This window comes from Winogradskyella wichelsiae (assembly GCF_013403925.1).
GTDB lineage: Bacteria > Bacteroidota > Bacteroidia > Flavobacteriales > Flavobacteriaceae > Winogradskyella > Winogradskyella wichelsiae.
This window is the reverse complement of record NZ_JABFDJ010000005.1, coordinates 230,687-288,357: the sequence shown is the minus strand read 5'-3', so window position 1 is coordinate 288,357 and position 57,671 is coordinate 230,687. Positions and strand designations below refer to the sequence as shown.

50 protein-coding genes (2 of these 50 running past the window's edge) are annotated in these 57,671 nt (G+C 33.8%); 30 read left to right on the top strand and 20 right to left on the bottom strand.

Features of this window, described 5'->3' with window-relative positions:
• The 7 genes from HM985_RS12260 to ftsY form a co-directional block, all read left to right on the top strand.
• Positions 1–460 carry the 3' portion of a fumarylacetoacetate hydrolase family protein gene (locus HM985_RS12260; protein WP_179376533.1) on the top strand. 152 nt of this gene lie to the left of the window's left edge, so the window shows 460 of its 612 coding nt (coding positions 153–612); its start codon lies off the left edge, out of view; it ends in the stop codon at positions 458–460.
• A complete protein-coding gene (locus HM985_RS12255) occupies positions 461–802 on the top strand; it encodes an Hpt domain-containing protein (protein WP_179376532.1) in 342 nt (113 codons plus the stop codon). It begins immediately after the preceding gene.
• 3 nt (positions 803–805) lie between these two features.
• Complete coding sequence (locus HM985_RS12250) at positions 806–2,050, top strand: competence/damage-inducible protein A (protein ID WP_179376531.1); 1,245 nt, start codon at positions 806–808, stop codon at positions 2,048–2,050.
• Positions 2,051–2,163: 113 nt separating this feature from the next.
• Positions 2,164–2,400, top strand: coding sequence for a 50S ribosomal protein L28 (rpmB, locus tag HM985_RS12245; RefSeq protein WP_173588130.1), 237 nt, complete (start codon positions 2,164–2,166; stop codon positions 2,398–2,400).
• A 30-nt stretch (positions 2,401–2,430) separates the two neighbouring features.
• On the top strand, positions 2,431–2,613 hold the full coding sequence (gene rpmG / locus HM985_RS12240; RefSeq protein WP_020896723.1) for a 50S ribosomal protein L33: 183 nt from the start codon (positions 2,431–2,433) through the stop codon (positions 2,611–2,613).
• Positions 2,614–2,619: 6 nt separating this feature from the next.
• Complete coding sequence (locus HM985_RS12235) at positions 2,620–2,772, top strand: DUF4295 domain-containing protein (RefSeq protein WP_008271041.1); 153 nt, start codon at positions 2,620–2,622, stop codon at positions 2,770–2,772.
• A 194-nt stretch (positions 2,773–2,966) separates the two neighbouring features.
• Entirely contained in the window at positions 2,967–3,941 is a 975-nt protein-coding gene (gene ftsY, locus HM985_RS12230) for a signal recognition particle-docking protein FtsY (RefSeq protein ID WP_179376530.1), read from the top strand.
• 62 nt (positions 3,942–4,003) lie between these two features.
• On the opposite strand, the gene HM985_RS12225 is transcribed toward ftsY, so the two are convergent.
• Together HM985_RS12225 and HM985_RS12220 are read right to left on the bottom strand one after the other, a co-directional pair.
• Positions 4,004–6,208: a T9SS type B sorting domain-containing protein gene (locus tag HM985_RS12225; RefSeq protein ID WP_179376529.1), complete on the bottom strand. Its 2,205-nt coding sequence runs from the start codon at positions 6,206–6,208 to the stop codon at positions 4,004–4,006.
• 67 nt (positions 6,209–6,275) lie between these two features.
• Positions 6,276–7,346 (bottom strand): serine hydrolase domain-containing protein, encoded by a 1,071-nt coding sequence (locus HM985_RS12220; RefSeq protein ID WP_179376528.1) that lies wholly within the window; start codon positions 7,344–7,346, stop codon positions 6,276–6,278.
• A 110-nt stretch (positions 7,347–7,456) separates the two neighbouring features.
• Here HM985_RS12220 and rimO point away from each other — a divergent pair, with 110 nt between their 5' ends.
• Entirely contained in the window at positions 7,457–8,758 is a 1,302-nt protein-coding gene (gene rimO / locus HM985_RS12215; protein ID WP_179376527.1) for a 30S ribosomal protein S12 methylthiotransferase RimO, read from the top strand.
• Between the two features lie 160 nt (positions 8,759–8,918).
• Here the strand turns inward: rimO and HM985_RS12210 are convergent, their stop codons facing one another.
• From HM985_RS12210 to HM985_RS12195, 4 genes are all read right to left on the bottom strand, one after another.
• Positions 8,919–9,761, bottom strand: a complete 843-nt coding sequence (locus HM985_RS12210) for an aldo/keto reductase (protein WP_179376526.1) — start codon at positions 9,759–9,761, stop codon at positions 8,919–8,921.
• Positions 9,762–9,863: 102 nt separating this feature from the next.
• Entirely contained in the window at positions 9,864–10,865 is a 1,002-nt protein-coding gene (locus tag HM985_RS12205; protein ID WP_179376525.1) for an alpha/beta fold hydrolase, read from the bottom strand.
• A 35-nt stretch (positions 10,866–10,900) separates the two neighbouring features.
• Complete coding sequence (locus tag HM985_RS12200; protein ID WP_179376524.1) at positions 10,901–13,192, bottom strand: TonB-dependent receptor family protein; 2,292 nt, start codon at positions 13,190–13,192, stop codon at positions 10,901–10,903.
• Between the two features lie 41 nt (positions 13,193–13,233).
• Positions 13,234–14,529 (bottom strand): PQQ-dependent sugar dehydrogenase, encoded by a 1,296-nt coding sequence (locus HM985_RS12195; protein WP_179335289.1) that lies wholly within the window; start codon positions 14,527–14,529, stop codon positions 13,234–13,236.
• A 271-nt stretch (positions 14,530–14,800) separates the two neighbouring features.
• On the opposite strand from HM985_RS12195, the gene HM985_RS12190 reads away from it, so the two are divergent.
• The gene (locus HM985_RS12190; protein WP_179376523.1) at positions 14,801–15,922 is read left to right on the top strand and encodes a peptidoglycan DD-metalloendopeptidase family protein; all 1,122 of its coding nucleotides are present in this window, start codon (positions 14,801–14,803) and stop codon (positions 15,920–15,922) included.
• A 47-nt stretch (positions 15,923–15,969) separates the two neighbouring features.
• On the opposite strand, the gene HM985_RS12185 is transcribed toward HM985_RS12190, so the two are convergent.
• The 7 genes from HM985_RS12185 to HM985_RS12155 all read right to left on the bottom strand — a co-directional run bounded on the left by HM985_RS12185 (position 15,970) and on the right by HM985_RS12155 (position 23,383).
• Positions 15,970–16,560: an SET domain-containing protein gene (locus HM985_RS12185; protein ID WP_179376522.1), complete on the bottom strand. Its 591-nt coding sequence runs from the start codon at positions 16,558–16,560 to the stop codon at positions 15,970–15,972.
• 153 nt (positions 16,561–16,713) lie between these two features.
• A complete protein-coding gene (locus tag HM985_RS12180) occupies positions 16,714–17,622 on the bottom strand; it encodes an NAD(P)/FAD-dependent oxidoreductase (RefSeq protein WP_218843418.1) in 909 nt (302 codons plus the stop codon).
• Between the two features lie 112 nt (positions 17,623–17,734).
• Positions 17,735–18,307 carry a GTP cyclohydrolase I FolE gene (gene folE, locus HM985_RS12175; protein ID WP_179376579.1) on the bottom strand — a complete coding sequence of 191 codons (573 nt, stop codon included), beginning with the start codon at positions 18,305–18,307 and terminating at the stop codon, positions 17,735–17,737.
• Positions 18,308–18,726: 419 nt separating this feature from the next.
• Complete coding sequence (locus HM985_RS12170; RefSeq protein WP_218841433.1) at positions 18,727–19,953, bottom strand: GTP-binding protein; 1,227 nt, start codon at positions 19,951–19,953, stop codon at positions 18,727–18,729.
• Positions 19,940–21,265 carry a hypothetical protein gene (locus HM985_RS12165; protein ID WP_179335293.1) on the bottom strand — a complete coding sequence of 442 codons (1,326 nt, stop codon included), beginning with the start codon at positions 21,263–21,265 and terminating at the stop codon, positions 19,940–19,942. The genes HM985_RS12170 and HM985_RS12165 overlap by 14 nt, the downstream gene beginning before the upstream one ends.
• Positions 21,262–22,671: a DUF3526 domain-containing protein gene (locus HM985_RS12160; protein ID WP_179376520.1), complete on the bottom strand. Its 1,410-nt coding sequence runs from the start codon at positions 22,669–22,671 to the stop codon at positions 21,262–21,264. Before HM985_RS12160 ends, HM985_RS12165 begins: the two co-directional genes overlap by 4 nt.
• A gap of 10 nt (positions 22,672–22,681) precedes the next feature.
• A complete protein-coding gene (locus tag HM985_RS12155; protein ID WP_179376519.1) occupies positions 22,682–23,383 on the bottom strand; it encodes an ABC transporter ATP-binding protein in 702 nt (233 codons plus the stop codon).
• Between the two features lie 84 nt (positions 23,384–23,467).
• Here HM985_RS12155 and HM985_RS12150 point away from each other — a divergent pair, with 84 nt between their 5' ends.
• The gene (locus HM985_RS12150) at positions 23,468–23,848 is read left to right on the top strand and encodes a Fur family transcriptional regulator (protein ID WP_179335296.1); all 381 of its coding nucleotides are present in this window, start codon (positions 23,468–23,470) and stop codon (positions 23,846–23,848) included.
• Positions 23,849–24,289: 441 nt separating this feature from the next.
• Here HM985_RS12150 and HM985_RS12145 read toward each other — a convergent pair whose 3' ends face one another.
• Both HM985_RS12145 and HM985_RS12140 read right to left on the bottom strand, forming a co-directional pair.
• Positions 24,290–27,130: a M16 family metallopeptidase gene (locus HM985_RS12145; protein ID WP_179376518.1), complete on the bottom strand. Its 2,841-nt coding sequence runs from the start codon at positions 27,128–27,130 to the stop codon at positions 24,290–24,292.
• A 149-nt stretch (positions 27,131–27,279) separates the two neighbouring features.
• A complete protein-coding gene (locus HM985_RS12140) occupies positions 27,280–29,760 on the bottom strand; it encodes a M14 metallopeptidase family protein (protein ID WP_179376517.1) in 2,481 nt (826 codons plus the stop codon).
• Between the two features lie 114 nt (positions 29,761–29,874).
• Here HM985_RS12140 and bshC point away from each other — a divergent pair, with 114 nt between their 5' ends.
• The 9 genes from bshC (at position 29,875) to HM985_RS12095 (ending at position 42,055) form a co-directional block, all read left to right on the top strand.
• On the top strand, positions 29,875–31,473 hold the full coding sequence (gene bshC, locus HM985_RS12135; protein WP_179376516.1) for a bacillithiol biosynthesis cysteine-adding enzyme BshC: 1,599 nt from the start codon (positions 29,875–29,877) through the stop codon (positions 31,471–31,473).
• Positions 31,474–31,476: 3 nt separating this feature from the next.
• Complete coding sequence (locus HM985_RS12130; protein WP_179376515.1) at positions 31,477–32,847, top strand: pyridoxal phosphate-dependent decarboxylase family protein; 1,371 nt, start codon at positions 31,477–31,479, stop codon at positions 32,845–32,847.
• A gap of 268 nt (positions 32,848–33,115) precedes the next feature.
• Positions 33,116–34,651 (top strand): glutamine-hydrolyzing GMP synthase, encoded by a 1,536-nt coding sequence (gene guaA / locus HM985_RS12125; RefSeq protein WP_179376514.1) that lies wholly within the window; start codon positions 33,116–33,118, stop codon positions 34,649–34,651.
• A 94-nt stretch (positions 34,652–34,745) separates the two neighbouring features.
• Complete coding sequence (locus HM985_RS12120) at positions 34,746–36,656, top strand: LysM peptidoglycan-binding domain-containing protein (protein WP_179376513.1); 1,911 nt, start codon at positions 34,746–34,748, stop codon at positions 36,654–36,656.
• A gap of 70 nt (positions 36,657–36,726) precedes the next feature.
• Positions 36,727–37,266, top strand: a complete 540-nt coding sequence (locus HM985_RS12115) for a DUF922 domain-containing protein (protein WP_317167138.1) — start codon at positions 36,727–36,729, stop codon at positions 37,264–37,266.
• A 74-nt stretch (positions 37,267–37,340) separates the two neighbouring features.
• On the top strand, positions 37,341–37,568 hold the full coding sequence (locus HM985_RS12110; RefSeq protein WP_179376512.1) for a DUF3820 family protein: 228 nt from the start codon (positions 37,341–37,343) through the stop codon (positions 37,566–37,568).
• A gap of 302 nt (positions 37,569–37,870) precedes the next feature.
• The gene (locus HM985_RS12105) at positions 37,871–39,487 is read left to right on the top strand and encodes a CTP synthase (RefSeq protein ID WP_179376511.1); all 1,617 of its coding nucleotides are present in this window, start codon (positions 37,871–37,873) and stop codon (positions 39,485–39,487) included.
• A 135-nt stretch (positions 39,488–39,622) separates the two neighbouring features.
• Positions 39,623–41,536, top strand: coding sequence for a membrane protein insertase YidC (gene yidC / locus HM985_RS12100; RefSeq protein WP_179376510.1), 1,914 nt, complete (start codon positions 39,623–39,625; stop codon positions 41,534–41,536).
• Positions 41,537–41,638: 102 nt separating this feature from the next.
• Entirely contained in the window at positions 41,639–42,055 is a 417-nt protein-coding gene (locus tag HM985_RS12095; RefSeq protein ID WP_179376509.1) for a GNAT family N-acetyltransferase, read from the top strand.
• An 89-nt stretch (positions 42,056–42,144) separates the two neighbouring features.
• Here HM985_RS12095 and HM985_RS12090 read toward each other — a convergent pair whose 3' ends face one another.
• Positions 42,145–43,143 carry a fasciclin domain-containing protein gene (locus tag HM985_RS12090; protein ID WP_179376508.1) on the bottom strand — a complete coding sequence of 333 codons (999 nt, stop codon included), beginning with the start codon at positions 43,141–43,143 and terminating at the stop codon, positions 42,145–42,147.
• A 64-nt stretch (positions 43,144–43,207) separates the two neighbouring features.
• On the opposite strand from HM985_RS12090, the gene HM985_RS12085 reads away from it, so the two are divergent.
• From HM985_RS12085 to HM985_RS12045, 9 genes are all read left to right on the top strand, one after another.
• Complete coding sequence (locus HM985_RS12085) at positions 43,208–43,918, top strand: toxin-antitoxin system YwqK family antitoxin (protein ID WP_179376507.1); 711 nt, start codon at positions 43,208–43,210, stop codon at positions 43,916–43,918.
• A 256-nt stretch (positions 43,919–44,174) separates the two neighbouring features.
• Positions 44,175–45,362, top strand: coding sequence for a tRNA 2-thiouridine(34) synthase MnmA (mnmA, locus tag HM985_RS12080; protein ID WP_179376506.1), 1,188 nt, complete (start codon positions 44,175–44,177; stop codon positions 45,360–45,362).
• A 110-nt stretch (positions 45,363–45,472) separates the two neighbouring features.
• Positions 45,473–47,086: a S8 family serine peptidase gene (locus tag HM985_RS12075; protein WP_179376505.1), complete on the top strand. Its 1,614-nt coding sequence runs from the start codon at positions 45,473–45,475 to the stop codon at positions 47,084–47,086.
• A gap of 1 nt (position 47,087) precedes the next feature.
• Entirely contained in the window at positions 47,088–48,029 is a 942-nt protein-coding gene (locus tag HM985_RS12070) for an NAD(P)H-dependent flavin oxidoreductase (protein ID WP_179376504.1), read from the top strand.
• Positions 48,030–48,246: 217 nt separating this feature from the next.
• Complete coding sequence (locus HM985_RS12065; protein ID WP_179376503.1) at positions 48,247–49,719, top strand: potassium/proton antiporter; 1,473 nt, start codon at positions 48,247–48,249, stop codon at positions 49,717–49,719.
• Positions 49,720–49,836: 117 nt separating this feature from the next.
• Positions 49,837–50,346, top strand: a complete 510-nt coding sequence (locus tag HM985_RS12060) for a DUF3124 domain-containing protein (RefSeq protein ID WP_179376502.1) — start codon at positions 49,837–49,839, stop codon at positions 50,344–50,346.
• A gap of 81 nt (positions 50,347–50,427) precedes the next feature.
• The gene (locus HM985_RS12055) at positions 50,428–51,807 is read left to right on the top strand and encodes an MATE family efflux transporter (RefSeq protein ID WP_179376501.1); all 1,380 of its coding nucleotides are present in this window, start codon (positions 50,428–50,430) and stop codon (positions 51,805–51,807) included.
• A 124-nt stretch (positions 51,808–51,931) separates the two neighbouring features.
• Positions 51,932–52,159, top strand: coding sequence for a hypothetical protein (locus HM985_RS12050; protein ID WP_179376500.1), 228 nt, complete (start codon positions 51,932–51,934; stop codon positions 52,157–52,159).
• Between the two features lie 2 nt (positions 52,160–52,161).
• Positions 52,162–52,728, top strand: coding sequence for a phosphatase PAP2 family protein (locus tag HM985_RS12045; RefSeq protein WP_179376499.1), 567 nt, complete (start codon positions 52,162–52,164; stop codon positions 52,726–52,728).
• A gap of 30 nt (positions 52,729–52,758) precedes the next feature.
• Here HM985_RS12045 and HM985_RS12040 read toward each other — a convergent pair whose 3' ends face one another.
• The 4 genes from HM985_RS12040 to HM985_RS12025 all read right to left on the bottom strand — a co-directional run bounded on the left by HM985_RS12040 (position 52,759) and on the right by HM985_RS12025 (position 56,730).
• A complete protein-coding gene (locus tag HM985_RS12040) occupies positions 52,759–54,369 on the bottom strand; it encodes an ArnT family glycosyltransferase (protein WP_179376498.1) in 1,611 nt (536 codons plus the stop codon).
• On the bottom strand, positions 54,362–54,985 hold the full coding sequence (locus tag HM985_RS12035) for a lipid-A-disaccharide synthase N-terminal domain-containing protein (RefSeq protein WP_179376497.1): 624 nt from the start codon (positions 54,983–54,985) through the stop codon (positions 54,362–54,364). The genes HM985_RS12040 and HM985_RS12035 overlap by 8 nt, the downstream gene beginning before the upstream one ends.
• A gap of 1 nt (position 54,986) precedes the next feature.
• Positions 54,987–55,712, bottom strand: a complete 726-nt coding sequence (locus HM985_RS12030) for a glycosyltransferase family 2 protein (RefSeq protein WP_179376496.1) — start codon at positions 55,710–55,712, stop codon at positions 54,987–54,989.
• A 463-nt stretch (positions 55,713–56,175) separates the two neighbouring features.
• Positions 56,176–56,730 (bottom strand): DUF2911 domain-containing protein, encoded by a 555-nt coding sequence (locus HM985_RS12025; RefSeq protein ID WP_179376495.1) that lies wholly within the window; start codon positions 56,728–56,730, stop codon positions 56,176–56,178.
• A 208-nt stretch (positions 56,731–56,938) separates the two neighbouring features.
• Between HM985_RS12025 and HM985_RS12020 the strand changes: the two genes are divergently transcribed.
• The gene (locus tag HM985_RS12020; RefSeq protein ID WP_179376494.1) at positions 56,939–57,622 is read left to right on the top strand and encodes a peptidoglycan DD-metalloendopeptidase family protein; all 684 of its coding nucleotides are present in this window, start codon (positions 56,939–56,941) and stop codon (positions 57,620–57,622) included.
• Positions 57,623–57,661: 39 nt separating this feature from the next.
• Positions 57,662–57,671, top strand: the beginning of a protein-coding gene (locus HM985_RS12015; RefSeq protein ID WP_179376493.1) for a lipid A deacylase LpxR family protein. 947 nt of this gene lie beyond the right edge of the window; the window shows 10 of its 957 coding nt (coding positions 1–10); its start codon is at positions 57,662–57,664; the stop codon falls past the right edge of the window.

The following is a 57,671-nucleotide window of genomic DNA, read 5'->3' as shown; positions in this document are numbered from 1 at the left end:
GCATCATGAAGTTGAGGTTCTGGTAAAAATCAATAAAGTAGGGAAGCATATTGATAAAAAATTTGCACATAAATATTATGACGACATTGGGCTTGGAATAGATTTTACGGCGCGAGATCTTCAATCGCAATTAAAAGAAAAAGGTTTACCATGGGAAAAGGCTAAAGCCTTTGATGGTGCTGCTGTTATTGGTAAATGGTTACCAAAAACGAAGTTTCAAAATATAGATAAAATTAATTTTAGCTTAAAGAAAAATGAAACAGTTGTACAACAGGGGAATACAGAACTTATGTTGTGGAAAATTGATGAAATCATCGAATATGTGTCAAAATATTTCACTTTAAAAATTGGGGATGTTATATTTACGGGCACACCAGCTGGTGTTGCAAAAGTTTTTGCAGAAGATCAACTAAAAGGATATCTTGAAGACGAGGAAATGTTTTCAATAAAAATTAAATAAATGTCAAAACATTATAAATTAGATCGTGTACGCGAATTGGCCGATGGTGATGAAGATTTTGTTTCAGCAATCGCAGCAGCGTTTATAGAGGAAGTACCAGAAGATGCAGAACGATTAAAAGTAGGTGTTCCTGGTAGAGATTTTAAAGATGTCTATCAAGCAGCTCATAAAATGAAGCCTACAATAGATATGTTTGAGCTCGGTGTTTTAGATACGCTAATCGAAGTACAAGATTGGGGAAAGTTTGAACAAAACGATAAAGATGTAACGATACAACTTCAAACTGTACTTACAGCCGTAGAGAATGCAACTAATGAAATTAAAGCCGATTTCGGACTATAATTAATGCAAGCAGAAATAATTACAATTGGAGATGAAATTCTAATTGGACAAATTGTTGATACAAATTCAGCATTTTTAGGAAAAGAATTCAATAAAATAGGAGTTTCAATTTATCAGATTACATCCGTTCAAGATGATAAGTCTCATATTCTTAAAGCTTTAAAGGAAGCAGAAGAAAATGCGGATATTATTATTGTTACTGGAGGACTAGGTCCAACTAAAGACGATATTACGAAACATACTATTTGTGAGTATTTTGATGATGTTTTAGTTGAAGATAAAGCTGTTTTAGAGAATGTGGAACAGATTTTTTCAAAACATAAATCACCATTATTAACGGTTAATAAGCAGCAAGCACTCGTGCCTTCTAAGTCTAAGGTATTGATGAATCATAATGGAACTGCACCAGGAATGTGGATTGAAAAAAACGGTAAAGTGTTTGTGTCACTGCCAGGTGTTCCTTTTGAGATGAAAGCTTTAATTACTGAGCAAGTCATTCCTGAACTAAGTGCTAAATTTAAGTTTCCTTATATTATGCATAAAACCATACTAACCTATGGTCTAGGTGAGAGTGCATTAGCAGAGCGTATTGGAGTTTGGGAAGACAGTCTGCCAAAATTTATAAAATTAGCTTATTTGCCAAGTTTAGGTCGTGTGCGCTTGCGCTTGTCCGCAAAGGGAAATAACAAAATTGTGGTAGAAGATGAAATTCAAAAACAAGTCAATTTGTTATTACCTCAGATAGATGATATTTTTGTAGGTTATGAAGAAGATCAATCGATTGAAGCTGTAATTGGTCGGCAATTGACCGAAATGGGTAAGACCTTAGCTGTGGCAGAAAGTTGTACTGGAGGATTTGTAAGTCAATCTTTTACAGCAAATGCAGGTTCATCAGCTTTTTTTAAAGGAGGAGTTGTGCCTTATGCAACGGAGTCTAAAATTAAGATTTTAGGGATTTCAAAAACTATTATAGATGAACATTCTGTAGTGAGCAGAGAAGTAGCGGAAGCTATGGCTACAAGCGTAAGAGCTTTATTTAATAGTGATTTTGCAATTAGTACAACAGGTAATGCAGGACCATCAAAAGGCGACTCTGATGTCGAAGTTGGAACCGTTTGTATTGCTATTGCAACAAAAAACACCGTAATATCAGAAGTTTTTAACTTTGGAAAGCATCGTGAAAACGTGATTGGAAGGGCTACAAACAAGGCTTTTAGCATGCTTCAAAAAGAAATTTTGAAAAAGTAGCAATTTAAATTTGCTGAAATGTAAAGTTTTATTAAATTTGCACCCTTGTTTAAAATATCCAATAGCGAATATTTAAATAAACATAATAATAATACACCTAAAGAAAGAATACAATGTCAAGAGTTTGTGAACTTACTGGGAAGAAAGCGATGGTTGGAAACAATGTTTCTCACGCAATGAATAAAACTAAACGCAAGTTTGATGCAAACTTGATAAAGAAACGTTTTTATATTCCTGAAGAAGATAAGTGGGTAACATTAAAAGTTTCTACGTCAGCATTAAAGACTATCAATAAAATTGGTATCGAAGCAATGTTGAAAGAAGCTAGAGCAAAAGGATTTTATAAATAATAGCGTTTTTTACGCTTAAGTCGATTTACAATGGCAAAAAGAGGAAATAGAATACAAGTGATCTTAGAGTGCACAGAGCACAAGACTTCTGGTCAACCAGGAACATCAAGATACATTACAACAAAAAATAAGAAGAATACGCCAGATCGTATGGAGATTAAGAAATTTAATCCTATCCTTAAGCGTATGACAGTTCATAAAGAGATAAAATAAGAAACCATGGCAAAGAAATCAGTAGCATCTTTACAGACAGGATCAAAGCGTTTGACAAAAGCGATAAAAATGGTAAAATCACCAAAAACTGGAGCTTACATGTTTGTAGAATCAGTAATGGCACCAGAATTTGTCAATGACTTTTTAAATAAAAAATAATCTTTATTTACATATAGATTTATAAAACTGCTTTCATTTGAAAGCAGTTTTTTTATGTCTATATTTGAAAAGATCTGACAACTTAGCAGTAAATTGTTATAGGCAAGATTATTGTTTGTTACAAAATTGAATAACAATACTATTTGGGCGATATCACTATCTCTGTTTAAGTGTTGTTTAAATAGAACGATACAATGAGTTTTTTTAAAAAAATATTCTCTTCTGAAAAAAAAGAAACGCTAGATAAGGGATTGGAGAAATCTAAAACTTCTTTTTTTACCAAACTAAACAAAGCTGTTGCAGGAAAATCTAAAGTAGATGATGATGTCTTAGATAATCTTGAAGAAATCTTGGTAACTAGTGATGTTGGTGTAAATACCACATTAAAAGTGATTACCCGTATTGAAGAACGTGTAGCGCAAGACAAATATTTAGGGACTTCAGAGCTTAATAAAATTTTAAGAGAAGAAATAGCTGCTCTATTGTCCGAAACAAAGTCAGGCGAAGAAACAGAATACACAATTCCTGAATTACCAAAACAAGCAGATGGTTCTAAAACACCTTATGTTCTTATGGTTGTTGGTGTTAATGGAGTTGGTAAAACAACAACGATTGGTAAGCTAGCTTATCAGTTTAAAAAGAAGGGTTTAAATGTGGTTCTTGGAGCAGCAGATACGTTTAGAGCTGCAGCAATAGATCAACTACAAGTTTGGGCAGATCGTGTAGACGTACCAATGATAAGACAAGAAATGGGGTCTGATCCTGCTTCTGTTGCTTTCGATGCATTGCAATCTGGTGTCAATCAAAATGCAGATGTTATTATTATCGATACAGCAGGACGTTTACATAATAAGGTTAATTTAATGAATGAGTTAACTAAAGTAAAACGTGTAATGCAAAAAGTAGTTCCAAACTCACCACACGACGTGTTATTGGTATTAGATGGTTCTACAGGTCAAAATGCTTTTGAACAAGCAAAACAGTTTACAGCAGCAACCGAAGTAACGTCTTTAGCAGTAACAAAATTAGATGGTACAGCAAAAGGGGGAGTGGTTATTGGTATTAGTGATCAATTTCAAATTCCAGTAAAATATATTGGAGTAGGAGAGGGTATTGAAGACCTACAAGTTTTTAATAAATATGAATTTGTAGACTCTTTCTTTAAGTAAGTATAAAGAATTAAGTAAGCATAAAAAAAGACCAATCTTATCTGAGATTGGTCTTTTTTATTTTACCGTTTTAGACTAAAATGACCTGTATAGCGTTGGCCATTTTCTCTAGTAACTACAAACCAATAATCTGAATTAGGTAGCATATTTCCTTTATAAGTACCATCCCAATACGCGTTGTAATCTAAAATTTTAAGGATTTTTCCATACCGATCAAATATTTTTATGGTTAATGAAGGTTCTGAATATGTATTTTCTATAAACCATGTATCATGATTTCCATCACCATTCGGCGTAAAGTACTTTGGGTAGTTTAATAAATAAATAATTTCTTCAGTAATACCACAACCATTTTTGTCTCTAACATAAACAGTATATTCACCTGCGGATAGATTTGTAAATTTAGTACTGTTTTGGTAATTGACATTATCTATTGAATATTCATAATCCCCTAAACTGACAGCCGATAGTTGAATTGTTATACTATTATCATTTTCAGACCAATCGTTAATATCAATTTGAGAAATTACAGCTGTGTTGGATAAGATGACTTCAAATTCCTTCGTAGAAGAACAAGTGTAATCAATATGCTCTTCAGTAATGGTGACAGAATAAAGACCTAAATTTTCTTCAGAAATAGTAATAATCTGTGTTGTTTCGCCTGTGGACCATAAGTAGCTATTAAAGCCGTAGCCTGCATCTATACTTATGGTATTATAACCAGCACAAATACCAACAAAATCATCTATTCCTATTATTGGGGTGTCTTCTAGATAGAGGATGATTTCAGCTATTTGATAGCATTGGTCTGGTGAGTCTATTCTAGCATAGACTATAACGGTATCTTGATACCAGTTGTAATTTTCTGGATCTAATATTTTACCTGCTTCATCGTAATTGTCAGCATCAAATAAATTTTCAAAATAACTAAAAACGCAATCTTCACAATCTACAATAATACCTTCATAAATGGTAATATCTATATTTTCTTCATAGTCGTTATCAGTGTCACAAATACTCGCTTCAACATTCGTTATAACTAAGGTTGGTGATACTATAGTGACTAATACAGGAAGCCTTATGTCACTTTCGCAACCGTTAACAGTTGCTTGAGCTCCATAATATGTAATGCCATCAATAAGAGCTGTTGTATTTGGAATTATAATACCATCGGTTGCTTCATTATACCAAATAGCTGTTGCGCTTACTTCAATAGTGCTGATGGTTGGTTGTTGAGTGGTGCAAAAAACTTGCTCAGAAGCTCCTGTTAAAGTTTCTGGTGTTGCTAAAACAACGACTATAAAGTCTTCTGAAGTAATTCGGCATGCTGCAGAATCTATATTTGTTCCGTTGGCAACAGTTAGTCGATATAAATAAGTGCCAGGAGTGCTAGTGTCGGTAAATAGATAATTGGTCGTAGTTTGTCCTGTTAGATCAACCCAAGTTTGACCGAGATCATCAGAGTATTGCCATTGGTATTGTGGATTTAAATACCCTGAAGAAACGTGAGATTGAAATGTATAGCTAACCAATTCATCTTCGCAAATGGTAACCGCGCTGTTAAGGTCATCGTTTATAAAATTGATAATTGTAGGTCCACAAGGTCTAAAAGCAATATCATCAAGTGCAATATCATTTCCTGGATGCGCACTTGGTGCAGAGTTTAGCATGGTGATAATTACCTCTTCATCATTATCTAATGTGAAAAAGAAGCCATACTGTTGCCAAATGCCCGAGGTTGTTTGTGAGATATCCCCTGTGTTATAGGATCCTAAAACGTTCCCCGCAGAATCACTAATTCTAAAAGTAACATCAGGATGGTATTCATCTGTTCCGACAGATGGGTTCATGAGATTCATTAAATAAGCAGAGAATTCGTAGGTTGTATTAGAGCAAAGTCCTGTTACCGATTTAGTATAAAATACACCTTCACTGGCTAAAACAGCACTATTAATAACCATCATATAGCCATTTGAATCTCCTGTGTGATCACTTGTGACATGCCATGCATTTGATTTTAAACCACTGGTTGTATTAGCAATTGTATATTCTCCTTCGTCTAATTCACCGGAATTACTATACGTAAATGCGGTAATGTCTGATCCCAATGCACCACCACGGTCTGAACCAGATCCAAAATCGATTTCAATAACGGGATCACCCAAACTGCCTTCGCATAATTGCGCATAGGTATGAATTGAATAAGAAAAAAATATAAAAAGTAGTAATTGATATTTTCTATGCAAAGTATTAGAATTTAAAGACATCTATTGGGTTGGTTGTTACCTTTTAGATGTGTTCTTTAAATAAAACTTGTGCTGTACTTAATTTTAATTAGTTAATAAAGGCATTAATTTTTTCCCATAGGTCAGTATCAAAACTTGATAGCGCAAAATTTTCGTCATCAGCAGCCTCGCCCATTCTAATTATAACGAGATCTTTACTTGGAACGACATATATTTTTTGATCATTTTTACCTAAAGCAGCAAATGTGTCACTAGGTGCATTGGGGATTATTTCATCTTGAAACTCAAATTGAGTTTTTGGTAAATGATAAGTGGATTTACCGTTTAGCCACCAAGAATAACCATAAGCTTCGTTGATCAATTGAGAAGTGTTAGTTGCATCGTACATAAAAAGTTCAGGAACTATTTGATCTGTTTCCCATTTTCCGTTGGCTAGAGATAATAAACCAAAGCGAGCCATGCTTCGTGCAGTACTCCAATAAACATTAGAGTTATCGGTTTGTAACCAAGCGCCAGACATTCCTATTTTAGCTTTTAATTTTGTATTAAAATAGTTAGACCAACTATCATGACTTGCAGCAGAAACGACATCTTGTAGCTTTAGATATACATTGTGATATGCCCAACGTTCTCCAGCATCTTCTAAATAATGAAGATGAGAGGTAGAAACGTCATCCCCCAAATTATCGTTTAAACCAGACGTCATTTCTAATAAGTTTCTAGAAGTGATAAGGTTTTCTTTTTCAAGAGACGCAGTGGTCCAACCTGTTCCTAAATAATCCGATACTTTCTCATTGATGTCAATTAGTCCTTCTTCTTGTGCAATACCAGCAATAGCAGCTGTTAGAGTCTTACCTGCACTTGCCCAATACCAAGGTGTAGAATCTGTATGATCACCAAAATAATGTTCTTCAACTATTTTTCCTTCATGAAGTATGATGAACGCTTTAGAATTTTTTTCTTCTAAAAAAGTTAATAAAGGTTCTAATTGACTATCGTCCCAATCAAGTTCGGCACTAGACGTTGTTTCCCATACATCAGAGTTTATAGGAGGGAAATATAAGCTTTCAGACGTTTCTGAAAGGGAAACATCATCTGTAGAGCAAGAAAAAGTGAATGCAAAAAATGAAATAAGTGCAATTAAATAGGTGGGTTTCATAAATCGAATTTTTTATAGGACTTTAAAAAGAGTAAAAAGTTTAATCTAGCTTGCTAGAAAGTAATTATCGTAAATCATTCCGTATCTTTGCCAACTGATTTATAAAAAGCATGAGAACAAAAACCATTAAAAAGAACAAAATTAACGTTATAACATTAGGTTGTAGTAAAAATGTTTACGACAGCGAAGTGTTGATGGGACAACTAAAAGCAAGTGGCAAAGAAGTTGTACATGAGGAAGAAGGTAATGTTGTTGTAATAAATACGTGTGGATTTATCAATAATGCTAAAGAAGAAAGTGTGAACACCATTTTGGAGTACATGCAGAAAAAAGAAGATGGCGAAGTCGATAAGGTTTTTGTTACAGGTTGTTTAAGCGAACGCTATAAGCCAGACTTAGAGAAGGAAATACCGAATGTAGATCAGTATTTTGGGACTACAGAATTACCAGGTTTATTAAAGGCCTTAGGTGCTGATTATAAACATGAATTAATTGGAGAACGTTTAACGACCACACCAAAGAATTACGCTTACTTAAAAATTGCAGAGGGTTGTGATAGACCTTGTAGTTTTTGTGCGATTCCCCTAATGAGAGGAAAGCATAAAAGTACGCCTATTGAAAACTTAGTGATTGAAGCAGAAAAGTTAGCAGCAAATGGTGTTAAAGAACTGATTCTTATTGCTCAAGATTTAACATACTACGGATTAGATATTTATAAGAAAAGAAATCTTGCAGAGTTGCTTGAGAACTTAGTTAAAGTTGAAGGTATTGAGTGGATTCGTTTACATTATGCATTCCCTACAGGTTTCCCGATGGATGTTTTAGACATTATGAAGCGTGAACCTAAAATTTGTAACTATTTAGATATTCCGTTACAACATATTTCTGATGACTTATTAAAATCGATGCGTCGTGGAACGACAAAAGCAAAGACGACTAAATTGATTCACGACTTCAGAGCTATTGTTCCTGAAATGACCATTAGAACAACACTTATTGTTGGTTATCCTGGAGAAACAGAAGCACATTTTCAAGAATTGAAACAATGGGTTTCAGAAATGCGTTTTGAACGTTTAGGTTGTTTTACCTATTCTCATGAAGAAAATACACATGCCTATAATTTAGAAGATGATGTTCCTGAAGAAGTAAAAATGGAACGTGTTAACCAGATTATGGAAATTCAATCTCAGATTTCTTGGGAATTAAATCAGACTAAAATCGGTCAAGAATTTAAAGTGGTTATTGACCGTAAAGAAGGGAACTACTTTGTTGGTCGTACAGAATTTGATTCTCCAGATGTTGATAACGAAGTTTTAATTGATGCGAGTAAAACCTATTTAAAAACAGGCGAATTTGCGACGATTAAAGTAACAGAAGCAGAGGATTTTGATCTTTATGGTGAAGTGATTTAATCATAACTATTTTATGCACTACGATAATCACTACTATAATAGTGTTCTAAATTTTTTATGATGGTACAAGTTCTCGTGATGTAGCTTGTACCATCATTTGTAAAATGCAAGCGCTGTTTCTAACAGCGTTTTCGCTTTTAAAAAGGCTTGTAATTAGAATTTAGATTCTGTCTGGCCAAAAAAGGGGATGTTCTCCGCTAAATCCAAATTCAGGTAGCTCATTTATGGTATTCATCTCTTCATTGGATAATTCAAAGTCATCTAAATTTATATTCTCTTCAATACGCGCTTTGGTGGTTGATTTCGGAATTACAATCACATCGTGCTGAATGATCCATCGAAGGCAAACTTTTGCAACCGTAGTATTGTGTGCTTTTGCAATGTCTTCTAAGACTTCATTTTCAAAAACCTTTCCTCTTGCTAAAGGAGACCATGATTCAACAACAATATGTTGTTTTTTGCAATAATTAACTAAATCTTCTTGCCAGTAACCTGGATGAAACTCTATTTGATTAACGGCTGGTTTTACCTTAGCAGTTTTAGATAAAGCTTCAAGATGTTCTTCAAAAAAATTACTGACACCTATAGATTTTATTTTTCCTTCGGCTTGTAATTCTTCCATAGCTCTCCAAGCCTCGGCATTAGCTTTTTCCCAATTCTCATAATTCTTAGCATTTGCTGGCCAATGAATAAGATACAAGTCTATATAATCTAAGCCTAGTTTCTTCAAAGATTTTTCAAATTCTTCTTTTGCCATGTCATAACCTAAATTTTCGCGCCATAACTTAGTCGTCACTAAAATTTCCTCTCTTGGAACTCCACTAGCTTTAATACCTTTTCCCACAGCTTCTTCGTTATTATAAGCGGCAGCGGTATCCAATAGTCTATACCCATTTAATAGCGCATGCTTAACAGATGCAATGCCTTCTTGTTCCGTAGCTTTATAAGTTCCAAAACCGATAATCGGAATGGTATGACCATCATTTAGAATTAGATTTTTCATAATTTATATCATTAAATTTTAGATATTCACTTTAAGGGTAAGATTAGGATAATAGCTATTCTTCTACTCAAACACTATTTATTCACCTAATTTAAAAAAATGCTATTGTTTTAGAAAAACAATTAACGGTTTTATAAAACTGTCAAACTTTTCGATGTGAGGCAAATGTCCAACGTTTTCTATTTCAACTAATTTGGCATTAGGGATTTTCTTTTGAGTGGCTGTGCCTAACTGATCATACAATCCCATGGTCTCTTTTACGTCTTCTGAAACAAGTCCTTTGCCCAAGGCTGTTCGATCTCTGGTTCCAATAATTAAAAGTGTTGGCGCGGTAATATTTTTAAATTCGTAAACCACAGGTTGTGTAAAAATCATGTCATAGGTTAATGCCGCATTCCAAGCTATGGTTTTATAATCTGAATTTAACGTCCAACCAGCTAGTAACTTGACCCACTGATCATATTCAGGTTTCCATTGGTTGTCGTAATAATTTTCTAGTTGGTATTTTTTAATGCCTTCAGAAGACTTTTTGAGTTCGTTTTTATACCACCATTCAACAGGTTGATACGGCACTTTTAATTTCCAATCTTCTAATCCAATGGGATTTTCTAAAACAAATTTTTCAACAGTTTCTGGATACATTAAAGCAAAGCGCGTAGCGAGCATACCTCCCATAGAATGTCCTAAAATCGCTGTTTTTTCAATATTTAAAGTATCTAGTAACGTTTTGGTGTTTTGTGCTAATTGCTGAAACGTATAATGAAAATGATCGGGTTTAGAGGATTTTCCAAATCCAATTTGATCGGGTACAATAACACGAAACCCTTCTTTAGTCAGCGCTTGAATCGTCGTTTTCCAATAGGCACCATTAAAATTCTTGCCGTGAAATAACACGATGTTTTTACCATTATAATTATCAGGCTTTTCATCCATATAAGCCATTTTTAATTCTTGCTCTTGTATGGTCAACTCTAACTTAGAAACAGGATATGGATATTTGTAATTTGCCAATTCAATATCTAACCATTGTAAACTGTCTGTTTGTGCCTTTGCAATTTGAAAGACGACTAAAAGTGTTAGTCCTATTAATAAATTCTTTTTCATAATTTTATTTTTATTGTGGTTTCCATGCTTTGAGATCAAATAGCGTATGCAATCTTAATGCCACTAAACCAATTTCTAGGCATTCCGGGATAATAATAACGTGGTTCTGAATTGCCAAAGCCTACGGCATTAATTAATACCGATGATGCATACTGTTCATCTGTAAAATTATTCACACCTATATTAATTTCAATATCGAAGTTCTTCGCAATAGAATTCTTGTAAGATAATTTGGTATTGAAAACGGTATAAGCATCCGAAGATAAAGTGTTAGCATCGTTTAATGGCATCTCTCCGATATGGATAAAATTAGTGTTTAAGTTGAAGTTTTTTAAGCCTAACTGAAGACCTCCATTCATTTTAACCTTAGGAATCCCAGTTAATTGATGGCCTGAGTAATCGTTTTGGTCATCAACAAAATCTATAAAACGATGGTCTGTAATTTCGGCATTAATGTAAGGTGAAAGTAAAAATCCATTTGTAAATTTCTGTGCATATGAAGCAGATAATTCAATACCTTTATGTTCTGTTTTACCAGCATTACGACCAATATATTGATCATCTCCAACGCGATCTGCTACCAATAAATTATCAATATCTAATAAGTATGCAGTAAGCTGAAATCGCAGTTTTCTTTTAAATAAAAATAGTTCACTACCAACTTCATAATTAAAACCTGTTTCAGGCCCTAGGTCTGGATTAATAACCCCTTCAGGCGTCAATGTTTCTTCAATAGAAGGGTAGTTAAAGCCTCTACTGATGTTTGCAAAAGCGTTTATGTTTGATGTAAATTGGTATAAGACGTTCAAATTAGGCGCAATTATGGGATCAAAATCACGATCCGCATTTTTGTTGTTTTCCCCCATATTAAAGTCATCTTTAAATTCGTAATTAGTGGTGTTGACATTAATACCTAATTGGGCTTTTAATTTTTTTGTAAAAGGTAATGTTACGGTAGCAAAGGCATTAAGGTTATTTCTGGTTTCTATATTATCACTAAGTAGTTCACCTTCTAAACTGCCATTGTTGGCGTTATTCTCGTAGAGATTTTCAATGGTTTTCCAATTATAGTCGTCTTTATAAAGTTCTCCACCAAAACTAAGTTGAGCGGTTTGATTTAAGAATTTAAAATCTTTGGCAAAGAGTGTTCTTATACCATAACCATTGGTGTATTCGTCTAGAATATTAAAAGGTCGCGGTTCATAATGATCGAGATAGTTGTAAAAAATTGACGTTGTATTACTAAAATGATCCGAAAAGCGATGGGTATAATTAAACCCTATTAAGACCTGTTTATTATCTTCAAAACCTTGGGCAGCATTCCATGTAAAAGCAGCTTGAGAAGGATCTTCATTAAATGCAGTTTCACCTATGGAACTCGGTATTTGTGCAAAATAATCAGTGAAGTTGATTAAAACTCCAATGTCATTCTTAGCATTAAATTTGTAATTTGAAGTCAGTAAAACGGCTTTTCGATTATAATTACTATTGTCACGAAACCCGTCTGATTTTAAATGGTCATAATTCAAGTTTATGGCTAATTTTTCATTTGCAGTAGCAACAGATACATTGTTTTTAATCAGTCCAAAACTCCCAATAGTAAGATTGCTCTTTATAAAGGTTTCTCCTTCTGAAGCTTGTGTTGAATTCAGTAATAAAGTACCTCCTAAATTGGTGCCGTATTGAGTTGCTTTTGGCCCTTTTACAATTTCTAAACTACCAATATCCTCAGGATCAAAAGCATCAATGGCTGTTTCTCCAATACCATTTGTAATGGGTATGCCGTTGAAATACGCGCGTATTTTATTAGTACCATAAAGTGTTCGAGAGCCCACACCTCTGATCACAATTCTGTTGGTGTTTAGGGCACCACTCTGAATATAAACTCCAGGTGTTTCGTTTAGAGCTGAAACCAAATCTACGGGACTATACTCGGCAAATTTTTGTGACGAAATTTTCGCTGTTGGAATTATAACTTGACTTTCTTTTTGATACGTTGAAGAGATGGTCACTTCCTCAAGGTTTAAAGTGTCTTCTAAAATAGAAAGTTGAAAAACACTGTTATTTTGAGTTAAGGTTACGGTCTTAATGTAATAATTAGGGTGTTTTAATTCAACAGATAATGGTAGCAGATAGGCTTTAGGTAAGGAAAAAACACCTTCCGCATTAGTTTTAGCAATGATTTTATGATCTAAGAGAACGGCAACATCAGATATGGGGCTGTTTGAATAATCATTCACATGACCACTAATGTTTTGGGTATATAATGGATTAATAAAGGCGGTTAAAGCAATAACCGCCAATAGTTTTAAAGGTGTAAATTTCATGTAGTAGTTGTAATGGTTGGTTTCTTTTAGATGCCGATATTTTAATTATTGTAACTCACTTTCCAAATAGTATTACCAGAGTCATCATTAACTAATAGGTCGCCAGATGGTGTAACAGCGACACAAACAGGTCTTCCGTAAACATCAGTGTCACTATCTTCACTTATAAATCCAGTTAAGAAATCTTGAGGTTTTCCTGTTGGTTTTCCGTTTTCAAAAGGTATAAAAACAACACGATATCCTGAAAGTACGGAACGGTTCCATGAACCATGCTGTCCAACAAAAATCCCATTTTTATATTTAGCAGGAAAATTACCTTCATCATAGAACGTTAGCCCTAATGACGCTGTATGTGGACCTACCGAAACATCAGGAACTATGGTTTTAGCGACTAGGTCTGGTGCTTCACCTTCTAATCTCGGATCTTCAATAGCCCCAAAATACGCATAAGGCCAACCGTAAAATCCGCCTTGCTTAACGCTAGTGACATAATCTGGTACTAGGTTATCTCCTAATTTATCGCGCTCATTTACTGCGGTCCAAAGTTCACCATTAACAGGATTCCAATCCATACCTACAGGATTTCTAAGTCCACTCGCGTAAATTTTTTCATTCGTGCCGTCTAAAGCGACTTCTAAGATATTAGCACGTCGAATTTCTTCATCCATGCCGTATTCTGCAACATTACTAGCAGAACCTACTGAAATATAAATTTTATCTTGTGCTTTGTTAGTAATAATATTTCGGGTCCAATGATTATTATAACCACCAGCAGGAAGGTTCACTATCTTTTCACCTTTTGAAGGATCTAAAGCTGTTTGTCCTGTTTTATAAGGGTACTTATAGAGTCCATCTGTATTAGCAACATAGAAATGGTTGTCAATAATAAGCATTCCTAAAGGTTGTTTTAAATCGTCTAGAAAGGTTTCTCTAAGTTCAATGGTGCCATCATTATTTTTATCTCGTAGAACGGTAATAAGACCTGCGCTATCTTTAGTATTAGCTTCGCAAACAAATAAATCTCCGTTTGGTGCGATGTAGGTCCATCGTGGATTTTTAAACCCGTCTGCCAATTTGGTCACCGTAAATCCCTCAGGAGCTACTGGCATTTTGCCTTCTGGCCAATCGACTAAGCTATTTTCTTTTCTAACAGATTCTGTTGTGTAGGGTTTAGGTAGAATCAATTCGCCTATAGTGGTCTGCACTGTATCTGCGGATTCTTCTGATATCGCTTCTTTTTCATCATCAGATACGGTCATTTTTTTCTCTCTTTCAGATTTACAGGATAACATGGAAATCATAAGAGCTATAATTAAGAGAGTATTTTTTGTTGTCATAATCGTTATTTTTTGGTTTGTTCAAAATTAAAGTTTTTGTTGTTTTTCTTTAACTCATTTAAAATTCGAATGGACTCAAATAGAGATATAACATACGGTTAACATTGATTATTAGCACTGTAATTAGCAGCCTTTAATTAAACGCTGTTACTACTGAGGTATCAGTTTACACTTTAAAGTTTAATCTTATTCTTATAATGATGTGATGTTTATAACTATATTTTAGACTTTCTATAACACTTTTTGGTATAATTTATGGTTATTATTAAGTATGAAATTGAACCTTATTTTCGTATTCCTTTTTTTAATTTTAGCATCTTGTAAACAAGTGCAGGACGTTGCTGATGTTATCACAAAACCTTCTGCACGAGTAATTTTTGAACGTGATTTTAAAAATAACGATAGTATTTTTCAACGTTATGAATTAGCCTATCGTAATGCCAAGCGAAATAATCTTGAATTGGATTTACCGTTAATGTTGCAATCAAAATCGGATACGTCGGATTTTAAAATTTTAGCCTATACTTTGAATTTACAGCGCGGTGAACGTTTTAAAATTGAATCGGATAGTGATGCCGATAGTTTGCAGCTAGCGATTGATGTGTTTTCATTTAAAAATGATTCGGTAGTTGAAGAAAAGTCAATGCTTTCGAATACATCAAGCTTAAATTATTTAGAGTTTGATGTGACCCAAACGGGAAGATATAAAATAGTAATACTTCCAAATCGAAAACAACAACGCAATTTTGGCCTAAAACTTTTCACTGAACCGACTTTAGCATTTCCAGTGAGTGGAAAAGATAATAAAGCGATTCAAAGTTTTTGGGGAGCCACACGGAGTGGGGGGCGTCGTTCACATGAAGGTATTGATATTTTTGCGAAACGCGGTACGCCTGTGGTTGCCGCAACAAAAGGCTTTATTTCAAAAACAGGAAATCGTGGCTTGGGCGGTAAACAAGTATGGCTCCGTGATGGACTTTTTGGTCAATCGCTTTATTATGCGCATTTGGATAGTATTGCGGTTTCTGGGGGCAATCGTGTTGAAATAGGAGATACCTTAGGGTTTGTTGGAAATACAGGAAATGCTATAACCACAAGTCCGCACTTGCATTTTGGGATTTACACAAGTGGCGGAGCTGTAAATCCTTTGCCGTTTGTAAAACAGCCTGATCCTATTGCGATTGTAAGCCTTCCATTAGCTTTGAATGGTGAAACACGTCTTAAAAGAAATGAATTGAGAGTGGGGGCCAATGTGAGGTCTACAAAACTTCAAGATATAGCCGCTAAAAGACCACTTAAAATTCTAGGTAAAACAGACCGTTGGTTTCATGTTCGCTTGAATGATACCGTACAGGGTTTTATACATGAGTCCTTGGTTAGAGAAATTGAATAAAGAGACTTCAGCATTGTTATCTGGTTTCAATAGTTTGAATGAGCCATTTATTTTCTTTCTGAGTAATAATTTTTTAAAATAGAATCCATTTCTTCCTCTCCTTTAGCGATACGATTAATTTTTAACCATAAATCATTTTTTATTAAGGGTTGTAAAGGCTGTTCGTTATCTAAAATTTTATTGAAAACAGACTTAATTTGAAGGTCCCAAATGTTATGGTAATTAACCAAATCATCAGGAAATACTATTTTTCTTTCTGTGCCTTCATCAAAAGCTTCAAAGGGTTCCGAAATATTTAAATAACCGTAATCATCTGTTAGTTGCTCGCCGGGTAGAATGTCTCTAACGGCAATTTCAAAGTCGTAAGCTGTAGTGAGGCAATTAGAATTAAAACTATGATTAACAAACCGTCCATTATCCCAACATAATACAAAGTTGCCTTTATTATTTCTATAAGAATAGGTGTCTAGAATCGTCTTATAAATAGAATCCATGGCGTTGAACATTTCGGGTGTAAATTCGCGATCTAACTGATCTAAAGCCCAAGTAATGGTGCCTGCTGGTATAAATTCAGTGGCAACAACTCCATAACCAATCTCTTGGCTTATAAATTTTAACTCTGTTTTTGGGTGAATCATATACTTTTATATTAAGTGTTTCCTTAATTAAAAATAATGTTTTTTTAGATTCAAAAACAAGTGGGTTGAAAATTATAATGGTAGTTATTTAACGATACTATTATTGGCATTTTTGCACCAATAATTTATAATATATAAAACATGTTGTTAAGTTTAAAATTCTACTTCAGTCATTTCATTATTAAGAAGTGCTCCAGCGGTAGTTCCTGAGGCAACAGCATGCGATACCGCTCGGAACGGACTTGAATTATCACCACAAGCAAAAATGTTTTCTACGGTTGTTTTTTGAAACATATCTACTTTTATAAGGCCCTGTTCTGTTAATTCGCAGCCCAATTGTTTTGGGATGTCGCTATGCTGTACAAATGCTGGTCTTGCGTAAATGGCTTTAAGTTGAAAGGTAGAATGGTCAGCAAAAATGATGTTTTTTAGATGGCCGTTTTTGTGATTTAAAGCTGTAATTTCTTTTTCAATAATAGGAATGTTATGGGTCTTAATTTTAGCAATTTGCTCTTGTGTTAAAGTCGATTTTCCATTAGTAAATATGGTGAGCTTTTTTGTCCAATTACTGATGAGTTGCGCATAGTGAAATGCAATATCACCATTAGCTAAAATACCTGTTTCTTCATTCTTTACTTCATAACCATGACAGTATGGGCAATGTATTATAGATATGCCCCAACATTCTGAAAATCCTTTTATATCAGGCATTATGTCCTTTACACCAGTGGCAAAAATGAGCTTTTCTGTTATAAATTTAACGTTGTTTTGAGTTGTGATTTCAAATCCATTGGGTGTTTTTACAGCACGTATAGCAAATCCATCATGGAATTTTACAGAAGAGTATTGTTCCACTTGTTCTTTGGCACTTGTTGCTATTTCTTTTGGTGTTTTGCCGTCTTGTGTAATAAAATTATGAGAATGTGGTGTCTGACGGTTGCAGGGGTTGCCACTATCTATTATTAATATATGTCGCAAGGCTCTACCTAAGGTCATTCCTGCGGAAAGCCCTGAATAGCTTCCTCCAATGATAATTATTTCAAATGCATTTTTAGCTGTCATAGTATCTAATTTTGAAAGTGAGATTAAAGGAAAAGGCAACGCTAAAGCTGTTAGCGTAAAACTACTTTGTTTAATAAATGTTCGCCTTGATAATTTTTCCATGGCTAATTTTTTAATGTGATATAATATTTAAAAATTCGTTTCGGATTGCAGTTTCGGAAAAACAACCTCCGTATTCTAAAGTGGTCGTAAAACTACTCTGGTCTTTTATTCCTCTTGTGGAAACACAAAGGTGTTTTGCTGTTACTGAAACAATAACATCCTTGGTGTCTAAAACATCTTGTAGATCATTTAAAATTTGAAGAACTAATCGTTCTTGAACCTGCGGGCGACGTGCATAATAATCAACTAAACGATTTATTTTAGATAGTCCAATAACTTTATCTTTAGGGATATATGCGACATGAGCATGTCCTATTATTGGAAGGAAGTGATGTTCGCAGGCAGAATCAATGGTGATATTTTGTTCCACAAGCATTTTTTTATAACCGTACTTATTTTTAAAGGTTGAAAGTTTCGGTTTATTTATTGGGTTTAATCCATAAAATAGCTCTTTTACATACATTTTTGCAAAACGATATGGTGTGCCAGACAAACTATCATCGGTTAAATCTAATCCCATCTCATGCATGATCATTTTAAAATGATTGTCTCCTATAATTTCAATTTGTTCTTTATCTCTCATATTTAAAAAATTATTCATATTATTGGATGTTATTATTTACGGCAATATGTCATATTATAAAAATGACCGAGAATAATGAATGTTGAAAAAAGAAACATAGTATATTCAAAAACTTCAGCTTCTAATTGCATTGAAATAGAGAACCCTATAAAAGCTAACCATAAAAAAATGCTAATTGGTTCTAAAAAGCGGCCATTAGTGGTTTTATAAATTGAAACAAACGCAATAGTAATTAAGAGATAGGCTATAATCGGATTGCTTATAAAGCCGATGCCGAGTGTAAGCAATATAAGTACAGTAAGACAGTGAACTATGCAGAGAAAAGCACTAATAGCACCTAATTTATATGCCCAATATATCTTTTTTGAATGAGTCATTTTAGTTATGATTTCTCTAAATTTTAGCGTTTTTAGTTATACTTATTCTCCCAAAGGATAAACGCTTTCGACTGGCCAATTATCCTGAAATCCGTTCTGCCATGCCATTGATTCGAGTTCTGATACCGTAAGCAGACAACTTTCTAACTGATTTCTGATTAATTGTTCATCTAAATGCTGACCAATAAAGACAATTTCATTTTTTCGATCGCCAAATATGGTATGCCAATCAGCTTCAATGGTGTGCTGGTTTTCTACAAATGCCATTTGCTCAATGCGTTGTTGAAAACTCATGCTGCTCCACCATACACCAGCATTGTCAGCTCGCAAGGATCCTCCTGCTTGTCCCCAAATTAGGGCTTGTTCGGGTCTCGAGGCGATCCAAAATAAGCCTTTACTTCGTAGTATATTTTGCGGGAATTCGTGTTGTGCATAATTCCAAAACCGTTCTGGATGAAAGGGCTTTTTAGTTCTAAAAACAAAAGAGCCAATGCCGTATTCTTCAGTTTCAGGCGTGTGTTTATCTTTTTTTAATTCTTCAATCCATCCGGCATTTTGTTCTGCGTCTTCAAAATTGAATAATCCTGTTTTTAGAATTTCCTTAGGATCTATTTGGCTAAAACTAGCTTCAATAATTTTTGCAGATGGATTCAAACGACATATGGTCGCTTTTAGAAGTCCGAGATGCGATTTAGAAACCAAATCGGTTTTATTTAATACGATAACATTACAGAATTCAATTTGGTCCGTGAGTAGGTTGACGATGGTTCTAAAATCGCCTTCAATATCTGAAAGTTTCTGTTGTGCTAAGGTTTCAGGACTTCCGAAATTCTGAAAAAAGTTAAAGGCATCTACAACTGTAACCATCGTGTCAACATAGCTAAAACGGGAAAGGTCTATACCATTTTCTTCATCTACAAATGAAAAGGTTTGCGCTACAGGTACAGGTTCGCTAATGCCTGTACTTTCAATAAGCAAGTAATCAAAACGGTTTTCTTTAGCCAGACGCTCTACTTCAATCATTAGATCTTCACGCAACGTGCAGCAGATACAGCCATTACTCATTTCAACGAGTGTTTCTTCGGTTCTAGATAGTACGTTTTCGCTGCTAACCAAATTAGCATCTACATTTATCTCACTCATATCGTTTACAATTACGGCAACTTTTAAACCTGCCTTATTGTGTAAAATATGATTTAATAGGGTGGTTTTGCCAGCTCCTAAAAAGCCGCTCAATACCGTAACGGGTAGTTTTTTAATAGTATGCATTGTTGGGTAGTGTTGAATTATATTCTAAATATTTTTCTTTATCTATGGTAATGTCATTCCAAGTATCAAAAACCATCATTTTAATACGCGTATCTACACTTTTTCGAATGTTATTTCTAAACGCTTCATAGTCCTTATAATCGGTATGAGTGAGTTGATTTAGTTTGTTTTGAAAGTAGGTGATAGGATTGTACCAATAGGTTTTTGAAATCAATTCATTTTTGATACGATTATCGGCTTCGATGCTTTGAGTTGCTTTTTTTATTTCTAAATTAATTAATGCTTCAGATGAATAACCTCTCACTTTCTGAACAATAATGGTATCTTTAGCGACTTTAGTTTCCTTTAAAGCGGGATACAGTTGAAAAAGTTGGGCATCAATTACCGCTATCGGTTGTGCATTAATTTCACTTTTTTTGTCTCTACTCACATCAATGAGATCTACCATTAAATTGGTCGGTTTTTCAATCGCAATCCACTGTTGTACGGTTGCAGGAATAATGAAAGCAAATAGTAGCCAGACTCCAACCATTTGTAGTGTATTGGAAACTGTGTTTTTTCCATATTTTAAAATTAGAAAATATAGAGTTATCCAAAAGAAAAGATAGAGCGTCACCCAAAGCAGAAGATTCCAAAACATGGTATCTGCAACAAATACTTTGGTAAGCATCGCACCATAAACCATTAATCCAAATATTACAATTAGAAGAAGAACAGTGTAAAACGCCGTTCTTGATAGTAGCCACCAATTTTTTGATCCTGTTTGAACAAATATCAATGGTAAAAAGCCATGTTCTGATTCTTGGCCTTTTATGTTGTACAGCAAGACTAATAATAGAAGTGGTAATAGAAATAAGATGACGAATGAAAAATCTAGGGTGCCAGACTGTATGCGTTCTGGATTAGCAATTTCCTTAGTCATATCTGCATCATAACCGCTACTCGATGTGGTAATTAATTTATAAAACCCGTATTGTTCGGTTTGTCCAATATTATAAACTAATGTTGGTGATGGATTCTTAAAGTGATAAGTTGGTGTGTTATAAATCGCCCAAAATGGAGTTGTAATATCAACCCAAGGATGTTCACTCGGTCCTTTTTCATTGTTTTTAAAATAAGAAAGTATTGTCGCTTTTTTAGTTTCAACTTCTTCATTGATTCGTTCTATTTCAGCATTTTGTTTATGATATAAATCGGCACCATTATGTAAACCATACATACTTGCTATGATAAAAAGTAATACAGCTAAAATTTTAAAAGGACTTCCAACGAAATGTTTCCATTCGAATAAAAATGTTTTTAAACTTCTCATATAATTTTTATTTTTTTGGTTCCATAAACAATAAGTATAATCACAAGAATTGACCATAAAATCATTAAAAGAATATCTAACATATAGTTTGAAAGCACTTCTGAAATTTGAGTCGGCTTGTACTCAAAATCAGGAACAGATTTAAAAAAGGCATTGTCTTCTTTCCAGCTCCAGTTACCTGTTTTAGAACCGCCGAAAATTTGCTTGTCGTTTAGCATTTTAATAAAGACTCTCCTGTAATTTTCTACTTGTAATAAAAACGCTTGATGATGTAAGTTATCGCTAGCCATAAAGCCCATACTTGTATTTTGTAGCGAAATAAACGGATTGACAATGCCGCCTAATTGAAAGCTTTGTTTCTGTTGTTTTAAGATAGCTCTGTTATTACCAAAATGCTTGTCCCAAACGCTATTGCCATAATCTTCATCGGCTTGCATTCGCATACCATCAAAGTTTAGAGGAAGTTGAGAGACACTATCTACACCGTATTCTTTAAGTACTTTTTCCTTTAATTCAATACTTCGCTTGTCGGTAGGATTGTGACCATCTAAACCTTTTGAACGGTCTTCGGTCATTGCCGATTGAAATTCATTTCGGCTCGGAAGCGCATGCCATTTTTCGGCAGAACTCATTAAAATATTAGGGATAAACATCGTCCAAATAATCCAAATACCCAACATTGAAGTCAAAGCAACGGTTGCGTTTTGCCAACGTGCAGAAAAGAAAACGGTGAGCCCGCAAATAATAAAATAGTAGAGGCTATAGGTTGAAAAAAATAGACCCGTTCGGATTACAATATCTGTGCTTAAGTTTTGCGAATTAAACAGGGCGTAAGCCGTCATTATAAAAGTTAATAGCAATATGCCATATAACCAAACGGATAGGGTTTTAGCGAAAATTAGTTGTATAGGTTTAGCGCCTTGTAAGACTAATAATTTAAGTCGCCCACTTTGTTTCTCATTACTAACGCTGTTAAACGCTAGAAATATTAAGAGTAAAGGGACAATATATTGAAGTAATAATGACGGTTTTAATTTTCCAAATCTAGAGACGGCTTGCATTTGTGATGCTTCAGAGTGAATAATCTCATTCTGTACATGGCCTTCAACCCGAAGCACATTTCCGGTTACACTATTTACACCTTCATCGAGACTGCTTAATAAATTGGAAGGTTTAAATACATATGTTCCGTAATGTGCCGCACTATGAGGATTCATTTCATCAATACTTACCCATTGCTGCCGAACATGGTCTTTTGCATTTTGATAGGTTTGCTCTTGTTTTTTTATTTGATAATTTCCCAAAAAAATAGAAAGTAACATAATGGCACTAAAGGCTATAGTTATGCCTAAGAATATACGGCTCCGCACTAAAAATCGCCATTCATTTTTTATAATTTGAAACATGATGGAAGTATTAATTTTGCATAAATTGTAGATATAAAGTTTCTAGTTCGTTAGCGCTTACATCTTTGCTGTTTAGCTCCTTTACTAGAATTCCTTTCTTTAGTATACCAATGCGATTACAAACTTCTCTTACACGGAAAATATCGTGAGAAGCCATTAAAATTGAAGCACCTTCTGAGGCGAGTTTTTGCAGTAGTGTTGATAGTTCGTTACTTGCAAGTGGGTCTAAACCACTAGCTGGTTCGTCTAACAAATACACTTTTGCTTTTTTAGCATAAGCGATAGCAATACCCACTTTTTGACGCATACCCTTAGAATAACCACTCACTTTTTTATGATGCGCATCACTCGATAAACTACACGTGCTGAGGTAATTCTCTAACTCATCTTTAGTATAGTTTAAACCTGCAAGTTTGCAGAAATAATCTAAATTCTCTAAACCGGTTAAATAGGGGTAAAGGTTGACATTTTCAGGAATGTAACCTATAAGTTTTCTGGTATCGTGCGCATTAGTACTGGTATCAATTTTATTAATATAGACGTTCCCTGAATCGGGATTTAAAAATCCTAATAACATATTTATTGTAGTAGATTTTCCTGCTCCGTTAGCGCCTAAAAGACCTAAAATTTCCCCTTTCTTAACTTCTAAATTTAAGTTTTGAACAGCAAAATCACCCTTAAATGATTTACTCACATCTTGTATCTGTATCATAAAATTATAATTGTTAATGCAACTCAGTCGCGAAAGTAGAAAAATCTATTTGTAAATGCAACTTAATTGCATTAATTTTGTTTTATGGGAATCATTAGAAAAACAAAGTCAGTAACAACGGTATTACAAATATTTGAAGAAAAGCAAGAGGCTAAATCTGTTGTAAACCTTATTGAAATTGTAAAAGATAAGATGAATAAAACAACAGTGTATCGAATTTTAGATCGTCTTGAGCAAGATGGAATTATCCATTCTTTTAATGGGAAAGATGGTTTAAAGTGGTATGCTAAATGTAAAGGCTGTTCTGCGAGTCATCATTCTGATAAGCATCCGCATTTTCAGTGTACGGAATGTAATAAGGTGGAGTGCTTATCTGTTGAGATCAAAATTCCATCTATAAAAAATCATATAGTAGATTCTACCGATATTTTATTAACCGGACAATGTGAAGTTTGCAGTGCTTAAAATTGGATGAAATATGCTGATCGACCAATATGACGTGACTATCGGGATCTAAAACAACAAACTTGCAGGGCCAAAAGTCGTTTCATTCGCTGCGTTCTCTAATATATTGTTATTACTTTTTAAATATTTTTTGAATGTCTCGGACATCATCAAAAGTTTTAAGTGTTATTACATTTTGATGTTAACCACGGGTAAAAGAGATAATATTATTTTCAAACAGACCTTGAAACAAACCCACAAGTGAAGATTCATTTTCATAATAAGATGGTTCTGGTCTATATCTCCACCAAAAATAGAAAATCCTAAAGTTTCATAAAAGGCTTTTGATGCTTTTAGATTTTTAGCGACCAAACTAATAGAAAACGCTCCTAATTTTATAATTATATTTAAAGGTATTGAAAATTTAAATCACCAATACCTTTAAATATAACAGTTACTCTGTTAATTCAACAACACAGCAGCACCAAATCCTAATGCCTTCAACTTGCTTAATTGTGTTTTAGCATCACCAACAATCACATAAATCATTTGATTTGGTGTAATGTACTTTTTAACTAAAGCTTGTACATCAGCAACGGTTAAGGCTTTTACAATAGCTTCACGTTGTTTAGCATAATCATCGGCATAACCCAAATTACTAATATTACTTAGCATACTTAATTTAGCATCTAACGTTTCAAAAGCACGAGCATTACTTTTTAGAGTGTAACCTTTTGTAATTTCTAAATCATCTTCAGTAAAATTAATTCCATAATTTTCTAAAATTTCTTTTACTAAAGCTGCCGATTCATAAGTTACGTTTGTACGTACACCACTATTAATTGCGAATTCTCCTTTGTTTGCATCTCCACTAAACGCAGAGCGAATACCATAAGTATAGCCTTTTCCTTCTCTTAATTCTTGTGTTAATTGTGAAGCGAAACTACCTCCTCCTAAGCGGTAATTCATAACAGAAGCGGCATAATAATCTGCGTCAGTAGCTTTTAATGAAGGGGAACCAAATTTTATAACGGATTGTTTAGCACCAGGAACATTATAAAAATAAACTTTAGAAGTTTCTGGGAACTTTGCTTCAGGCAATTCAGGGATAGTAACCACTTTAGATTTCCAGTTTTTATTAATGGTTTGTAAAGCATTAACAACTTCTGTTTCTGAAATAGAACCTACCACATGAAAGTTTGTCAATTGAGGTGTTAACTTTTCTGAGTAGAAGTTTTGTAAATCTGCTATGGTAATAGAGTTTACAGATGTTTCTGTACCATTATTATTGTAAGCTAAAATATTGTTTTCGCCATATAGTTGCTTAGCAAATTCATGAGAGGCTATACTATTAGGATTTGCTTTTTGACGTTGAATACCACTAATCGTACTTTGTTTTAATAAATGAAATTCGTCTTCATCCCAACGTGGTTCTAATAACATTTCCGTTACTAAGTCCATAGTGGCATCAAAATGTTTGGCTAGAGTAGTCCCGGCGATAGTAACACTATTTTCAGTAGCGTAACTATAAACTTGAGCACCTAAACTTTCAATAGCATTTTCTAAAGCTTCGGGTGTTTTGTTTTTTGTACCCTTGCTCATCAATCTAGCCATAAGATTAGAAACTCCAACCTTTTCGATGTGTTCTAACAGTAAACCTCCTTTTATTTCAAGTTCAAATTCTACTAAAGGAACTTCTGTATTTTCGATACCGAAAACTTTAATTCCAGAAGCTAAATCTTGTTTCCAAACTTTAGGAATTATTAAATCCGGACTTTCTCCATAATCAGGTTCTTGAGAGCGATCAAAACTACTTGGTGTTTTTTCATAATCTGCCGCAATACTAGCATCAAAAGTAGCTTCAGCACCTTCTATAATTTGTTCTTCAACGATATTTGCTAATTCAGAATTTTCTAAAATTAGGTTACCTTGTCCTTTTGGTACAACACTAGTTGCGATGAAATTCTTTCCTTTAATGTAAGTGTTATAAACACGCATTACATCTTCTGGAGTGACTGCTAAAATGTGTTGTACATCTTGATTAATAAAACCAGGATCACCTGCAAAAATTTCATATTGAGCTAACTGAAATCCTTTGCCTAAAACACTAGAGAGTCCTCTGTAAAAATCAGTTTCTTGTCCTGCTTTAATTCTATTTAAGTCAGCTTCAGAAATACCATGAGTTTCAAAATCTTTTAAACCTTCTTTTATTGCTGCTGCTACAGTGTCTAAATGAGTAGCATTAAAAGCGGTAACGCTCAGCATTAATTGTCCTGCGATTTCAGCATTGTTTTGATAAAATTGTACATTATCGGTAAGCTTTTCTTTTTCAACTAAGACTTTATTTAATGGTGCTTTTTTTCCATTAGATAAATAATCTGTCAGGACACTTAGGGCATAAGAATCCTTATCGTATTCCGGTACTCCTGGCCAAGCCATTGTTAACCTTGGTAAGCGCGCAAAATTATCTTCGTAATATAATTGTTTTGTCGCTGTTAAAGTTACAGGTTGTTTTTTTACATCAAGGATGTCTTCACCTTTTGGGATTTCATCAAAATACTTTTTTACCCAAGTTTTCGTTTGTGCAATATCAATATCTCCTGCAATGGTTAAAGTGACGTTATTTGGTACATACCAACGTTTGTAAAACTCCTTAACATCTTCTAAAGTGGCATTTTGTAAATCTTCTAAAGATCCAATAACTTCCCAACTGTAAGGATGACCTTCAGGGTATAAATTACTATTTATAACGCTAGAATTAAAACCATAAGGTTGGTTGTCTACACGCTGACGTTTTTCGTTTTTAACCACTTGTTTTTCTTTTGCTAAAACAGGGTCTGTTACAGTATTAATAAAATAACCCAATTTATCTGCTTCTGCCCAAATCATTTTTTCTAAGGCATCTTTGGGTACGGTTTGAAAATAATTGGTGCGATCTCTACTTGTAGATCCATTAGCACCAGAGCCACCAATACGAGCACTCATTTGGTCTAAACCACCTTTGCCAAGATTTTCAGATTCTAAGAATAGTAAATGTTCAAATAAATGAGCAAAACCTGTTCTTCCTGCTTTTTCACGTGCAGAACCTACATGTGCTGTTAAGGCTACAGCGGCTACAGGATCTGATTTGTCAACATGAAGAATGACTTGTAGGCCATTATCTAAAGTGAATTTTTCATAATCGACTTTAAATTCTTGTGCTTCCTGTTCTACTTGTGGTTCTGTTTTTTCCTCGTTTTCTTTACAAGACCAAACGGTGAAAAGTATTAATAAAATTAGAAGTGTTGATTTAGCATGTTTCATATATAATGTGTTTAAAGTGTTGTTTTTATATTGTGTTAAGTTCTATGGTATTGGATACTTGTTTTTAACTGTCAGTTCGAGTGATTTTCTTTTTCTGAAAATCGTATCGAGAACTTTTAAATATTTTAATTTTATTAGAATTACTGTATTTATAATTCATAAGCATTGTTATTCACCATAAAAATAGAATTCACAAAAAACAGTTTTCCATTTTCCCAAAAACTTCTAAATAGTGTGTCATCTACCATGTAAATAAAACTACCACTTCCCATAGGTTCTTCACCAAAAATAAGCGTTTGATCTAAGTTTTTCAAAGCATTTTGACCTGCAAAACCAGAGTATACTTTGGTATCATTTAGGTAAGCGACATTATAACCATTTTCTAATAAGCTATAGGTGCTACGTCCTTGTTTTAACGTAAAATAATGATCAGGATAACCAAATCCCATAGGATGTGTATTATCTATTTTTGCATTAAAAATTGCTCCTGTAATTAAATGATTACTGTATGCGCGTTCGCGATCGGCATAAGAGGTTAAGTTGTCTTTCTTTTCGTCGGTTTCTGAATCTTTATAATTTAAGCTGAAACCATCTTTAGCTGCAAAACTTCGTAAAGCACCATCAATGGCGATAACTTTTCCGCCAGAATGTACCCAACCTTTTAGTTTTTCCATGATCTTCTCATCGATAACTTGTCTGTAATTTCCATTCGGAATGATTAATACATTGTATTTATCTAAATTAGTTTTACCTAAATCGTCTGTGTTTATAGAAGTTAATGGATAGTGTAGTTGTTGCTCAAAGAAATGCCATATAGCACCGTAATTTAAAGACGATGTGCCTTCACCGGAAAGTACAGCAACTTTTTGCTTATTGACTAACTTAATATCTGGCGATCCAATATCTGGTGTTGTTTGAGAAAACCCAGAGTTGATTTCCGTTAATGGTTGTACTTGTGCTTGCGCAATAGTATTTAATTTTTCAACGAAGTTTTTAATATGCTTATTGTCACCTTTTGTGATGATTAATGAACCGCGATCAAATTTTGTGTCCTTTGAAGTAAATGGTTTTTCTGTAAACCGAACTTTAAAATCATTTTTTAGCAATTCAGCTAAAAACTGAGCATCATCCATAGAATCCCATTTACTAACATAACCATAAGCATCATTTAAGACTTGAAGTGCTTTTCGAGATGAAATTATCCCACTTTGAATTTTAGAAGTGCTTGCAATAGCATCTAATCCATAGGCATAAGGTAATGACCAAGCGGTGATATCATAGGTTAAAGAATCTGAAAGTTTGGCATTTGGTTCAAACAACACCTTTACCATTTTACCTTTGGGTTGATCACTGTGTACTACTAAAGCAGCAGCGTTCACATTCATTTTTCCTTGTTTCCCTGTGCTGTAATCATATCCCGATACTTTAGAAACGGTAGGGTTTTCGAAACTAATTTGATGCTTAACTAAAAGTGCTTTTAGGCTATTTAATTTGTCTGCATTTCCTTTAACAACGTAACTCTTATATTTTAAATCAGAATTATTAAAGAATTTACCAAACTCAGTATTCAGTTTTTTAGCATTTTTTGAAGCCATTTCAATCGTTGAAATCCCTGTTGTGGTATGGTGCGTTAAACGTTCTACTAAAGTTAAAACGTGACCTTCATCATTCAGAATTCCTAAGCCAGCACGTCCATGTCCCCCTTGTTCGTAAGTCATTCCCATCGCTCCCATATATGTTGGGTAGGTGTCACCGTAACTAGGGTAAAATAAATCGAAACGTTCTCTTGTGAAAAATAACCAACCTTCTTTATCAAAATATTTAGCATGATTTTGTCCTATTTCAGTTTGAAAATCACGTTGCCAATCGGTAATAATTTCATGAAAAGGTTCTGCGGCAGGTGCAAAGTAATAAGGTTCATTAATGCCTTGCTCATGAAAATCGACATGTACATGCGGCATCCATCTATTATAAACCTCTAAACGTTGTTGTGTTTCTACTTGTGTGGCCCAAACCCAGTCTCTATTTAAATCAAAAAGGTAGTGATTTGGTCGTCCGCCAGGCCAAGGTTCGTTATGCTCGCTTCCTTGTGCATCAATATTGTAAGGCTGATTTGCTGTTTCGTTATACCAGTTTACATAACGATCACGACCATCAGGGTTGACCGAAGGATCAATAATAACAACCGTATTTTTTAATAAATCTTTATGCTCAGAGAGTAACTTGTATAAGGTTTGCATTGCCGCTTCAGAACTCGAAGCTTCATTACCGTGTACATTATAACTTAACCAAACGATAGCAATATCTGTTTCTGTTGGTGTTCCTACTAATAAACCCGTGTTTTTTAAATTATTTTCACGGATAGTTTCTAAGTTTTTAATGTTTTCTTCACTAGAAACATAAGCTAAATACAAACCTCTTCGCTCATTTGTTAAACCATATTGTTCTAGTTTTATTGCATTTGGAAGTGCTTCGGCAACGGATTTAAAATAATCAATAACTTGATGATTTCGACTAAATTGTGTGCCAATATCATAGCCTAAAAACGCACTTGGTGATTCTAGTTTTTGTGCAATTAGTGTAGCTTGCAAGCTAAAAATTACAATAAGTGTAGTAACAAATTTTTGCATTGAACATATATTTAATTAGAAGCTAGTAAATATACATTGCTCAGCTGAATTAACTAAAAATTAGCAGTTAAAAAATAGAAGAGCAGTATATTTATGCCCTAATAAATAATTTGTATGCCAACCGACTGTATTCCGTTTAGGGAAACCCATTATTTTTCAGACTTTATATGTGACTATTTAGATCAGAAACCTGAATTAAAAGACTTTTATCATCGTTTTCCGAAACTAGAGAATTTTGAAGCTCAGATTGAAGAAAAGCAATTATCAGTTAAAGCGCAGTCAAGAACTGTTTTAGTTGAAAGCTTAAAAAAACAATATAAAAAGCTTAAAACATCAGAATTAACTGCTGAAAATATTGAAAGCTTAAAGACTGAAAACACCTTTACAATTACTACAGGACATCAGTTAAATTTATTTACAGGACCACTTTATTTTCTGTACAAGATAATTTCAACCATTAACCTTACGAAGCAATTAAAAGCAACCTACCCAAAATATAACTTTGTTCCTATATATTGGATGGCTTCTGAAGATCACGATTTTGAAGAAATCAATTACTTCAACTTTAAAGGTAAAAAAATACAATGGAACTCTGGGCAAACCGGAGCTGTTGGTCATTTTAATACAAAAGGTTTAGAAGATGTTTTTGATGTCATTTCTTCAGAATTTGGAACAGGAAAAAATGCAGAGCAATTAAAAACATGGTTTAAAGAAGCGTATCTTAATCACGATAATTTAGCAGATGCGACACGGTATTTAGCAAACGAATTATTTAGCGACCAAGGATTGGTAATTTTAGATGCTGATGATAAAGATTTAAAACGTTTGTTTATTCCGCAGATGAAGTCGGAATTATTAGAGCAAACAGCTTTTAAGAACGTTTCCGAGACGAATAAAAAATTGGAAGATTTAGAATTGACGATTCAAGTGAATCCAAGAGAAATTAATCTATTCTATATTAAAGATGAATTGAGAGAACGCATTGTAGAAAAAGACGGTGTATTTTCTGTTTTAGAATCAGAAATATCATGGAGTCAAAGCGAACTGCTAAATCACCTTAATGAATTCCCAGAGCGTTTTTCTCCAAACGTAATCATGCGCCCCTTATATCAAGAAGTAATCTTACCAAACCTATGTTATATTGGTGGCGGTGGAGAAATGATTTATTGGTTGCAATTAAAATCTAATTTTGAGGCTCAGAATGTTATATTTCCGATGTTATTATTAAGGAATTCTGCTTTAGTGAAGTCAGAAAAACAGACCTTAAAACTTCAAAATTTAGAGATTCAAAATAAAGATTTATTTTTAGATCGTCACTCGTTCATAAATAAACGTGTTAGAAAAATTTCTAATATTGATATCGATTTTTCTGAACAGAGACAACAGTTAGAATCACAATTTAAACACCTTTTTGATTTAGCAGAACAAACGGATAAATCGTTTTTAGGTGCAGTAAAATCTCAAGAAGTAAAACAAATAAAGGGTTTAAAACATCTTGAAAAGCGTTTATTGAAAGCTCAAAAAAGAAAACTTGCAGATCAGATTGAACGTTGTACTGAATTGCAAGATCAATTATTTCCTGGTCAAAGTTTACAAGAACGAAACACTAATTTTTCAGAATTGTATTTAGAGTATGGCGACCAGTTAATTACTGAATTAACCAAAACCTTAGAGCCATTGAAAGGCGAATTTTTAATATTAAATTTAAAATAATTAATGCATCATATTGATATTGATTTGATTGAAATGACTTTAGATGTCATGAAATATGTCATAGGAAGAGTTTCAGCCACAGAACATCAAATAGGGAAACCAAAAAAATACGAAGAATTAAAAGCTTTAGTAGGAGATACTGTAACTGAAAAAGGAGTTGGTGGAGAATATGCTTTTAATTTATGGAAAGAGCATTTGTCAAAGGCAAATGTACCTGTAGATCATCCAAGGAATTTAGCTTTTGTGCCAGCTGCACCTTCGAAAGCAGCCATTATGTTCGATTTAATAACAGCAGCATCAAGCATACACGGGGCTTATTGGATGGAGGGTGCCGGAGGTATCTTTTGTGAAAACGAAGCTATGAGCTGGATGGTTTCTTTAACAGGCATGCCCGAAGGAGCTTTTGGAGTCTTCACAAGTGGTGGAACAGCAGCTAATTTATCAGCGATTGTTACCGCAAGAGAACACTGGAGAGAAAACCCTGATTTTGAGAATGAAAAAGGGTTGATCATTACATCTATGGGAGCGCATTCTTCTGTAAAAGCAATGGCAAAAGTGGCAGATGTAGATATCGTTTTAGTAGATTCTGAAGAGCATTTAACAGGAGAAGCATTAAAAGAAAAAATAGCTAGTTTAACAACGCATCAGCGTAAATGTTTATTTGCTGTTGTAGGAACTGGCGGAACAACAAATGCAGGTATTATTGATGATCTATCGAGTATAGCAGAAGTATGTGAAGACCAAAATTTATGGTTTCATGTCGATGCAGCCTATGGAGGTGGGGCTTTAGTTGCTGATTCTGTACGACACTTATTTAAAGGTATAGAAAGAGCGGATAGCATTACTATAGATCCGCATAAATGGATGTTTTCACCTTACGATTGTGGCGCTGTACTCTACAAAAACATGGAGTTGGCTAAAAACGCCCATTCACAACAAGGCTCATATTTAGAGATTTTTAAAGATGAAGGTGCTCACGGATTTAATCCAACGGATTATCAAATTCAATTAACCAGACGTGTTAGAGGGTTGCCTTTGTGGTTTTCTTTAGCAACGCACGGAACAGACCGTTATAAAGAAGCGGTAGAACGAGGTTTAGAATTGGCACAAATAGCAGGACGCTTAATCGAAGCGCATCCTGATTTAGAATTGGTGAGAGAACCAAGTTTATCTTGTGTTTTATATCGTAGAATAGGATGGGAACCGGAAGACTATACACATTGGACCTACGAAAACCATGAAAAAGGATTCGCTTTAGTAACGCCAACCAAGTGGAAAAATGGGGATACTTACGAAACGTGTTCACGTTTTTGCTTTATCAATCCAGATACCACAGAAAAAGATATTCAGATGATTTTAGAAACAATGGAATAACATTTTTAGAATTGTTTTTTCTAAAGCGATTATTAGTGCAATTAACTAATAATCGCTTTAGTGTTTTTAAGAATAAAAGCGTTGTAAGAATAATTGACAGATAAATCTAAGTAAATATTTATTTGTAACTGCATTTATAGTGTTAAATAGTTATTGTTTTAATGGAAAATAAATTATTTAAAGTCTTGTTTTTTAGTGATTTAATATTTTTTGAAATTTTATGTAATTCCTAAATCGAAAATTTCAAAATCAATCCTTATTTTTGCGCATGCAACACAACAAAGTCCTAATACTAGATTTCGGATCGCAATACACACAACTTATTGCGCGTCGCGTTAGAGAATTAAATATCTACTGCGAAATTCACCCATTCAACAAAATCCCTACAGATTCAGATAGCTTTAAAGCTGTTATTTTATCTGGTAGCCCAAATTCCGTGAGAGGAGAAGCTGTGCTTCATCCAGAATTGGAAGGTATCAGAGGAAAAAAACCAATGCTTGCTGTGTGTTATGGTGCGCAATATTTAGCTCATTTTTCTGGTGGGCAAGTGGCTGAATCTAATACAAGAGAGTACGGAAGAGCGAACTTAAGTTTTATTAAAACGGATGAAGCGTTCTTCGAAAATATACATGAAGGCAGTCAAGTTTGGATGAGCCATAGTGATACGATAAAACAGTTACCTACAGGTGGTGTTTTATTGGCTAGTACGGGAGATGTAGAAAATGCAGCATACAAAATTGAAGGTGAAGATACCTATGCAATTCAGTTTCACCCAGAAGTTTACCATTCCACAGACGGATATCAACTTTTAAATAACTTTTTAGTTAAGATTGCAAAAGTTGAACAAGACTGGACTCCACAATCTTTTGTTGAAGAAACCGTTGATGGACTTAAGGAACAATTAGGAAACGATAAAGTGGTTCTTGGTTTATCTGGAGGTGTAGACTCTTCAGTAGCAGCTATGTTATTGCATAAAGCAATAGGAGAAAACCTCTATTGTATTTTTGTAAATAATGGATTATTAAGAAAGAATGAATTCGTAGATGTATTAAAACAATACGAAGGCATGGGACTTAATGTTAAAGGAGTTGATGCTTCGGCACGCTTTTTGGATGCCTTAAAAGGACTAAGTGATCCGGAGCTCAAAAGAAAAGCTATTGGTAGGGTGTTCATTGAAGTTTTTGATGATGAAGCGCATTTAATTCAAGATGTAAAGTGGTTAGCACAAGGTACAATTTACCCTGATGTAATAGAAAGTGTTTCAGCAACAGGTGGACCAAGTGCAACGATAAAAAGTCATCATAATGTAGGTGGATTACCAGATTTTATGAAACTAAAAGTGGTAGAGCCGCTTAAAGCTTTGTTTAAAGATGAGGTGAGACGTGTCGGTGCTTCTATGAATATGGATAAGCACTTACTTGGGCGTCATCCTTTTCCTGGACCAGGATTAGCAATTCGTATTCTTGGGGATCTAACAGAAGAAAAAGTGCGTATATTACAAGAGGTTGATGCAATATTTATTAATAACCTACGTACTTGGAATTTGTATGACAAAGTATGGCAAGCAGGAGCAATGTTATTGCCCGTTAATAGTGTTGGTGTAATGGGAGATGAGCGTACATATGAAAAATGTGTCGCTTTAAGAGCAGTAGAAAGTACAGATGGGATGACGGCTGATTGGGTGAATTTACCGTACGAGTTTTTACAGAAAACATCAAATGAAATTATCAATAAAGTAAAAGGTGTAAATAGAGTGGTATATGATATCAGTTCTAAGCCACCAGCGACTATTGAGTGGGAATAATCATTCAATAATTTTTAGTAGCAGTAAATTATATTAGACTTAATATAAAAATCCTACAAGGTTTATAAGACCTTGTAGGTATAAATACGATTTTATGAAAAATATTTTAGCCGTTCTATTAATTGCATTTTCAATAGGTCTCAGTGCGCAAGAAAAATATATTGAGCATACTGTAAAATCAGGAGAAACGATAGAGAGTATTGCTAAGGCTTATTTAGTAACGCCTTTTGATATTTATGCATTAAATCCAGATGCACAACGTAAGTTTCAAACAAACTCGGTTTTAATTATTCCCAATTCTAAAATTAAGAATGCTCCAATTGAAGAGGCAAGTAAGGAGCTTACAGGCTATAAAACGCACAGGGTTAAAAGAAAAGAAACATTATATGGCTTGTCTAAGGAATATAGCGTCTCTGAGGAAGAGCTGAAAAAGGCGAATCGTTTTTTGTATTCTGAAAATCTTAAAAAAGGGGATAAGCTTAGAATTCCGCGTTATAAAACGGTGACGTCTAAGCAAACTTTAAATAATACAGTAAAAAAATACACAGTTCAGGCTAAGGAGGGCAAATGGCGTATTGCCTATAAATTTGGTATTTCTGTTGCAGATTTAGAAGCTTTAAATCCTAACATGAAAGAAACAATTCAACCTGGTGACGAGTTGAATGTTCCAAATATTCACGATCAAGAAGAAAAGGAGGTTGAAGCAACTTTTGGGTATTATGAAGTATTACCTAAAGAAGGCTTTTACAGATTAAAGGTGAAATTAGATTTAACCCAAGAACAACTTGAAACACTAAATCCTGAATTGAAAGAAACGGGCTTAAAAGCAGGGATGGTTTTAAAAGTACCAGGAACTGTAGATACGTTAAGTGCATTAGATACTGTAGAAACTACAAACTTAAAAGGGAGGTTAAATAATTTTAAAACTAAAAAAATAGCTTTAATGATGCCTTACCGCCTTGATAGAGTTGATGTAGATGCTGTATCGAGAACGAAAGAGATGATGAAAGATAATAGATTATTATCTACGGTTTTAGATTTTCATGTGGGGGTAATTATGGCTTTAGATTCTGCAAAGCAGCTTGGGATTTCTACAGATTTAAAAGTTTTTGATACAAGATATCATATTGCAGAAACAAGTAAAATATTGGCAGAAAATGATTTTTCAGATTACGATGCTATTATTGGTCCGATGCAAGATGAAAGTTTTAGCCGTGTTGCTATGACATTAAAAGGAGATAATGTACCTGTTATTGCAGCGATGAATAAACCAACAGAAGTTTTTAGTAATGTGTTTCAAACCATACCAGAAGAAAAACTGATGCGCAAAGCGATGATAGATTTTGTAAAAGCAGATAGTTTAAAATCTAAAGTTGTTATTATTTCAGATCATGAGCATAGAGAAAGTAGTAAAGCTTTACAGGAAATGTTTCCGAACTCTAAACTTATTTTTTCTAGATACGATAAAAAGAATAGATCTAAAGATGCCTTTTTTGTGTACCATACAGATTTAAAAAATGTATTCTCTACAGGAAAAACAATTGTGTTTTTAGAAACAGATAATTATTCGTTTTCTACAAGTGTTATCAGTATGCTAAATGGATTTGTAGATAAGAAGATAGAAATTGTACTTACAACGCTCGATAAAGGTAAAGCCTTTGAAGGTAAGGATGTTGATAATAATAATTTATCAAATCTTAAGTTTCATTACGCATCTGTACATAAAGATTTTGATGAAACGAAATCGAATGGTTTTGTTGAGAGATATGAAAAAGAATACGGTGTAACACCAAGTAAATATGTTGCACGTGGTTTTGATATTACTTTAGATTTATTAATGCGTTTAGCATCTGCAGAAAATTTATACGATGCATCTTTAGATACTGTAGAAACAGAATATGTAGAGAACAAGTTTAGATACAATAAAGCTTTGTTTGGTGGTTATGTAAATCAAGCGGTTTATATTGTAAAGTTTGATAACCTTAGAATTATAGAAGCAAAATAATATAAAATGGCTTGGCAGCTTAATCGTTTATAAGACCACTGATGTTAATTTTGCAATTGAATAGTAAATAGTGAAAACACTAATCTTTTTATTATGCTTCCTTTTAACAGGAAGCAACGCTACAGACGAATCTTTGACGTGGAATGAATCCGTTAAACTTAGCTGGTCTGATTTTAAAGCAAAGCCAGATGCTAATAATGATGAGGTGGCATTAACAGCATCTGGTATTACATTTGGCTTTGCTGTTAAAACTTCAGGAAATAAAATTGTTGATTTTTCAACAACAGTTTATGCGCAATTTTATCCAACTAAATCATGGTATTTAAAGAAAAAAGGAACTGCGCATATTTTAGGTCATGAGCAATTACACTTTGATATAACAGAACTTTATGCACGTCAGTTTAGGCAACAACTATTGGCATTAAAGGTGAATCAAAAGGTGAAATCTCAAATGAAAAAACTACATGCATCAGTCAATAAAGCTTTAAATGAAGAGCAAAAACGTTACGATTTAGAGACTAGACATTCCATGAATCTTGAAAAACAAAAGGAATGGGAAACTAACATTCAGAAAGAGTTAAACAAGCTTAAGGAATTTAAATCGTCATAGATTTCAAGGATAGTTTGTATGAAGTATATTTAAAATTTTAATCTTTTTTATAACGATTTAGAGCTGCAATCATAATGGAATTAGACGGAACAGTTTTAATTGAATTAGCACATTATAAAATGCCTTTCGGTAAGTATAAAAACCAATACTTAATCGACATTCCTGAACCTTATTATATTTGGTACCAACAAAAAGGCTTTCCAGAAGGTAAGCTAGGACGGATGATGGCACAAATGTGTGAAATTAAAATTAATGGCTTAGAAGAATTGATTTATACCATTCGTAGAGATTTTAATAAGTAATCGCGATCTCCTTGTTTTCCGACTTATCAAAAGTTAATGTGTCATTTTTTAAAGACGCATGGCTACATATAATCCTTCAAATAAATACAAGTTATAAGTGCATTTGGGTATAATGGTAAAATAGCGGTGCTTTTAGGTTATAAAATAAAACACGTGTTAATTCTCAAGTGTTTGAAGGTTATAGGTTAAGCTGTTAATTTGATGGTATGATGTGATGTAAATAATAACATATAAACAAACCATAAACAAATAGAGAATAACTCATTAAATTTCGTAATTTTGCCTGCGTTTAATAACGTATCATGACCACAAACCCGAAGTATATTTTTGTAACCGGAGGCGTATCTTCTTCCTTAGGAAAAGGTATTATTGCAGCATCACTTGCTAAGCTCCTACAATCACAAGGTTACAGAGCCACAATCCAGAAATTAGATCCATATATCAACATCGATCCAGGTACTCTAAATCCCTATGAGCATGGTGAATGCTATGTTACGGATGATGGGGCCGAGACAGATTTAGATCTTGGACATTACGAACGTTTCTTAAACGTACCAACGTCTCAAGCCAATAACGTAACTACAGGTAGAATTTACCAAAGCGTTATCGATAAAGAAAGACGTGGTGAGTTTTTAGGAAAAACAGTTCAGGTTATTCCTCATATCACAGACGAAATAAAACGTAGAATCCAAATTTTAGGAAATTCTGGCGATTACGATATCGTTATTACTGAAATCGGAGGGACGGTAGGTGATATCGAATCTTTACCTTACATCGAGGCTGTAAGACAATTAGAATGGGATTTAGGTGAGCACAATACCTGCGTTATTCATTTAACATTAGTACCATATCTTTCTGCGGCTGGTGAGCTTAAAACAAAACCAACCCAACACAGTGTTAAAACATTGATGGAGAGTGGTGTGCAAGCAGATATTTTGGTTTGTAGAACAGAACACAAACTTAGTGATGGTTTAAAAACAAAACTAGCACGTTTTTGTAATGTTAAAAAAGAAGCTGTTATAGAATCTATCGATGCATCTACAATTTATGATGTTCCAAACCTGATGTTAGAAGAAGGTTTAGATAAGGTCGTTTTAAGTCAGTTAAAATTAAAAAGTTCAGTTCCAGATTTAAGCAGGTGGAATGAATTTTTAAAGCGTCATAAAAATCCTAAGAGTGAAGTTACTATTGGCTTAATTGGTAAATATGTAGAACTTCAAGATTCTTATAAGTCGATATTAGAGGCATTTATTCATGCAGGTGCTGAAAACGAAGTGAAGGTTAATGTAGAACCGATTCATTCTGAATATTTATCAGAAAGTAATATAGAGTTTAAGCTAGGTCATTTAGATGGTGTATTAGTTGCACCAGGATTTGGTGAACGTGGAATCGAAGGTAAAATTGATGCTGTTCGTTTTGTAAGAGAACATAATATTCCATTTTTAGGAATTTGTTTAGGAATGCAAATGGCAGTGATTGAATACGCGAGAAATGTATTAAAGCTTCCCAAAGCTAATTCTGTAGAAATGGATGAGCAAACTCCAGATCCTGTTATTAATTTAATGGCATCTCAAAAAGGTGTTGTTAACAAAGGCGGAACCATGCGTTTAGGAACATGGGATTGTCAATTAGATAAAGAGAGTATTGCTTATAATGTTTATAATTCAGAATTAATTACTGAGAGACATAGACACCGTTTTGAGCTTAATAACGATTATAAAACTAAACTAGAAGAAGCTGGGATGAAAGCGACAGGCTTTAACCCAGAAACAGGCTTAGTAGAAATTGTAGAAATACCTGCTAACGATTGGTTTGTTGGTGTGCAATACCACCCAGAATACAAGAGTACAGTAAAAAGTCCTCACCCTTTATTTGTAGCATTTGTAGGAGCAGCCTTAAAATACAACAAGAAAAAATAATGTGTCACTTTGTCGCATACTAAAAATTGGATAACTATTTGAGTTATCCAATTGTTACTTTATAAGACCTCTTAAGCTATATTCTGAATGAATTTCAGTAAAATAATGCTGACAGTGGTCGAAAATTAAAAATAAATGGAAGAAAAGAAATTCGACGTAAAATCTATTATAGGTTTCGTACTCATTTTTGGTATATTATTATTTATAATGTATCAAAACCAACCCACTCCAGAAGAACTTGCAGCACAGGAAAAAGCAGAGCAAGAAAAAGGGGAAGCTGAAAATAATCAAAGTAAGCAAAATGATACCTTAATAACGACTTCAAGTGATTATTCTAATAATTCACAAGTTTTAGATTCGACTCAAAAAGTAGCACTTCAAAATAAAGTGGGTGCTTTTGCATATGCCTTAAACTTACCATCAGCGTCAGAAAAGCAAACAACTGTAACTACAGATGTATTTGAATTAAAATTCAATAATAAAGGGGGCCATCTTGCAGAGGTTAAATTAAGAAATTTTGTAGACTATGATTCTGTACCTGTTTATATGGTAAAAGATCAGAATAGCGCATTTAATATCACCTTTGGGACATCAGATAACAGAACTTTAAATACACAAGATTTTCCTTTTGAACCAACGATTACTAAAAATGGTGAGAATACTATAGTTTCTATGAAACTAAAAATATCGGAATCTTCGTTTTTAGAATACCGTTATGAGTTGAAGCCTAATGATTATATGATTGACTTTTCAATTAAATCTCAAGGTTTAAGTGGAGTCTTTAATACATCGCAACCAATCACTTTAGATTGGAAACAAAAAAGTATTCGTCATTCTAAAAGTATTACTTACGAGAATCGCTACACGCGTTTAACTTATATGCACGATGACGGTAAGGTTGATAAATTATCGCAAACGAGTAATGATGACGAGATGATAAGTGATGTAGACTGGTTATCTTACAGACAACACTTTTTTAGTTCTATTTTAGTGGCTAACGACAGTCGTTTTAATGATGTGGCAATAACGTCATTAGACTTGGTTGAAGATGAAGAAATAGATACAACGCATACAAAGTTATATACAACCAAAATGCCATTGGCATATTCTGGTGGTGAGTTAAATAAAAACTTTGGTTTGTATTACGGGCCAACGTCAAATACAATATTAAAAGAGTATGATAAAGAGCTAGAAGAAAGTATTCCTTTTGGTTGGGGTATTTTTGGTTGGATTAATAAAATGCTTTTTATACCTCTATTTGGTTTCTTAAGTAGCTTTTTACCTTATGGTATTGCGATTATTGTGATGACTATTTTAGTAAAAATCTTATTATCATTTGTACAATACAAGCAGTTCTTATCACAGGCTAAGATGAAAATCTTAAAACCAGAATTAGATGCTGTAAGAGAAAAGTATAAAGACAATAAATTAAAAGCTCAGCAAGAAACGATGGCTATCCAAAGTAGAGCAGGGGCAAGTCCATTGAGTGGTTGTTTACCGGGTTTAATGCAGATTCCGGTGTTCTACGCTTTGTTTCAGTTTTTCCCAACAGCTTTTGATTTAAGACAAAAAAGCTTTCTTTGGGCAGACGATTTAAGTTCTTTCGATTCTGTTTTAGATTTACCATTTCATATTCCTTTATATGGAGATCATGTTAGTTTATTTCCAATATTAGCGGCTATAGCAATTTTCTTTTATATGAAAATGACCACAGGGCAGCAAGTGGCAAACCAGCCAACTCAAGAAGGAATGCCAGATATGGCTAAAATGATGAAGTACATGATTTACTTCTCACCATTAATGATGTTAGTATTCTTTAATAATTATGCTTCTGGTTTAAGTTTATATTACTTTATATCGAACTCAATTAGTATTGGGATTATGTTAGTGATTAAAAACTATATCATTGATGAAGATAAGGTATTAGCTAAGATTGAAGTCAGCAAAACGAAGCCAAAGAAACAAAACAAGTTTCAGAAAAAAATGGCAGAGATGATGGAGCAAGCTGAGCAGCAAAAACAAGCACAACAAAAAGGGAAGAAGAAATAATATAAGTTTTTAATTGCCTTGTGAGTATGAATACTCATGGAATAATATAAATTAAGCCTTAGCACATGGTGTTAAGGCTTAATTATTTTATAATTTTAAACAATGACAATTGAAACATGTACTCCCGACGATATTAAAAAAATAATAGAAGGTATTAATGTCTATAACTTAGATCAAGTTGAAGCTTTAGCACCAATCTGGACGTCTTTAGATTTTACGATTAAAAATGAAGACAAGATTGTTATTGGTGGAATTTTAGCAGGAATTAATTACTGGAACAGTTTAGAAATTAAAATCTTGTGGGTTGATGAGAAGTACAGATCTAAAGGTTTAGGAACAAAACTATTAAAGCATTTAGAATTTGTTGCGCAACAAAAGGGAGCTACTATGGCTATGGTAGATACTTATGATTTTCAAGCAGAAGATTTCTATATTAAAAATGATTATGATGTTGTAGGCGAAGTAAAAAATGTTCCAAAAGGCCACAGAAGAATCTATTTTTCTAAAGTTATAGCATAAAGAAACCCAAATCGTAAAATGTTTGGGTTTCTTTAATTATATATTTTATAAAATAAGAGAGTGTGGCCTCAAAAGGTGTTACTTCAATTTTATGGTGCAGGTAAAAGTACCGTATCAATAACATGTACGACACCATTAATAGATTGAATGTCAACTAAGCTACTTACAATATTACTTACACGATCATTAGGATCTGTTAATGTAAATGCAGTGTTGTCAGCAGTAATATCTCCCCCTAAAGTGGTCACAACTCCATTAGGTAAACCACTAGATTGAATATTTCCACTTACAATATGATACGTTAAAACCGCATCAACAGTTGCAGGATCTAAATCAGCAAGGGCTGTATTTCCTGAAGGATCTAACTCTAATAAAAGATTAGCAAAGGCATCGTTAGATGGGGCAAATACAGTAAATGGTCCAGTAGCGGCGTCAGATACTGTTGCTATGTAAGGTACAGTTGGTGTTTCTGTATCAGCCAATTGTAAGGCTGCTACTAAATTTGATAAAGCCGGATTTGTTGTTGCAAATGTTGCAATAGTTGGTAAAGCAATAACTTCATCAACAATATGCACTATACCGTTGCTTGCTATGTTATCTGCGCTAGTAACTGTAGAAGATCCGTTTAAAGCAACTCCATCATTAGTTGTAAAATAGATGCTTAAGTTAGCATCGTTTGGACCTGTTGCAGCAGTATTTGTATATCCAGAACCAGCATCTACCAAATCAGTAGAGGTTAAAGTAGAACCGATAATGACATGGTTTAATAAAATATTTTTTACTAACGCTTCTTCGTCAGCAGATAAGTTATCTAAGTCTAAACCAGTATCAGATAATAATTGTTCAAAAGCATCATTTGTTGGTGCAAATACTGTAAATGGTCCGTCACCTTGTAAAGTGGTCACTAAATCAGTTGCCTCTAAAGCAGCAGCTAAAGATGTTAAGTTGTTTGCTAGCGCTACATCAACAACGGTTGTTGGCGCTGGCGTTGGTGTTACAGTATTGTCGTCATCATCACTGCAGGCAGTTGTACCTATCACTAATAGAAATACTGTAAGTAATTTGAAGTTTTTTGAAATAATTTTCATTGTTTTGAGTTTTTAAATAGTTCAACATTCAAACCCTGACCGGTTTGTTTAACAAAATTACATAATGATTAAACAAATTATTTACACAGTTTTTACTTTAACACTATTTTTAACATCTTTGAATGCTCAAAAATCTGAAAATCAGTTTGATAATAATGGTAAGCGTCATGGTTTTTGGACCAAAGACTATTACCAAACCAATCAGAAAAGATATGAAGGCACTTTTAAGCATGGTAAGGAAATCGATTCATTTAAGTTTTATACCTTATCAGGAGGTAAAAGTGTATTGAGTGCAGTAAAGATTTTTAATGAGAAAGACAGTATTGCAGATGTCAAGTTTTTTGCTTCTAATAAAAAGGTGATAAGCGAAGGGCGTATGGATGGCAAAAGATTTGTTGAGAAATGGGTGTTTTATCATAAAAATTCTTTAGAAAAAATGATTGTTGAAAATTACAATTCTGAAGGCTTACTTTCAGGAGAACGTTTTGTTTATTACCTTAATGGTGTGTTAGCTGAAAGCGCACATTATAAAGATGGAAAACTAGACGGTGAAGCCAAGTGGTTTTCAGAACAGAACAAATTATTGCGCCATACCTTCTATAAAAAGGATCAATTAGATGGAAAAACCATATATTATGGGCCTGATGGCATTATAACATCAGAAGGCAATTATGTTATGGACCAAAAGAAAGGGGTGTGGAAATATTACAAAGATGGTAAAGTAACGAAAGAAGTGGATCATACAACTCAAGAGGTGATTTCAAAAAAAGAATAGTTTATAGCTATGGTTCTCATAGTATTTCAGAATGGCAATCTTAATAGGATTGCCTTTTTTATTTTGTAATTTTGCTGAAATTTTTCGAACTAAGAACGGCGTTTCTCTTTAGTAGAGTTAGGTCACTTCGAGTGAATTCATTTTTATGAATTTTGTATCGAGAAATAATTTAAGTTAAGAATGTTCTCGATACAATTCCGATAGAAAAAATCGAAATCACTCGAACGGACATCTAGATAAAAAGTGTATAAATAATATGAAAAGAGTCATTGTAGGACTTTCAGGAGGAGTAGATTCTAGCGTTGCAGCCTATCTTTTAAAAGAGCAAGGCTATGAAGTTATAGGTCTTTTTATGAAGAATTGGCACGATGATACCGTGACTATTTCAGACGAATGTCCTTGGTTAGAAGATAGTAATGATGCCATGCTAGTGGCAGATAAATTAGGGATTCCTTTTCAAACCGTAGATTTAAGCGAGCAATATAAAGAGCGTATTGTAGACTATATGTTTAATGAATACGAAAAAGGACGTACACCAAACCCAGATGTACTTTGTAATCGAGAAATAAAATTTGATGTCTTTATGGATATCGCTTTAGAGTTAGGAGCAGATTATGTGGCTACGGGGCACTATTGCAGAAAAAGTACGATTGAAAAAGATGGAGAAGAAGTGCATCAACTTTTAGCAGGTGCCGACGGAAATAAAGATCAATCTTATTTCTTATGTCAATTGTCGCAAAAACAATTGGCCAAAGCATTATTTCCTATTGGTGAATTAATAAAACCAGAAGTTAGAGAAATAGCTAAAGCTCAAGATTTAATTACAGCAGATAAGAAAGATTCTCAAGGGTTATGTTTTATTGGTAAGGTAAGATTACCAGAGTTTTTACAACAGCAATTAAAACCGAAAGAAGGAAATATTGTTGAAATTGATTCTGAATTTAAAATTTATAAGCAACCAAAACCAGTATTTGACTCTAAAGAAAAAGAATTAGAATTCTTGTCTAAAAAACCAGAATATACAGTTTCAGACGGAAAAATAGTAGGGAAACATCAAGGGGCTCATTATTTTACTAAAGGCCAACGAAAAGGTCTTGGAGTTGGTGGAACTGTAGAACCGTTATTTGTTATTGATACGGATGTTAACGAGAATGTGATTTATACAGGCCAAGGAAAACAACATCCAGGTTTGTATAGAAATGTATTATTCGTTACTAATGAAGAATTACATTGGGTACGTACGGATTTAGCTTTAAAAGAGGGTGAAACAATGGCTGTATTAGCAAGAATACGTTATAGACAAACTTTAGATAAAGCAACCTTGCATAAAGTAGCTTCAGGACTATACGTAGAGTTTGAAAATAAGCAATCTGCGATTACAGAAGGACAATTTGTAGCTTGGTATCTTGGAGATGAGTTGGTCGGTTCTGGAGTTATTTCTTAAGTAACTTATAGATTAATTTTTTGATGGATGAAATACAGATCGTCAGTTCCATACAATTTTAACTTTTTTAGTTAATAATTGTATGGCGAACAACTTATATTTATAATTCTATGAAAAATATTTTTACAACACTACTTTTAATTTTTGTTACAAGCACTTATGCACAAGAAGATGCATGGGTTTACTTTACAGATAAACCAAATGTTTCAGCTTCAATTGCAAATCCAATTAGCATACTTTCACAAAAAGCAATCGACAGAAAACAGAATCATAACATAGCAATTGATGAACGCGATGTCCCAGTAAGTGAAGCTTATATTTCAGATTTAAAACTTCAAACAGGAATAACAGTTTTAGCAAAATCTAAATGGTTTAATGCAGTGCATGTGAGAGGTGCCGAAATAGATATTTCGGCATTGAGTAATCTAGCTTTTGTAGAGGATATAGATTTTGCAAATAATAATTTAGACTCAGATTCAAGAACTTCAAATCAGCAACAAATAAAAGATGTTGAAGATGAAACGATTGCTTTTACTTACGGAAATACGGAGAACCAAGTAGAAATGATAAGTGCAGATCAATTGCATCTTGATGATTTTACGGGGGAAGGAATTACAGTAGCGGTTATGGATTCTGGCTTTCCAAATGTCAATACAATGGGGGCTTTTGAACGTTTAAGAGCTAATGGGAATTTACTTAATGGTTATGATTTTGTAGATAGAACTTCAGAAATTTATGATTATACATCAAGCAATCATGGGACTAAAGTGTTGAGTGCCATGGCAGGTTATGTTCAAGATAATTTTGTAGGTACGGCACCTGATGCGTCCTATTATTTATTTAGAACAGAGGATGCCTCAAGTGAAAATCCGGTAGAAGAAAGTTATTGGGTAGAAGCAGCAGAACGTGCAGATAGTTTGGGGGTCGATATGATCAATACATCTTTGGGGTACACAACATATGATAATCCTAATTACAGTTATTCGCCTTCAGATATGAACGGACAGACGGCTTATATTTCTAAAGGTGCTTCTATAGCAGCAGAAAAAGGAATTTTAGTGGTTGTAAGTGCCGGTAATTCGGGGGCTACAGATTGGCAAACGGTAGGTGCACCAGGAGATTCACCAGATGTATTATCTATAGGTGGCGTAGATGAAGATGGAGTTTATGTATCGTTTAGTTCGCAAGGCAGTAGTGCGCAGGTTGGCTATCAAAAACCAGATGTGGTGGCCAGAGCTGGAAATGCTTTTGTTATTAGTGAATTTAATAGTGTTGTTCAAAATAACGGAACGTCATTTAGTAGTCCCATTGTTTGTGGAGGTATTGCTTCGTTATGGCAGGCGGTTCCTGAAGCTTCCCCGACTGAAGTTAAAAATTATGTAAGGCAATCAGCGTCTCAATTTAATACACCAGATCATTTTTTAGGTTATGGAATTCCTAATTTAAATTTAGCTAGAAATTTATTTTTATCTGTTGAAGATAATCCTATTGAAAGTTTTGAATTTTACCCTAATCCTGTGATCTCTCAACTGAATGTTACATTTCCTTCTAATATTGAGAATGTTGAAATTGTGATCTATAATCAATTGGGGCAAGTTGTCATAAACAAAGTAATTAGTAATAACGGAAATGCTTTAAATGTTTCAAGTTTAGCTTCAGGTATCTATTTAATGAAACTTTTAGGGAGTAATAAGGCAATAACAGTCAAATTTATAAAACAATAATATGGCAAATAGAATCACTTCCCTTTTCAATATAAAATATCCAATTATCCAAGCAGGAATGATTTGGAACAGTGGTTGGAAATTAGCTTCTGCAGCAAGTAATTCAGGGATATTAGGTTTAATAGGTGCGGGGTCTATGTATCCAGATGTCTTTAGGGCACATGTTCAGAAATGTAAAGCAGCAACGGATCAACCTTTTGGAGTTAATGTGCCAATGCTATATCCGAATGTTCAAGAAATCATGGATATAATTGTAGAGGAAGGTGTGAAAATTGTATTTACATCAGCTGGAAATCCTAAAACGTGGACTAAATTTTTACAAGACAAAGGGATAACAGTAGTACATGTTGTGAGTAGCGTAAAATTTGCATTAAAAGCGCAAGCAGCAGGAGTGGATGCCATTGTAGCTGAGGGTTTTGAAGCAGGCGGACATAATGGAAGAGATGAAACGACGACGCTGACGTTAATACCAATGGTAAAAGAACAACTTGAAATTCCATTAATTGCAGCAGGAGGGATTGCTACAGGAAAAGCCATGTTAGCTTGTATGGTTTTAGGTGCTGATGGTGTACAGGTGGGGAGCCGATTTGTCGCGAGTGAAGAATCTTCAGCACACCAAGCCTTTAAACAAGTGGTGGTGGATGCTAAAGAAGGAGACACGCAATTAACGTTAAAAGAATTAGCACCCGTCAGACTAATTAAGAATAAATTTTATAACGAGGTTCAAGAGCTTTATAAAACAAGTCCTACACCAGAGCAGCTTAAAGAATTATTAGGTAGGGCAAGATCTAAACGCGGCATGTTCGAAGGAGATTTAGAGGATGGGGAATTAGAGATTGGTCAAATAGCAGGTTTAATCCATGACGTAAAGCCTGTTACAGAAATTGTAAAAACGATGATTGCAGAATTTGAAGAGGCTAAGAAATCGATCCATTCTTTGTAATCGCTAGTTGAGACAAGAAAAGAATTTGTAACTGTTTATTAAGTCGTTGTTAATGTGTTAATTAATGGTCTTTAATAGTGTTAAATACCTTAGTTATGAAGCATTTTATAGCAAACTTGATAATTCATTCTTTTATTAATTTTTAAAGCCGTCTATTTAGCGTCATTAATTGATAAAAAAACTAAATTTGCTTTAGTTCAAATTTGACAATAAAAGAATGAATTTAACCATTGAAAACATATTATTAGTTGGCTCTATACTACTATTTATTAGTATTGTAGTAGGTAAGACTTCTTATAAATTTGGTGTGCCTACATTAATACTATTCTTAGGTATTGGTATGTTAGCTGGTTCTGATGGCATTGGTGGTATTCGTTTTGATGATCCCAAACTAGCACAGTTTATAGGGATTGTTTCTCTTAATTTTATATTATTTTCAGGTGGTCTCGATACCAATTTTAAATCTATAAAACCAGTTTTAAAAGAAGGTTTGGTACTTTCTACCTTAGGCGTTTTTCTTACAGCAGCCACCTTAGGAGGTTTTGTCTGGTTTGTTACCGATTTTACAATCTATGAAAGTATGTTGTTAGGGTCCATTGTGTCTTCTACAGATGCTGCAGCGGTATTCTCTATTTTACGATCTAAGAATTTGGCATTAAAAACAAATTTGAGACCTACATTAGAGCTTGAAAGTGGAAGTAATGACCCTATGGCTTACGTTCTAACGTTGGCATGTTTAACTTTAGTCATTAACCAAGATGAAAGTATTTTGTCTATGATCTTCTTGTTTCTTCAGCAGATGATTTTAGGGGGTATTGCAGGATTTGCTTTTGGTAAATTGAGCGAGGTCATTATTAATAAAATTAAGTTAGGCTTTGAAGGACTTTATCCTGTTTTGGTGATCGCCTTAATGTTCATCACTTTCTCTGCGACTGGTGTTGTAGGCGGAAATGGGTTTTTAGCGATTTATATTTGTGCAGTCTATTTAGGAAATCAAGATTTAATACATAAATCGACCATTTTAAAAATGTTTGATGGTATAGCCTGGTTAATGCAAATAGTGCTTTTCCTTACGCTTGGGTTACTTGTATTTCCATCACAAATTATTCCCTATATGGGCATCGGTTTACTTATTTCAATATTCTTAATCCTTGTCGCTAGACCTGTAAGTGTTTTTATAAGTTTAATGTTTTTTAAAATGAAATTAAAAAGACGTTTTTATATTTCATGGGTGGGCTTACGTGGTGCAGTACCTATTGTATTTGCAACTTATCCATTATTAGCAGGGATTGATAAAGCGAATATGATTTTTAATATTGTATTTTTTATTTCAGTGACATCGATTTTAATTCAAGGAACAACATTGTCAGTTTTTGCAAAATGGCTAAAAGTAGCTTTGCCAGAAAAAGTGAAACCTATAGCAGAAAACGACAGATATATTCTTAATCTTCCTAAATCAGCGATGGAAGAAGTTGCAATTCCACCCAATAGTTTCGCGGTTGATAAACGAATTATAGATTTGCATTTTCCAAATTCTGCTTTTATTGTCATGATAAAACGTAATAATAAATTTGTGAGACCTGGCGGTTCCACGATCATTGAAGCAAATGATACACTTGTACTTCTATTAGATAATGAAGACAGTTTAGGTGAAGTAAATGAGATTCTTAATAGTGTTAAAATAGCTTAATTATAGAGGTATTTATAATTTAAACGCCGATTGAAGTCTAAAGAAATTAGCGTTATAAATTGTAGAAATAATAGCATAATGTTATTTTTATGATCTTCAAACCATTAATGATGCCTTATGAAAAAAATTATAGTTTTAGTTTTCGCTTTTTATAGTTTTTATTCATGCGATCACGTTTCAAATGATGAGGAATATGAAAAAATCAATTGGAAGGAAAGAATAGCAACACGCAAGGCTTCAGACTCTTTAGAAGTGGGCAAATCTTATTTGTCTGTATATTCTCAAATTTATAGTTATTCACAACATAAGACTTATAACCTAACGGCAATGGTGAGTATGAGAAATACAAGTGCTACTGATAGTCTGTATTTGTTTAAAGTAGATTATTACGATACACATGGCGAATTATTAAAAACATATTTTGATCAACCTGTGTTTGTTAGACCTATGGAAACTTTAGATATTGTGATTAATGAGGTTGATATCGCTGGGGGAACAGGTGGTAATTTTATCTTCGATTGGAAAACACCTATAGGAGCCTCAGAACCTGTTTTTGAAGGCGTAATGACTTCTACATCAGGTCAACAAGGTCTATCATTTGTAACACAAGCGAAACGACTAGATTGATTTTTTTTGAAGCTGAAAGATTTCAAATTATTTAAGAAATAATTCATTCTTAAAACTAATTGGAAGTATTACTTTTGCACCATGGTTTTAAGCAACTACACTAAAGAATTTAGATACAATTTACGACTAGCATCTCCTGTAATGTTAGGCATGCTTGGTCATACATTTGTAAGTTTTGTAGACAACGTTATGGTTGGTCAATTAGGGGCAGCAGAATTAGCAGCCGTATCCTTAGGGAATAGTTTTATATTTATAGCCATGTCATTGGGAATCGGTTTTTCTACAGCCATTACACCATTGGTTGCAGAGGCTGATACAGAAAATGATTTTGATAAGGGTAAATCGGTATTTAAGCATGGTTTGTTTTTATGCACGGTTTTAGGTCTTGTATTATTCGTTTTGTTACTATTTGCTAAACCATTAATGTACATTATGGATCAGCCCAAAGAGGTGGTAGACTTGGCGATACCTTATTTAGACTTAGTAGCTTTTTCACTTGTACCTTTAATTGTATTTCAGGCATTTAAGCAATTTAGTGATGGTTTATCACTAACAAAATACCCTATGTATGCTACTATTGTGGCCAATTTACTTAATGTAGCAATAAACTATGTACTGATTTTTGGAAAATTAGGTTTTCCAGAAATGGGAATTGTCGGTGCTGCTGTCGGAACATTGGTGTCTCGTTTTGTAATGGTCGCTTATTTATGGTGGTTACTTGCTAAACGCGAAAAATCTAAAGCTTACGTGACCAATCTAAAGTTCTTCACCTTAAGTAAACAACCGATAAAGAAATTGACCAACTTAGGATTGCCTAGTGCATTACAAATGTTCTTTGAAGTAGGGATATTTACGGCCGCCATTTGGTTAAGTGGTACTTTAGGAGCTAATGCACAAGCCGCCAATCAAATTGCATTAAATTTATCTTCAATGACCTTTATGGTGGCGACAGGATTAAGTGTTGCAGCGATGATTAGAGTGGGGAATCAAAAAGGATTAAAGGATTATTCGGCCCTAAAGCGTATTGCAGAATCAATATTTATGGTTGGGTTTATTTTTGCGGTTCTTTTTGCTTTATTATTTGTTGTTTTTCATGAGTTCTTACCAACAATGTATGTCGATTTAGATGATCCTGTTAATAGAGTAGATACCACCGAAGTGGTAACAATTGCAGCGACTTTATTGTTAGCTGCTGCGGTTTTTCAAATAACAGACAGCCTACAGGTTATTGCACTTGGCGCGTTAAGAGGACTGCAAGATGTTAAAATACCTACCGTAATTACTTTTATATCTTATTGGGTGATTGGTTTTCCTATTTGTTATTATTTAGGAAAAGAAGAGATGTATGGTAGTTTTGGGATATGGATTGGACTTATAGTAGGCTTAAGCGTCGCGGCTATTATGCTGTTTATAAGATTTCATTTGCTTACCGAAAAATTAATTTCAAAAACATCAAATTAATACTGATTTTATAAGCCTATTCGATATTTCATTATTAGTCGAAGAGCTCAATCTAAATCGATATATTTGCAACTTAAGTTAAATTAAGCAGCGAGCTTTTGGCTTCAAACATTAAATTTATGACATGGAACTACCAAAATTCATATTAGGTGATAACACTGATTATCCGAATGCAATTTTTATTATTCATACAGAATTCCCACGTTTTATCATTAATCTTGAAGATGATGAAGTTGAATGGTTTGAAGAATTTGATCAACACGACGAAAAGGAATTAGAGAGCGAAACTGAAAACTATATTCAAGAAGCTACTGAGTTTTACGATAGAGAAATAGCGAGATACGACGATTAATAATGTTAGAGCAACTTATAGAATTAGATAAAAACCTATTTTTATATCTCAATAATTTGGGATCTGAATCTTGGGATGGATTATGGTTAGTGATTACCAATAAACTGTGCTCTATTCCATTATATGCAATATTACTTGTCTTAATTTATAAGAAATATGGCTGGAAAGGAATTTTATTATTAGTTTTCGTGGTTGCCGCAATGATCACATTTACAGATCAAATTACCAATGTTTTTAAAGATACTTTTCAAAGAGCACGTCCATGTAGAGCAGAAGGGGTGATGGATTTAACACGTTTTGTTGCTCCACGTTGTGGAAAATATGGGTTTTTCTCTGGTCATGCTTCTAATTCTATGTCTGTAGCTATTTTTACAGGTTTGCTTTTAAAGCCTTATTTTAAAAACTTAATTTATCTACTACTTATTTGGAGTTTAATAGTGGCTTATAGTCGTATTTATGTAGGTGTGCATTATCCTTTAGATATCCTTTGTGGTCTAACTTTTGGTACTATTGCTGGATTTGGGTTTTACAAACTTTACAACTATCTTTTTAAACGCTATGTAGCATAAGCGCTATAAGAAGAGCTTATTGATGCCTTCTTATTTTCTGGTCAATAAATAAAGTTGATTCACTAACCTTGATCTTTCATTTGCACTAGAAAAATTAAAGTCATAAGTGGCTTTAAATTCAATAGTATAAAGTTTAGAGAGTTCTTTTATCGCTTCAGGTTGAGCTGTTGTGGTTAAGAGTCTGAATTGTTTTTCTTCAGGAATTAAAAGACCTTCATCCGTTTTTATACTCGGAATTTTAGCACCATAATTATAGATTGCTTCAGGGGAAACACCATCTAATCGGTAAAGCGGAATACCATCTGATGGTAAATCCGAAAGTGTTTTGTAATCGGGTTGTGCTTGTAACTTAGCTAATGGTAAAGCCAAAAAGCCAATGCAAAGCATAAAACTTAGCACAAGATAGAAAGCCGATTTAATGTTCTTAGCTTTTAAGCTTTTAAAAATATAAAACCCAATAAGCGCCAAAACAAGACTACAGATTATAAACCTTACAAGAACAATTCCTGTTAAAAAAGGACCTATAGAAAAGCCAATAATCCAGAATAGGAGGGCTATAGTGCCAATTAACCCGAACTGAAAATATACAGGAAAGGTCTCTTTTTTCGATTTCAAATTTTTGAATTCACGGACCAAATAGTCGATATAAAATCCAATATTAAAAGCAAGAGGAATAAGAACAGGCATCAAATATCTTGATTTCTTTTCAGGAATAACAGAGAGTAGAATGACAGCTAAAATGGTCCAAAAAAAGCTAAATTGATAAGCTTTAAGGTTACTAACTCTAGATTTTAGATAAGGATATAAGAGACTAATAAAAGCAGGAACAGTCCATAAACCAGATTGGATAAAGAAACTCCAATAGTAATAAAAAGGTCTTACATTATAACTGTGCCAATTAGAAGTTTCACGTTGTGCAATGGCATTAAAAGTTTCTGGATCTGCGATTCTAACATGAAGATACCACCAAGCGCCTAAAACCAATCCGAAAATTAAGAGACTGAAAAGTTTTAAAAAATGAAGGATTCCTCCTTTAAATTTAAAAGCAATACCATAAGCAATTATAAAAGGGAGGAACAAGACGTATAATGAAACGGGGCCTTTAGATAATACAGAGCAGGCTAAGAATAGTACAAAAAGTAAGCTTCTTACAATAGGCGTTTCACGATTGTGAAACATAAGAAACAGCTGATATAATGCCATAAGCATAAAACCATGTGTGTAAATATCCCAAGGGGCTTCAATTGTAATGCCTAGGATGTAAAAAGAGGTGAGCGCAATAAATCCGTTAATTAAGCTATGCGAAGGAGTTAAGTTTAATTTTTTTGATAATAAGTAAATTGAAATTCCGATACTCGCAACAAAAAGAAGAGCAGGCCAGCGTAATGCTAATACAGATGTGATACTAAAAAGATAACCAAAAGCAGCGGTAATCCAAGTCGGTAATGGTGGTTTTTCGTAACGGGCTTCACCATTCATTGTGGTTAAAATCCAGTTGTTATCGGTGAGCATTTCTCTTGCTGAAATAAAATTTCGAGCTTCCATAATCGTTACCGGAATAGCGTCAATAGTAAAGCCAAGCATGATGATAACAAATAGTAAAAGGCTAGGAATAGGATATTTTTCGATAAACTTAAGCATTGGTGTGTCTAATTAAATAAGCGTTACGAGCATAAATGACTAAGCCAAATAAGTGGCCAACAAATAAGACAGGGTCTTTTCTAATAATGGCATACGTTAAGATTAAACCTGCGCCTATTAAACTCAAAACCCAAAACCCTAAGGGTAAACTAGAGGCTTTGTGACGTTCAGAATGGATCCATTGATATACAAAACGTAGCGTAAAAACAATTTGGGCAACAATTCCTAAGGCCAATAACCAAGTGGGTATAGCATCATTTTGAAACAATAAATCGACATCGATTTTGTTATTATTATAATAGAAAAGCACAATAAAAACAGGAACAATAAAGAGTAAATATTGTATGAGTTTTGGAAATTTTTGCCATTGCCCTTGCAGTTGTAAATTTCGGATATAGATGTAATACGTTAAACTCTGACCGAGCATAATCGCAAAGTCTAAACGTAAATAACCGTAAATAAATAATAGAAAAGAGGCAATTAAGCTTAAGGTCCAAAAGGTGTTTGGAGTGATAACTTTACGTTGCTTTTCTGAGGTGATCCATTGTATAATTAGCCGAGAAGAAAATAATATCTGAGCTAAGAAACCAATGCTATATATAATCCAATCTTTCAAATTATAAGTTGTCTTTACTAGATTTCGCGATGTTGTAGTTAATATATTTTTTCTTCATCCATAAATAAGCAAAACAATCCATTAAAGGACCGAGTAGTCGGTTCCAAAGTCCAAATTTAGCCGTGCCTGCCATTCTCGGAAAATGCTGTACCGTAATTTGGGTTACGCGTCCATTTTGTAGCATAATCATCGCTGGTAAAAAACGGTGCAATCCTCTAAACATAGGGATGCGTTTGGCGTAATCGGTTTTAATAACTTTAAGCGGACAACCTGTGTCATCCATACCATCATGTGTAAATGCACGTCTAATACCATTGGCAATTTTAGAGGACATATTCTTTACAAAAGAATCTTTTCGGTGAGAACGTACACCAGTAACCAGTTCGTGTTGGTCAATATGTTCTAAAAGCACATTGAAATCTTCTGGTGAAGTTTGTAAATCAGAATCGATATAACCTACTAATTCTGAATCTACAGCATCAAATCCTGCTTTAATAGCAGCACTCAACCCTCTGTTTTCTTTAAATAAAAGGTATTCAAACGCTTCATTACGCTTACAAATAGCTTCAATTAAAGCCTGACTGTTATCGCTAGAACCATCATTAACAAATAAGATCGAGGTAGCTACAGTGGCCATCTTAAGATAGTTAGATAGTTCTGTTTCTACACGTTCTAGGTTGTCTTCTTCATTATAAACCGGAACTATAATAGTAAATTGGTACGTCATTCGTTTTATTACTTAATGCGCACAAAAATATTGTTTTTTTGTGTCACAGCATAAGTCTTGTAGTTTAAAGTATAATTGACGTGAAGTTTAATCTCAGGATTAATAAGTAGTCTCCATTTCAATGCTTATTTTATTTACTTTTTTTGTAATTCAAGGCGATCCGGATATTTTAAAATTTCTTTTTCAGCATTAATATATTGAGGAAAGTCTCTATTTTTCATTTCTAATAAAGTTCCAAGAATTCTCAAAATGCCAATAGCTCTATAAGCTTCTTTCTGAAATAAATTTCTAAAGCGTATGCGATTTAAAAGTCCAAAACTAAATACAAAATAAAGCACAGCCAATAGTTATGTTAATAGGCTTACTAAAATTGAGGTATAAGGATAGGTGATAAATAGCCTCACTAACATGAGTAGTAAAATAGCTGTAACTAAAAATAGTTCAGTGGGCTTCATTAACCGATTTATTCAACAATATCAATAGGCACTTCAATTAACGTACTATCCCAAGCCATAGTTAATTTCAAATGTCCTGTTTTATTATCAAAAGCAATGGTAAAACGTTCAACACTAATATCAAGTTGCTGCGCTGGTACTATAAGTTCTACGGCATCATAATTAGGATCCCACATAGGTTCCATTTTTTCATTAACACCCCATTCGTATTGTTTAGAGTTAAACATGACTTTCCAAGAATCTTTCATTGGTACCGTCCAAATGGTATATTTTCCTTTTCTTAATTCAATACCATCAATCATTAATGACTTATTAGTTTCAAAAGTCGTCGCTTCGTTAGCTCCTGTTCTCCAAACCTCATCAAAAGGGACAAGCGCACCAAATACCTCACGATCGCGCTTTGAAGGTCTGTTGTATTCTACTGTGATGTCTAAATCATTTAAAGAGATCTTAGCCGAATCTTTTGGACTTAAACGCGGAGAGAAAATGTTTTCAACAAAAACAGAATAGGAAAGTAAGCCTAAAGCTAAAATAAACAAAATGATAAGGAGGCGTTTCAGCATGGTTAAAGATCTTAATAAATTTTAATTTGAAATAAAAACACAAACATAAGTATTCAAGATTTAAAGGTAATTCAAATCCCTAACTTTATAGATGTCAAACGTTGAATTTTAAGGAAATCTTATAAAATCTAAATTATATTGAAGAATTTTGTGACGGTTTAATTTTGAATCTTATTAATGTATAATTTTACATCTTAAATACAGGGCAATGTTACTTACTTCATTTCAACTTTTTTTAAAAACACTTCACGCACATGCGGTAGTGGATGTTTCAATAACTAAAGAGGCTTATGTTTCTTTAGATTTATCGGTGGGTAATTCTGAATTAAAACAAGTTAACGTATCATCTTCTAAAGATTTGAAGAACTATATATGGAATTACAAGAAGCAAAATAAGGCTAAAATTGCTTTTGGTGGATACTTAGAACAACGCGGTATTTACCAACGTAGCACTTATTTTAATCAAGAAAATTCTAAGAAAGAACGTAATATTCATTTAGGAATTGACCTATGGATTGAGGCGGGTACCCCAATTTGTGCTCCTTTAAATGGAACGATTCATAGTTTTAAGAACAATACAAATCATGGAGACTATGGACCAACACTAATTTTAAAGCATCATATTCAGAATCAAATTTTTTATACGCTCTACGGTCATTTAAGTTTAGCGTCTATCACAGATTTAGAGATCGGAGTAGAAGTGAAGCAAGGTGAACAAATTGCAACGCTAGGAACAGTAGATGTCAATGGGGATTATCCGCCACATTTGCATTTTCAAATAATAAGAGATATTAAAGATTATAAAGGAGATTATCCTGGCGTTTCTAATCAATTGGATCTGGAGTTTTATAAACAGAATTGTCCTGATCCTAACTTGTTATTGAAGTTATAGGAATAAAACCACAACGCTATTATTCTCGTAGGTGTTGTTATGAGAGTAG

What these genes read in the sequence shown, in the direction of transcription:
- HM985_RS12050 (WP_179376500.1), top strand. Translation starts at nt 51,932, where the DNA reads ATGGAACTACCAAAATTCATATTAGGTGATAACACTGATTATCCGAAT.
- HM985_RS12075 (WP_179376505.1), top strand. Translation starts at nt 45,473, where the DNA reads ATGAAAAATATTTTTACAACACTACTTTTAATTTTTGTTACAAGCACT.
- yidC (WP_179376510.1), top strand. Translation starts at nt 39,623, where the DNA reads ATGGAAGAAAAGAAATTCGACGTAAAATCTATTATAGGTTTCGTACTC.
- HM985_RS12250 (WP_179376531.1), top strand. Translation starts at nt 806, where the DNA reads ATGCAAGCAGAAATAATTACAATTGGAGATGAAATTCTAATTGGACAA.
- HM985_RS12120 (WP_179376513.1), top strand. Translation starts at nt 34,746, where the DNA reads ATGAAAAATATTTTAGCCGTTCTATTAATTGCATTTTCAATAGGTCTC.
- HM985_RS12045 (WP_179376499.1), top strand. Translation starts at nt 52,162, where the DNA reads ATGTTAGAGCAACTTATAGAATTAGATAAAAACCTATTTTTATATCTC.
- rpmB (WP_173588130.1), top strand. Translation starts at nt 2,164, where the DNA reads ATGTCAAGAGTTTGTGAACTTACTGGGAAGAAAGCGATGGTTGGAAAC.
- HM985_RS12210 (WP_179376526.1), bottom strand. Translation starts at nt 9,761, where the DNA reads ATGAAAAATCTAATTCTAAATGATGGTCATACCATTCCGATTATCGGT.
- HM985_RS12020 (WP_179376494.1), top strand. Translation starts at nt 56,939, where the DNA reads ATGTTACTTACTTCATTTCAACTTTTTTTAAAAACACTTCACGCACAT.
- HM985_RS12180 (WP_218843418.1), bottom strand. Translation starts at nt 17,622, where the DNA reads ATGACAGCTAAAAATGCATTTGAAATAATTATCATTGGAGGAAGCTAT.
- HM985_RS12130 (WP_179376515.1), top strand. Translation starts at nt 31,477, where the DNA reads ATGCATCATATTGATATTGATTTGATTGAAATGACTTTAGATGTCATG.
- HM985_RS12155 (WP_179376519.1), bottom strand. Translation starts at nt 23,383, where the DNA reads ATGATACAGATACAAGATGTGAGTAAATCATTTAAGGGTGATTTTGCT.
- HM985_RS12195 (WP_179335289.1), bottom strand. Translation starts at nt 14,529, where the DNA reads ATGACAACAAAAAATACTCTCTTAATTATAGCTCTTATGATTTCCATG.
- HM985_RS12065 (WP_179376503.1), top strand. Translation starts at nt 48,247, where the DNA reads ATGAATTTAACCATTGAAAACATATTATTAGTTGGCTCTATACTACTA.
- HM985_RS12110 (WP_179376512.1), top strand. Translation starts at nt 37,341, where the DNA reads ATGGAATTAGACGGAACAGTTTTAATTGAATTAGCACATTATAAAATG.
- HM985_RS12085 (WP_179376507.1), top strand. Translation starts at nt 43,208, where the DNA reads ATGATTAAACAAATTATTTACACAGTTTTTACTTTAACACTATTTTTA.
- HM985_RS12165 (WP_179335293.1), bottom strand. Translation starts at nt 21,265, where the DNA reads ATGAGAAGTTTAAAAACATTTTTATTCGAATGGAAACATTTCGTTGGA.
- HM985_RS12090 (WP_179376508.1), bottom strand. Translation starts at nt 43,143, where the DNA reads ATGAAAATTATTTCAAAAAACTTCAAATTACTTACAGTATTTCTATTA.
- HM985_RS12040 (WP_179376498.1), bottom strand. Translation starts at nt 54,369, where the DNA reads ATGCTTAAGTTTATCGAAAAATATCCTATTCCTAGCCTTTTACTATTT.
- mnmA (WP_179376506.1), top strand. Translation starts at nt 44,175, where the DNA reads ATGAAAAGAGTCATTGTAGGACTTTCAGGAGGAGTAGATTCTAGCGTT.
- HM985_RS12150 (WP_179335296.1), top strand. Translation starts at nt 23,468, where the DNA reads ATGGGAATCATTAGAAAAACAAAGTCAGTAACAACGGTATTACAAATA.
- folE (WP_179376579.1), bottom strand. Translation starts at nt 18,307, where the DNA reads ATGAGAGATAAAGAACAAATTGAAATTATAGGAGACAATCATTTTAAA.
- HM985_RS12170 (WP_218841433.1), bottom strand. Translation starts at nt 19,953, where the DNA reads ATGCATACTATTAAAAAACTACCCGTTACGGTATTGAGCGGCTTTTTA.
- HM985_RS12055 (WP_179376501.1), top strand. Translation starts at nt 50,428, where the DNA reads ATGGTTTTAAGCAACTACACTAAAGAATTTAGATACAATTTACGACTA.
- HM985_RS12060 (WP_179376502.1), top strand. Translation starts at nt 49,837, where the DNA reads ATGAAAAAAATTATAGTTTTAGTTTTCGCTTTTTATAGTTTTTATTCA.
- HM985_RS12105 (WP_179376511.1), top strand. Translation starts at nt 37,871, where the DNA reads ATGACCACAAACCCGAAGTATATTTTTGTAACCGGAGGCGTATCTTCT.
- HM985_RS12025 (WP_179376495.1), bottom strand. Translation starts at nt 56,730, where the DNA reads ATGCTGAAACGCCTCCTTATCATTTTGTTTATTTTAGCTTTAGGCTTA.
- HM985_RS12200 (WP_179376524.1), bottom strand. Translation starts at nt 13,192, where the DNA reads ATGAAATTTACACCTTTAAAACTATTGGCGGTTATTGCTTTAACCGCC.
- rpmG (WP_020896723.1), top strand. Translation starts at nt 2,431, where the DNA reads ATGGCAAAAAGAGGAAATAGAATACAAGTGATCTTAGAGTGCACAGAG.
- ftsY (WP_179376530.1), top strand. Translation starts at nt 2,967, where the DNA reads ATGAGTTTTTTTAAAAAAATATTCTCTTCTGAAAAAAAAGAAACGCTA.
- guaA (WP_179376514.1), top strand. Translation starts at nt 33,116, where the DNA reads ATGCAACACAACAAAGTCCTAATACTAGATTTCGGATCGCAATACACA.
- HM985_RS12205 (WP_179376525.1), bottom strand. Translation starts at nt 10,865, where the DNA reads ATGAAAAAGAATTTATTAATAGGACTAACACTTTTAGTCGTCTTTCAA.
- HM985_RS12225 (WP_179376529.1), bottom strand. Translation starts at nt 6,208, where the DNA reads ATGTCTTTAAATTCTAATACTTTGCATAGAAAATATCAATTACTACTT.
- HM985_RS12190 (WP_179376523.1), top strand. Translation starts at nt 14,801, where the DNA reads ATGAAATTGAACCTTATTTTCGTATTCCTTTTTTTAATTTTAGCATCT.
- HM985_RS12095 (WP_179376509.1), top strand. Translation starts at nt 41,639, where the DNA reads ATGACAATTGAAACATGTACTCCCGACGATATTAAAAAAATAATAGAA.
- HM985_RS12030 (WP_179376496.1), bottom strand. Translation starts at nt 55,712, where the DNA reads ATGACGTACCAATTTACTATTATAGTTCCGGTTTATAATGAAGAAGAC.
- HM985_RS12070 (WP_179376504.1), top strand. Translation starts at nt 47,088, where the DNA reads ATGGCAAATAGAATCACTTCCCTTTTCAATATAAAATATCCAATTATC.
- bshC (WP_179376516.1), top strand. Translation starts at nt 29,875, where the DNA reads ATGCCAACCGACTGTATTCCGTTTAGGGAAACCCATTATTTTTCAGAC.
- HM985_RS12220 (WP_179376528.1), bottom strand. Translation starts at nt 7,346, where the DNA reads ATGAAACCCACCTATTTAATTGCACTTATTTCATTTTTTGCATTCACT.
- HM985_RS12145 (WP_179376518.1), bottom strand. Translation starts at nt 27,130, where the DNA reads ATGAAACATGCTAAATCAACACTTCTAATTTTATTAATACTTTTCACC.
- HM985_RS12255 (WP_179376532.1), top strand. Translation starts at nt 461, where the DNA reads ATGTCAAAACATTATAAATTAGATCGTGTACGCGAATTGGCCGATGGT.
- HM985_RS12235 (WP_008271041.1), top strand. Translation starts at nt 2,620, where the DNA reads ATGGCAAAGAAATCAGTAGCATCTTTACAGACAGGATCAAAGCGTTTG.
- HM985_RS12140 (WP_179376517.1), bottom strand. Translation starts at nt 29,760, where the DNA reads ATGCAAAAATTTGTTACTACACTTATTGTAATTTTTAGCTTGCAAGCT.
- rimO (WP_179376527.1), top strand. Translation starts at nt 7,457, where the DNA reads ATGAGAACAAAAACCATTAAAAAGAACAAAATTAACGTTATAACATTA.
- HM985_RS12160 (WP_179376520.1), bottom strand. Translation starts at nt 22,671, where the DNA reads ATGTTTCAAATTATAAAAAATGAATGGCGATTTTTAGTGCGGAGCCGT.
- HM985_RS12185 (WP_179376522.1), bottom strand. Translation starts at nt 16,560, where the DNA reads ATGATTCACCCAAAAACAGAGTTAAAATTTATAAGCCAAGAGATTGGT.